The following is a 56782-nucleotide window of genomic DNA, read 5'->3' as shown; positions in this document are numbered from 1 at the left end:
GGGCGGGACGTCCCTCACAGCCGCGCCACGACGTCGTGCCCGGCGGCCAGGAACCACGCACCGCACGCCAAGCGTCTGGCACCGCACCCCTGCCCCGGGCCCGCACGACGGACGCCTGGCCGGACCCGCGGGCCCGACGCCGCCGGATCGCCTCAGAGCTGCGGGCCACCCTCCCGCAGGGTCTCCACGGCGTACGCGAGGTCCGTGGGATAGGGGCTCTCGTACTCCACGTACTCCCCCGTGACGGGGCTCGTGAACCCCAGCCGCTTGGCGTGCAGCCACTGCCGCGTGAGCCCCAGGCCCGCGGACAGCGCGGGGTCCGCCCCGTAGGTGAGGTCACCGCAGCACGGGTGCTGCAGCGCGTTGAAGTGCACGCGGATCTGGTGGGTGCGCCCCGTCTCCAGGTGCACCTCCACGAGCGAGGCCCGCCCGAACGCCTCGAGCACCTCGTAGTGGGTCACGGAGCGGCGCCCGTCCGCGAGCACCGCGAAGCGCCACTCGTGGCCGGGGTGGCGTCCGATGGGCGCGTCGATCGTGCCCTTCAGCGGGTCCGGGATGCCCTGCACCGCGGCGTGGTAGACCTTGGTCACCGTGCGCTCCTTGAACGCACGCTTGAGCTGCGTGTACGCGCTCTCCTCCCGGGCCACGACCATCAGTCCGGAGGTTCCCACGTCCAGCCGGTGCACGATGCCCTGGCGCTCGGGGGCGCCGGAGGTCGCCACGGAGATCCCGGCACCGGCCAGGGCGCCCACCACGGTGGGCCCCTTCCACCCGGGCGAGGGGTGCGCGGCCACTCCGGCGGGCTTGTCGACCACCACGTAGCTCGGGTTGACCTCCACGAGGCGCAGGTCCGGCACGTGCTGCGGCGCAATGCGCTCGGGGTCCTCGGGCACGGGGACCTCCACGGTGTAGGTCTCGGACGCCGCCACCCGGTGAGACTTGGCCACGGGCCGCCCGCGGTGGGAGACCCGCTCCTGCTCGCACAGCTGCGCCGCGGCGGAGCGTGACAGGCCCGTCCAGGCGGCCACGGCGGCGTCGAGCCGGGTACCCTCCAGCTCGGGGGACGCCGTGAACCGCTCGCTCACGTACTCCGGCTCGGAGCCGGTGGGGCGGGTGCGCTCAGCGCTCACGAGCCACCCCCGAGTCCCGGTTGAGCAGGATCAGCAGCAGCACCAGGCCGATGCCCACCACCACGCCGCAGTCGGCCACGTTGAAGATCGCGAAATGGGGCACCGCGATGAAGTCCACCACGTGCCCGCGCCCGAACCCCGGTTCCCGGAACAGGCGGTCGGTCAGGTTCCCGAGCGCGCCGCCCAGCACCAGCCCCAGTGCGAGGGCCCACAGGGGGTCGCGGACCCGGCGCAGGTGCCACAGGATCGCCACGACCACGGCGGCCATCACGAGCGTGAAGACCCAGGTGGCACCGGAGCCCAGCGAGAACGCCCCGCCGCTGTTGCGGATGTGCTGCCACCACAGCAGGCCCGGGACCACCGGGTACTCGCGGCCGAGCACGAGGTTGTCCACGACCCACAGCTTGCTTGCCTGGTCCCCCGCGTAGAGCAGCGCGGCCACCACCAGGGACACCACGACGCAGCGGCGGCCCGCCCGGGTGGGGACGGGTGCCGCCGCTGCGTGGGTGGAGCTATCGCTCACAGGCGTCCTACTTGGTGCCGGGGCGCTTGCCCGCGGTGGAGACCGACTCGGTCGGCTCCAGGGACCCGGTGTTGTCGAGGTCCCGCAGCTGGCCGTTGAGGAAGGTCTTGAGGTTGCTGCGGTAGTCCTTCTCGAACGAACGCAGCTTTGCCACGTTGGACTCGAGGTCCACCTTCTCGCGCTCGAGCGAGGACAGCGTCTCCTCCTTGATGCGCTTGCCCTCGGAGACGAGCTGGTCCGCCTGGACTCGGCCCTCGGTGATGAGGCGCTCGCGTTCCTGCTTACCCTGCGTCACGTAGTCGTCGTGCAGCTTCTGGGCCATCGCCAGCACGGCGGCGGCGGACTGCGCGGACTCCCCGGTCGCGGCACCCGTCTGGGCGCCGGTGGCGGTCTGGGCCGACGACGTCGTGCCCGCGGTCTCCGCTGCGGCGGTGTCCGTGGTGCGGTGCTCGCTCGCCTCGGCGACCGGGGTCGTCTCGGCGGGCGCGGTCTGGGTCGCGTTCGCCGAGGTGGCGTCCCCGGCGTGCGAGCCGGAGCCGGTAGAGGCGGACGTAGTGGTGGTCTCCGAGACGCTCTCGGAGGTGGCCGCGGACTCGTCCGGGGTGCCGCCGAGGGTCTCCACCTGCTTGCGCAGGTTCTCGTTCTCCTGCGTCAGGCGGCGCAGCTCGACGACCACCTCGTCCAGGAAGTCGTCCACCTCGTCCTGGTCGTAGCCCTCACGGAACTTGGTGGGCTGGAACCGCTTGTTGATGACGTCTTCGGGTGTCAGAGCCATGGATCTTCTCACTCCTCGTGTTGTACGGATCGTGTTGTTCGGAAAATGCTGCTGGATCCCCGCGCGCTCAGGCGCGCTGGGAACCCGCGGAGGGATTCTGCTCCACAATAGCGCTCAGCGGGCCCCTGCTCCTCGCGGGCGGGCGCCGCCGCAGGTCACCGGGCCCGGTGCTCAGAGCCTGAACAGGATGGTGCCCAGCACCGACTGCAGGATGCTGATGACGAAGACCAGGATCAGGAACCCCAGGTCCAGCGCCACCCCGCCGAAGCGCAGCGGCGGGACCAGCCGGCGCAGCGCGTTCATGGGCGGGTCGGTCACCGAGTAGACCGCGGACGCCACCACCAGGGCCAGGCCCTTGGGACGCCAGCTGCGCGCGAACATCTGCACCCAGTCCAGGACCAGGCGTCCCAGCAGCGCGATGTAGAGCACGTGGACCACCAGGTAGACGATCGACAGCACCAGGCTCATGGTCTCAGCCTTCGACCTGCTCGTGGGCCGTCGCGTCCTCGTCGATCTCGTCCGTGTGGCCCTGGTCCCGGACCTCCACGAAGGACGGGGTCAGCAGGAACACCTTGGCGGTGACCCGCTCGATGGAGCCGTGCAGGGCGAAGACCAGGCCCGCCGCGAAGTCCACCAGCCGCTTGGCCTCGGCCTCGCCCATGTCCGAGACGTTCATGATCACGGGGGTGCCGTCGCGGAAGGCCTCGCCGATGGACTTGGCGTCGTTGTACGACCGGGGGTGCACGGTGGTGATGGTGCGCAATTCGTTGTCGTCCTCTCGGGAACTGGGAGCCCGCTTGATGGGGGTCACGGGGGCTCGGTACTCGGGGCTCCGGCGGCTGACCGCCGTGCTGCCAGCCTCGTTCGCCGCGGCAGCGGGCCTGTTCGAGACCGTGTGGGGGGTGTCCCGGGGGCGGGGGGTGTCTTCGGAGATGTACTCGTCGTCGCTCTCGGCCAGCCCGAGATACACCATGGTGCGACGCAGCGCTCCGGCCATATTCTCTCCTCAATCACTGAACGGGCCGAGTGGGATCGGCCCGCGTATCGTCAGTCCTTTACGCTACCGCACGGCGGGCCGGGGCCCGAGAACATCCGATCCGATGCGCACGTGCGTGGCCCCCGCGGCCACGGCGGCCTCGAGGTCGCCGCTCATCCCGGCCGAGACGGCGCGGGCCTCCGGGTGCTCCAGCAGCAGTTCCTGCGAGATCCCCCACAATCTGTCGAAGGCCTCGCGGGGATCGGTGTCCCGGGGTGCGACGGCCATCACCCCGCCCAGCCGCAGGCCCTCCGTCTCGGCCACAGCACGTGCAAGTTCGGGGACAGCGTCCGGGTGTGCACCGCCCCGTGAGCTCTCCGGGGTGGCCGCGGGGTCCAGGTCCACCTGCAGCAGGCACGTGAGGTCCTCGGTGGCGCACGGTCCCGGCTCGGCATCCCCGGCGGCCACCGCCTCCCGGTGGTTGCGCACCGCCCTGCCGAGCGCCGTGACCAGCGAGGTGCGGTCCACCGAGTGCACCCACGCGGCGTAGCGCACCACGTGCTTGGCCTTGTTCGACTGCAGCTGGCCCACGAAGTGCCACACGGGCGGGGACACGGGCGGCTCGCGCTCGGCCAGCACGGCCGTGACCTCGGCGGCCTTGGGCCCCGCCTCCTGGTCCCGGTTCTCCCCCACCGCGCGCACCCCCAGCTCCCGCAGCCGCAGGACGTCCTGCGCGGGGAAGAACTTGGTCACGACCACGAGCGACGGCAGCTCGCCCCCGTGGGAGCGGTCCTCCTCGCGCTGGGCGGCCGCGTCCAGGATCCGCCGCCGCACGGCGGACAGCCGCTGCGCGAGCTCCGCCGTGCGCCCGGCGTCCTGCGGATCCACTCCGTCACCGATCTCACTCATCACGCCCACCTTCCTCGCTGACCCACACGAGGCCGGCGAGCCGGCCCGGGGTCTTGTCCCTGCGGTACGAGTACAACTCGTCGTTCTCCAGCGTGCACCACGCGGCGCGGTCCGCGGTCTCCTCCCGGACCCGCACCCCGCGCTCCTCCAGGAGCGAGCGCGCGGCACCCGGCAGGTCGAGACCGTCCGTGCCCCACGACGTCGTCGTCGCGACGCCCGGCAGCGTCTCCTCCGCCTCCCTCGCCATCTCGGCGGGCACCTCGTAGCACGCCCCGCACACGGCGGGCCCGATCCAGGCCTCGAGATCCAGGGCCCCGTGGGCCCGCACGGCCGCCACGGTTTCCTGCAGCACGCCGGCCAGCAGGCCCGGGCGCCCGGCGTGGGCCACCGCGAGCACCGGAACTCTCCCCGGCCGCCGGCCCACGAGCACCACCGGGAGGCAGTCCGCTGTGAGAATCCCCACGGGAGTGCCGTCCGCGCTGACCACCGCGTCCGCCTCCGGGGAGGCGAGCGGGTCTGCGGCGTCGAACGCCGTGCCCGTGACGTCGTGCACCGCGGTCCCGTGCACCTGCCACGCGTAGCGCACCGGCCCCGTTCCCAGCTCCGCCTCCACACGACGACGCCGCCGCGCCACCTCTGCGGGCTCGTCACCCGTGTGCGCGGCGAGGTTGCCCTCCGCGACGTCAGTGAACGCCACGCCGACGCCGCCGCTGTCCGTGCGGTACCACATGCTGGTTCTCCTCGCTGTTCTCCGGGGCCGACTGTTGTGACCCCGCCCCGCTAGGTCGGGCCTTCCTGTCTGGTCTCGCCGGGCACACGCCGAAGGGGGTGGCCACCGCAGCGGTGGCCACCCCCTTCTCAGCGCTCCCGCGCCGTGTCCGATCTCCTGCCACCGTCCCCGAGGGGCGACGGCGTGTCAGCGGGCGCCGAGCGCCCGCCGCCTCACTTCAGGAAGTCGGGGAAGTCCAGCGAGTCCTTGCGGGCCGCGGAGCTCGAGGAGGACGGCGCGTCCGACTCGGCGGGCAGGTCCACGTCGAACCCGGCGTCGTCCGGGATGTCGTCGTTCTGGTTCTGGCGCGAGCCGAAACCGCTCGTGGGAGCGGCGTAGGAGTTCCCACCGCGCTGCGGGGAACGGCCCAGGCCCGAGGGACGCGAGGCATCCCCGCCGAAGGTCGCACGCGTGTTCTCCGCCTGGCGCTGAGCCGGGGAGGAGTTGTTCGCGTTGGTCTCCTGGGACACCGAGTCGAAGCCCGCGGCGATCACGGTGACGCGCGCCTGGTCCCCCAGGGCGTCGTCGATCACCGCACCGAAGATGATGTTCGCCTCCGGGTGGGCGACCTCCTGCACCAGACGGGCGGCCTCGTTGATCTCGAACAGGCCGAGGTCCGAGCCGCCCTGGATGGACAGCAGCACGCCGTGGGCGCCGTCGATGGACGCCTCGAGCAGCGGGGACGCGATGGCGAGCTCCGCGGCCTTGACCGCGCGGTCCTCGCCCTGCGCCGAGCCGATGCCCATCAGCGCCGAGCCCGCACCCTGCATCACGGACTTGACGTCCGCGAAGTCGAGGTTGATCAGGCCCGGGGTGGTGATGAGATCCGTGATGCCGGAGACGCCGGAGAGCAGCACCTGGTCCGCGGACTTGAACGCGTCCAGCATGGAGACGTTGCGGTCCGAGATGGAGAGCAGACGGTCGTTGGGGATCACGATGAGCGTGTCCACCTCGTCCCGCAGCGTCTCGATGCCGTTCTCGGCCTGGTTGGAGCGGCGGCGGCCCTCGAACGTGAACGGGCGGGTGACCACACCAATGGTCAGGGCACCCAGCGAGCGGGCGATGCGGGCAACCACGGGGGCGCCGCCGGTGCCGGTGCCACCGCCCTCGCCCGCGGTCACGAAGACCATGTCGGCGCCCTTGAGCACCTCCTGGATCTCCTCCTCGTGGTCCTCCGCCGCCTGGCGCCCGACGTCCGGGTTCGCGCCGGCGCCGAGGCCGCGGGTCAGCTCACGGCCGACGTCGAGCTTGACGTCCGCGTCCGACATCAGCAGGGCCTGGGCGTCGGTGTTGATGGCGATGAACTCGACGCCGCGCAGGCCCTCCTCGATCATGCGGTTCACGGCGTTGACGCCGCCGCCGCCGATGCCGACCACCTTGATGACGGCCAAGTAGTTCTGGGGGGTTGAGGAGTCCATATGCACCTAACTCGCGTGGGCTTGCGCTATCCGGGGATGAATCGCTGAAAAAGTCTAAAGTCTTGCGTTAAACTCGGGTGACTGAGGTGCCGGGAGGCACACCATTCCGTTGACGGTAAGGATAACAACCTCGGGGGGGTTCTCCATATCATGCCGGGCCGTGTTACCCGATTGCCCCGCAAACCTCCAGGTCACGCAGAGGACTTCCCTTCAAGTCGTTCTTGAGGGTTGAAGTCCCGGTCACTTGACGACCGGGTGCAGCGGCGCGGACACGTCGATCTCGGTGGCGTTCGCGGTGGCCTCGGAGTTCACGAGAGCCGCGACCACCTGTGCCTTGAGATCGCTCTGCGAGGCGTCCCCCCACAGCACCTTCCGGCCGTCCTTGAAGGTCAGCTCCACGGCCGAGCCCGAGGGTGCGGCGGCGCTCTCGAGCCTCGACAGGACCTCCGCGGGAAGCGCCGCGAGGACCTCGGAGACGTCCGTGAACTTCTGCGTGCTCAGGACACCGCGCCCGCCGGAGACCAGGGGAACGTCCGGGCGCTGGGCCTTCGCCACGGTGGACAGGGGCTTGCCCTCGGAGTCCACGAGCACCAGCGAGTCGCCGTCCTCCACGACGGCCACCCCCACGCGCTCGTGCAGCTGCACGGCGATCGTGTGCGGCGGGTGGAAGACCACGTCCACGGACTTCACCTGGGGGACGTCCCCCAGGGACTCCCTGACGTCCTGCTTCGAGATCCGGGTGAGGGGCACGCCCTGGAATCCGGAGAGCGCCTCCTGCACCGCGTCCGGGTTCGTGAGCGTCGCGCCCTCCACGTCGATCGTGCGGGTGGCGAACAGCGGGGAGAAGAAGACCACGAGCGCGAGCAGGGCCAGTGCCGCGAGGGAGACAAGCAGCGTGATCAGCCGGCGTCTGCGGCGGCGCCGGTGGGTGCTGGGCGGGAACTGCAGCACCGTGGAGTCGGCGTCCTCCCCGTCGCCATCCTCCGGTTCGCCGGTCGACCCGGCGGCCGCCTCCTCGGCGCGGGCGGCACGGCGTCGCGCGCGCCACGTGGAGAAGCGTCCCCCCGCCGCCGGAGCCGCCTCGAGCTGGCCCGTGTCCACCCGGGTGACCTTGGCGCCGTCGTTGACCCGCACCACGGGCGGCTCGTCCGCGACACCGTGGAACTCCTCGCCCGGGCCGACACCCCAGTCCGCGTCCCAGTCCGCGTCCCTCTCGGGATCGCGTTCGTCCGGGCGCGCCGCGGCCGCCGAGTCCTCCTCGGAGCCGTGGCCGTCGGACCCGGGGGCTGCGGAGTGGGGGTCCTCGGAGTGAGCGTCGTCGGAAGCCCGGCCGCCGAAGGACGGCTGGTGCGGGGGCAGGGAGCGGGCCATCAGCGTCGCGCCAGGGCGGAGAGGATCGCGGGGCCGAGCGCGGTGACGTCGCCGGCACCCACGGTCATGACGACGTCGCCCGGGGCCGCCCGCGCGACCACCGCCGCAACCGCGTCCTCGGCCGCGGGAGTGGAGACCACCGCGGCGCCGTCGGCAAAGCGGGTGATGCTCTCCCCCGTGACGCCGGGCTCCGGCTGCTCGCGGGCCCCGAATACGTCCAGGACGCACGCGAGGTCCGCGAGCTCCAGCGCACGGCAGAACGGCTCGGCGAACTCGCGCGTGCGGGAGTAGAGGTGCGGCTGGAAGACCACGAGCACGCGGTGCTCTCCCGCCACGTCCCGGGCCGCGGTCAGCGCGGCGGCGACCTCCGTGGGGTGGTGGGCGTAGTCGTCGAAGACCCGCACGCCGTCCTGCTCGCCGCGCAGGTCGAAGCGGCGGGCGGAGCCGTGGAACCCGGCCAGGCCGGAGAGCAGCCGGACGGGATCCGCGCCGGCGGCGAGCCCCGCCGTGAAGGCGGCCGCGGCGTCGGCCACGTTGTGCGCCCCCGGGACCGCGAGACGAAGCTCGGCCGTGCGGCGCTCCCCCGCGGCGGGGAAGTCGAGGCGGCACGAGGAGCCGGTGCCGAGCGGGGTGACCTCCGAGACCACCACGTCCGCCGCGGGGTCGGCCCCGTACGTGAGCACCGGCGCGCCGGCCGCACGACGCCGCTCGGCCAGGCGTGCTGCGCCGGGATCGTCCACGCACGCCACCAGGGTGCCGCCGGTGCGGATGGTGTCCGAGAACTCGTCGAAGGCCCGGTAGAACGCCTCGGCGCTGCCGTAGTGGTCCAGGTGGTCCGGCTCGATGTTCGTCACCACGGCCACCGTGGGGTGGTAGGCCATGAAGGAGCCGTCCGACTCGTCGGCCTCCGCGACGAACCAGTCGCCCTCGCCGAAGCCGGCGTTGGCACCGAGGTCCGCCACGTGCGCACCGATCGCCCACGAGGGGTCGAGCTGCGCCTCCCGCAGTGCCACCGCGGCCATGGAGCTCGTGGTGGTCTTGCCGTGCGTGCCGGCGATGGCGATCACGTTGCGCCCGTGCATGGCGGCGGCGAGCGCCTCGGAGCGGTGCAGCACGCGCGCACCGGCGGCACGGGCCGCGGCGAGCTCCGGGTTGCTGTCCTTGATGGCCGTGGAGACCACCACGGTCTCCGCCCCCGCGACGTTCTCGCCCGCCTGGCCGACGAACACGGTGGCGCCCAGCGCCTCGAGCTCGCGCAGGCCCGCGGAGTCCCTGGCGTCCGAGCCGCTCACCTCCACGCCGCGCGCCAGCAGCAGGCGCGCCACGGCGGACATGCCCGCACCGCCCATGCCGATGAAGTGCACGCGGCCCAGGCCGTGGGGGTCGAGGGGTTGCTGGGTGTTCACGGTTGTCTCCTGGGGTGCGTGCGGGGAAGCGGGGGTCAGTCGAGGGCGGTGTCGAGGGTGAGCCGCGCCATCACCTGGGCGGCGTCGCGGACGCCGTGCGCCGCGGAGGCGTGGGCCATCTCGTCCAGGCGGGCGGCGTCGGTCACCAGGGGTGCCACGGTGTCTCGGTAGAAGCGGGGGGTGAACTCGGCGTCGGCCACGAGCTGCGCGCCGCCCGCCGCCACGAGGGACCGGGCGTTGAGCGCCTGCTCCCCGTTGCCGATGGGCAGGGGCACGAACACGGCGGGCAGGCCCACCGCGGCGACCTCGCACACGGTGGCCGCACCCGAGCGGGCGACGAGCAGGTCCGCCGCCGCGTAGACCTTCTCCATGCCGTCCACGTACTCGGTCTGCACGTAGTGCGGCGCGCGCAGCAGCTCGCCCTCCGGGGTGCGCAGCTCCTTGCCGCGTCCCGTGACGTGCAGCAGCTGGTAGCCCTGCTCCCCCACCTCACGGGCAATGGCCTCGACGGTGCGGTTCATGGACTGCGCACCGGAGGAACCCCCCGTGACCACCACGGTGGGCAGGTCCGGCTCCAGGCCGAGGGCGGCGCGGGCGGCCGCACGCTGCGACGCACGGTCCAGCGTGGCGATCTCGCGGCGCATCGGCATGCCCACCACCCGGGCACCCCGCAGAGGGGTGTCCGGGAAGGCGGTGGCCACGGCGGCCGCGAAGCGCGCGCCCACCCGGTTGGCGATCCCCGGCTTGGCGTTCGCCTCGTGGATCACCACGGGGATGCCCCGACGCCGGGCGGCCAGGTACACCGGGGTGCAGACGTAGCCGCCCACACCCACCACCACGGTTGCCTGGCGGGAGTCGAGGATCCGGCCCGCCTGGCGCACGGCGGCGGCCATGTGGCGGGGCAGCCGCAGCAGGTCCACGGACGGCTTGCGCGGCAGGGGAACGCGTCCGATCAGCTCGAGGTCCACGCCGGCGGCGGGGACCAGCCGGGTCTCCATGCCCGAGGCCGTCCCCACGGCGCACACGCTCGCGTCCTCGCGCTCCTCCCGGATCGCGTGGGCGATGGCGAGCAGCGGGCTGATGTGCCCCGCCGTGCCGCCCCCGGCGAGCACCACGCGGGCCGATCCCGCTCGATGCTCCGGTGCTGCGTTCTCCTGCGTGGAAGTCATCGTCGTCCCTTTCCGAAGCGTCCGGTCACGCGCTGCACCCACGAACCGCGAGCCGCGCCGTCGCCGTCGTCGAGGCCCTGTTCGTGGGCCTCCTGGGCATCCAGGATCTGGGAGCCGCCCGGGCCCTGGCCGCGGCCCACGCGCACGGTGCGCGGCACCCGGGCGAAGGACATCACCACACCCACGGCGGCCATGGTCATCAGCAGCGCGGAACCACCGTAGCTGATGAACGGCAGGGGGATGCCGATCACCGGGAGCAGGCCCGTGACCATGCCGAGGTTCACGAACGCCTGGCCCACGAGCCACGTGGCGATCCCCGCGGTGGTGATCCGCACGAACGTGCTGCGGGTGCGGGTGAGGATCCTGGCCATGGCAACCACCATCACGATGAACAGCACCAGGATGATGGTGGTGCCCACGAGGCCGAGCTCCTCCCCGATGATCGAGAAGATGTAGTCGTTGTGGGCCTCGGGGACGTAGTTGTACTTCAGCCGGGACTGGCCCAGGCCCACGCCCCACCAGCCGCCGGTGGCCAGCGCGTTGAGCCCCTGCTGCGCCTGCCAGCACGCGTCCGTGGCACCGCAGTCGCCGAAGAGCCAGCCCTTGATGCGGTCCAGCCGGTGCGGGGCGGTGACCACCAGGAAGAGACCGCCGACCACCGCGAGCGCCGCACCGCCCAGGAAGATCGTGATCGGTGCGCGCACGAACCACAGCGCGGCGGCGTAGATCAGGCAGAACACGATGGCCGTGCCGGCGTCTCCGCCCCCGAGCACGAGGGCCGTGGGGACGAGGAACCCGAGCAGGGAGGGCCACAGCGCCTTCTTCCACTCGTGCTCCACCACGTCCCCCTGCTTCGCGAACAGTGCGGCGAGCCACAGGCACAGCGCGAGCTTCGCGAGCTCCGAGGGCTGGAAGGACTGCCCGCCGAGGACCAGCCAGTTCCGGTTTCCGTTGACCTCCTGCCCCAGCGGGGTGAAGACCAGCAGCGAGAGCAGCACGCTGAGACCCCACAGGGGCCAGGCCGCGGCGCGGTACCAGCGGGCGGGCGCCAGGGAGAGCGAGAACATGAGAACGAGCCCGAGCAGGGCGAAGACCGCCTGCTTGGCGAACAGGGAGTACGCGGAGCGGCTGTCGGAGATGGACTCCACGGCGGAGGCCGAGAGCACCATCATCACGCCGATGCCGGTCAGCAGGATCACGCACCCGGCCAGGGCGTAGTAGGAGTGGAAGAGTGGGCCGTCCGTGAGGTGGTGCCACAGGGTGCGCAGCCGGGTGCTCAGTGCCGTCCCGGAGGGTCGCGGTGTGCTCTCGGGCGCCTCGCCCTGCGGGGAGGTCGGTGCGGGTGCGCGTGTGCTCATGCCAGTCCCAGTTCCTCGTGGACGCTGCGGGCGAAGGACGTGCCGCGCTGCGCGTAGTCCGTGAACTGGTCCATGGACGCGGCGGCCGGGGCCATCAGCACGGTGTCACCGGGCTCGGCCCGCGCCGCGGCGAGCTGCACCGCGCGACGCATGACCGCGGGCCCGTCCGAGGGGTCGATCGCGGGCTCGCCGTCGGAGTCGTCACCGCTCAGGCCCGGCGTGGCCGCCAGGACGGGGACCTCCGGGGCGAGGCGGGAGAGCGAGCCCAGCAGCGCGGCGTCGTCGGTGCCGATGACCACCACGGCCTTGAGCCGCCTCGCGTTGGCCGCCACGAGCTCGTCGTAGTCCACGCCCTTGGACAGTCCGCCCGCGATCCACACCACCGTGTCGAACGCGGAGAGCGAGGCCTGCGCGGCGTGCGGGTTCGTGGCCTTGGAGTCGTCGATCCAGCGCACACCCTCCGTCTCGGCCACGAGCTGGATCCGGTGCTCCCCCGGGCGGTAGGCCAGAAGCCCGTCCCGCACGGCCTCCGGCTCCACTCCCGCCGCGCGTGCCAGTGCGGCGGCCGCGAGCGCGTTGGCCACCCCGTGGCGTGTGGGGAGCTCCCCGGTGTCCGCGACGGAGCCGATCTCCGCCGCGCTCGTGGCGCGGTCCTCGACGAACGCCCGGTCCACGAGCAGCTCGTCCACCACCCCGAGCATCGAGAGACCCGGGGTGCCCGTGGTGAAGCCGATCGCGCGGCAGCCCTCGACCACGTCCGCCGCCTCCACCAGCTCCTCCGCGCCCGGCTGGTCCACGTTGTAGACGCACGCCACGCGCGTGTTCTCGTACACGCGGGACTTGTCCGCGCGGTAGTTTTCGAAGCTGCCGTGCCAGTCCACGTGGTCCTCGGCCACGTTGAGCACCGCGGAGGCCAGCGGGGACAGCGAGTGCGCCCAGTGCAGCTGGAAGCTCGAGAGCTCCACGGCCAGGACGGCGTACTCCACCGGGTCGCGCAGCGCGTCCAGGATGGGGGTCCCCACGTTGCCCACCGCGATGGCCTTCAGTCCCGCGGCCTGCAGGATCGACTCGGTCATCCCCACGGTGGTGGTCTTCCCGTTCGTCCCGGTGACGCACAGCCACTGCGGGGTGCGGCGGCCGCGGCGCTCGCTCACGCGCCACGCGAGCTCCACGTCACCCCAGATCTGGATCCCCTCCTCGCGCGCCGCCGTGAGCAGCGGGTTCGTGGGGCGGATCCCGGGCGAGGTCACCACCAGGTCCGGACGGGCCCCGGCCACGTCCGGGACGCGGGTCATGGCGTCCGGGCCGAGAACGACGTCGCTCGCGCCCACGATCTTCAGGGTGTCCGCGGCCTGCCGGTTGCGTTCGTTGTCCCCCGAGTCCAGGACCGTGACGAGCGCGCCGAGCTCAATGAGCGTGTCCGCGGCGGCGAAGCCGGAGACGCCGATCCCGGCGACCACCACGCGCAGACCGGACCACTCGGCGTCCCAGCTGGTGAGCTCGGCGAGCCGCGGGTTGTCCAGGACGGGGTTCTCGTTGCTCGCGTGCATCATGACTGGTCGGTGCCTCTTCTTCCTCTGGTCTGGGTGTCGTTCGTCGGGGGTCCCGGGGTCCCTGGGGGAACCGGGTGCGGGGTGTCAGTGCAGCACGGTCAGCGCGGCACCTCGGTGCAACGCTGTCAGTGCAGCACCTCGGTGCCGGGGAACGCGCCCCCGTTGTGCAGCAGCCAGTCGCCGTAGAACACCCCGAGGGCGGCGGCCACGAAGAGCCCCGCGATGATCCAGAAGCGCACCACGATGGTGACCTCCTGCCAGCCCTTGAGCTCGAAGTGGTGCTGCAGGGGCGCCATCTTGAAGATCCGCTTGCCGTGGGAGAGCTTGAAGTAGCCCACCTGCAGGATCACCGAGAGGGTGATGACCACGAACAGCCCCGCGATCAGCACGAGCAGCAGCTCGGTGCGGGAGAGCACCGCGAAGGCCGCGAGCGCGCCGCCCAGGCCCAGGGAGCCGGTGTCGCCCATGAAGATCTTGGCGGGCGAGGTGTTCCACCACAGGAACCCGATCAGCGCCCCCACCAGGGCGGCGGCCACGATCGAGAGGTCCATGGGGTCGCGGACCTCGTAGCACGCGGCCTGCCCCACGGTGTCGCACAGGTGCCCCGCCTGCCACAGCGAGATGAGCATGTAGCCGCTGAACACGAGGATGGAGGCGCCGGTGGCGAGGCCGTCCAGCCCGTCCGTGAGGTTCACGGCGTTGGTGGTGCCGGTGGCGATCAGGTTCACCCAGACCACGAACAGCACCAGGCCCACGAGGGGCCCGGCGAACGCGAGGTCCAGTCCGGTGTCCCGCGTCCAGGAGATCGCTGTGGAGGCGGGGGTGTGCCCGGAGGCGTCCGGGAAGAACAGCACGAGCACCGCGAACGCCGTGCCGATGGCCCCCTGCAGGATCATCTTCCCGGCGGCGGTGAGCCCGAGGTTCTGCTTCTTGGAGATCTTCTTGAAGTCGTCCAGGAAGCCCACGAGTCCCATCCCCAGCATGAGTCCCAGGGCCAGCACCCCGGAGAGGGTGATGCCCCCGTTCTCGGGCCAGGCGAGCACGCTGATCAGGTGGGTCACGAGGTACGCGGCCACCACCGAGAGCAGGATGGCCACACCGCCCATGGTGGGCGTGCCCCGCTTGGTCTGGTGGGACGTGGGGCCGTCGTCGCGGATGTACTGTCCGTACCCGCGCCGGGCCAGGAGCTTGATGAGCGCGGGGGTCCCGAAGATGGAGAACACGAGGCCGAGCCCCGATGCCATGAGAAGTTGGATCATGCGGCTCAGACCTCCCGCTGGATCGTCTCGGACCCGGATGCCGCGATCCGGTCACCCAGGTGGTTCAGTCCCGCCGCGTTGGAGGACTTCAGCAGCACGATGTCCCCGGGACGCAGCTGCTCCCGCAGGTACTCCTCCGCGCTCTCGGCGTCAGGGACCCAGGCGGCCTCCTCGCCCCACGACCCCTCGAGGGTCGCGGCGGTGAAGACGGGCCGGGCCAGGTCCCCCACGGCCAGCACGTGCGAGATGTTCAGCCGCACGAGCAGCTGGCCGAGGTCCGCGTGGGCCTGGACGGAGTCCTCGCCGAGCTCGTGCATGCCGCCGAGCACGGCGATCGTGCGGCGGGCGGGGTGCTCGGCGTCCCCGCGTCCCAACTGCGCGAGCGTCTGCAGCGCGGCCTTCATGGACTGCGGGTTGGCGTTGTAGGCGTCGTTGATCACGGTCACGCCGTCCGCGCGCTCCGTGCGCTCCATGCGCCACCGGGAGCGCGCCCCGCCCTCGAGGCCGGCGGCGATCTGCACGGGATCCACTCCGGCGGACCACGCGACGGCGGCCGCCGCGAGCAGGTTGGTCACGTGGTGCACGCCGATCAGCTTCGAGCGCACCGGGTGCTCGGAGCCGTCCGGCAGGTGCAGCGTGAACGCCGGGCAGCCGTCCGCGCCCGTGGTCACGTCCTCGGCCCACACGCGCGAGTCGTCTGTCGCGGTGTCGTGGGCCTCGGGGCCCTGGCCGAAGGAGACCACGCGCGCCACGGTGCGCTCGCGCATGGCGCGCACGCGGGCGTCGTCGTCGTTGAGCACCGCGGTGCCCTCCGGGGACAGCGCCTCGACCATCTCCCCCTTGGCGCGCGCGATGTTCTCGACGCCGCCGAACTCACCCGCGTGGGCTGAGCCCACGCACAGCACCGCGCCAACGTCCGGGCGGACCATGTCGCACAGGTAGCGGATGTTGCCGATGTGCGTGGCACCCATCTCGACCACGAAGAACTCCGTCTCCTCCGTGGCGGTGAAGATGGTCAGCGGCACCCCCACCTCGCCGTTGTAGGAGTTGCGCGGGGCCACGGTGAGCCCCTGCGCGCTGAAGATCTCGTGCAGCAGGTCCTTGGTGGTGGTCTTGCCCACCGAACCGGACACGGCGACCACCGTGACCGCGTGGTCCGCGCGCAGCTGCTCCAGCACGTGCGAGGCGAGCGCACCCATGGCGAGCACCACGTCCTCCACGACGACGGACGGGAACGGCGTCCCCGACTCGTCGGCGACCTCGCGCTCGGTCAGGTTCAGCACGGCACCGGCGTGCGCGGCCTGCGGCAGGAAGCGGTGGCCGTCCGTGCTCTCCCCCGGCTTGGCCACGAACAGCGTGCCGGGCACGACCTCGCGGGAGTCGGTGGCGACCGAGGTGACGGTCACGGCCGAGGGGTCCGGGACCCCCACGAGCCGGCCCGAGACGGCCTCGGCCACCTGGGCGGCGGTGATGGCTATCATTTCTGCTCCTTCGTGTGCGCGTGCAGCGCCTCGAGGGCGCTCCGCAGCTCCACGCGATCGTCCAGGGGGACGCTCACGCCGTTGAAATCCTGTGCGGTCTCGTGCCCGCGCCCGGCCACGATGATCGAGTCCTCGGGGCGGGCCATCCGGACGGCCGTGCGGATGGCCGTGGCGCGCGGATCGATGACGAGCACGTCCGTGGCGCGGGCACCGTTCGCCACGGCCTCGCGGGCCCCGGCGGCCACCTGCTCCCGGATGGGAGCGGGGTCCTCGGAGTGGGGGTCGTCGTCGGTGACGATCACGACGTCCGCCTCCTCGGCGGCCACTCTGCCCATCACGGGCCGCTTGGTCCTGTCCCGCTGACCCGTGGCGCCGAAGACCACGATCACGCGGCCCTCGCCGTCCTCGGGAGTCACCGAGCGCAGGGAGCGCACGAGCGCGTCCGGGTTGTGGGCGAAGTCCACCAGGGACGTGGGGGCGGTGCCCACGAGCTGCATCCGCCCCGGCACGCTCGTGGTGAGCGGGTCGTGCTCGTCCAGCGCGCGCTGCAGGGTCTCCACGGCCACGCCGGAGTCCAGCACCATGAGCACGGCCAGCGCCGCGTTGGCCACGTTGAACTCGCCCGGCAGGCCGGTGTGCACGCGCAGCTCGGTGCCGTCCGTGTGCCGCAGCCGGAAGGCGTTGCCGATCCCCCTGCGCTCGAGTGAGCTGAGGGTCCAGTCCGCGGGCTCCCCCGCGGCGTCGCTGCCGCGCAGGGCCACGGTGGTCACGTTCTCGGCCCCCAGGTTCTCGCGGGCGCGCTGCGCCATCGCGGCACCCCAGGGGTCGTCCTCGGAGAGCACGACGACGGCGCGCCGCGTGCGCTCCGCCGTGAACAGCTGCGCCTTGGCCTCGAAGTACTCGGCCATGGAGCCGTGCAGGTCCAGGTGGTCCTGCGTCAGGTTCGTGAACCCGGCGACGTCGTAGCGCACGCCGTCCACCCGGTGGAACTCCAGCGCGTGGGAGGAGACCTCCATGCCCGTGGCCGTGATCCCGCGCTCGCGCATCAGCGCCAGCAGCGAGTGCACGTGCGGTGCCTCCGGCGTGGTGAGGTGCGAGGGGATGGGGGTGTCTCCGGCGAGGATCTCGATGGTCCCGATCAGCCCGGTGGTGTGGCCCAGGGCGCGCAGGATCGAGGTGGTGAAGTAGGTGGTGGTGGTCTTGCCGTTGGTCCCGGTCACGGCGAAGAGCTCCTGGCCGGAGCCGTCCTGCGGCTGGGAGTCGTAGACCGCACGGGCCACCGGACCCACCCATGTGCGCGGCTGCGGGCTCACGAGCACCGGCAGGTCCACACCGGCGGCCGCGAGCTCACGCGCACCCTCCGGGTCGGTGAGCACGGCCACGGCACCCGCCGCGGCGGCGTCGCCCGCGAAGCGCGCCCCGTGCACCCGCGCACCGGGCAGTGCCGCATAGAGGTCACCGGGCTGCACCTCGCGCGAGTTCAGGACCACGCCCGTCACCGCGCCAGCCGCCCCGGAACGGGCGGGCACCAGCTCGGCACCGGTCAGCCGGGCCAGCTCCTGCACCGAGTGGGGCACGGGACGGGAGGGACGCATGCTCTGCGCGTCGGCCCCCTCGTGGGCAGATGTCTCCATGAAAATCCTTCTCGAAACCTGTCTGCGAACGATCCCCGCTCACCCGGGCCGGCAGCTCACCGGTAGTTGTCCACGCTGTGCGCGCCTGCATCGGAAGTTTAGCCCTGGGACTCGTCCCTGCCCGGCTCGGGCCAGGTCTGCTCGAGGGCGTTCTCCGGGGTCACGTCCCGCTTGATGTTCTCCGGGACCTGCATTTCGAACTTCGGGCCCTCGGTGGTGGAGGGCGCCACGTTGTAGTGGTGGAGCACCTGGGACATGATCGTGGAGAACGTGGAAGTGACCCCCACCGTGTGGACGTCGCCCTGGGGGCGCTGCATGGTCACGGCCACCAGGTACTGCGGGTCCTCCATGGGCGCCACGCCCACGAACGAGGTGGTGTAGCCGTCGTAGCCGCCGCTGTCGCTCGGGGCCTCGGCCGTGCCCGTCTTGCCGCCCACGCGGTAGCCCGGCACGGCGGCCTCCTTGGCACCGCCCTGGGTCACCACGTTCTCCATCACGTCCAGCGTGTCCTGGGCCGCGGACTCGGAGAGCACCTGCTTGGGCTCGGGGCTCTGCGGCGTGCTCACGGTGCCGTCCGCCGCCGTGACGGAGTTCACGATGCGCGGCTCGATCTGACGGCCCTTGTTGGCCACGGCCTGGAAGATCGAGGCCGTGCGCAGCGGGGTCTGGGAGACGCCCTGGCCGAAGAGCACCGTGTACTCCTGGCGGGCGTCCCACTGGTCCGCGGGAGCGAGGATGCCGGTGGACTCGCCGGGCAGCTCGATGCCCGTGGCCTGGCCCACCCCGAAGTTCGCGAGGTTGTCGTGGCGGGCCTGCTTGTCCATCTTGGAGCCCATGATCACCGTTCCCGTGTTCATGGAGTCCCCGATGATGCCCGCGACCGTGCGGTTCTGCGCCGGGTGGTCGAACGCGTCCGTGATCTTCTCCGAGCCGATCTGCAGGTAGGAGGGAACCGTGATCTGCGTGGACGGGGTGACGATCCCCCGGTCCAGCGCACCGGCGACCGTGGCGATCTTCTCGGTGGAGCCCGGCTCCACCGACTGGGTCACCGCCCGCACCCCGAGGTCCGCGCTCTCGGCCTCCCCCGGCGCGTTCGGGTCCACGGAGGAGGTGTCCGCCAGCGCGAGCACCTTTCCGGTCTTCACGTCCATCACCACGGCCGTGCCCCACTCGGCCTTCAGCGCCTTGGCGCGTTCGCGCACCGCCTGCTCGGCGAAGAACTGGACGTCGCTGTCCAGGGACAGCTGCACGTCCGAGCCGTTCTGGGCGGCCTTCTGCTCCTGCGGGGCCACGGGGATGCGCACGCCGTCGCCCGAGATCTCGAAGCGCCGCTCGCCGTCCGTGCCGCGCAGCACGGAGTCCTGGGTCTGCTCGATGCCGCCCAGCGCCTGGCTGTCCCCGCCGAGGAAGCCCACCACCGAGCCGCCCAGGGAGCCGTCCGGGTAGCTGCGCTGGAACGTGGGCTGGCCGTAGACGTAGGGCAGGTTCAGCTCCCGCAGCTTGTTGTACTGCTCGGGGGTCACGCCGCGGGCCACGTAGTTGAAGGTCTTGTCTCCGTCCAGCGCCTTCTTGACGTCGGTGTCGCTCATTCCCAGGGCGTCGGCGATCTTGTACACCGCCTGGGTGGGGGTCACGGTCTGGGTGGAGCCGTCCGTGCTGGGGACGTCCACCGAGGTGACCGCCGTCTGGTCCACCGTGATGTCGTAGCGCTGCAGCGTGCGGGCGAGCACCGTGCCCTGGGAGTCGGTGATCTCACCGCGCACCGCCGGGATCGGCTCCACCAGCGTGCGCTGCGCCGCCGCGGCCTCCGCCCGGCCGCTGGGGTCCAGTCCCTGGATCCAGAAGAGCTTGCCCACCACCAGCAGCAGCAGCACCAGCAGCACGGCGATGCCCACCTGCATGCGCGAGTAGGGCCTGAGCAGTCGGTTCCTGCGCGCTGTGGATGGTGACACGGTCTTCCTCGTTTCCTGGACTCCGGCGTGGTGCGGCTCCCTCCGATGGGTGGTGGTCGCGGGTCCGGCGTGCGGACCCTCGGCGTCAGTTGCCGGGTGCGCGCTGCGACGGCGCGGGCAGCGAGCCCCCGTTGAGGTCCCGCGCGTCGTCGGCCTTCTGGGCGGCCTCGCGCTCGGCGGTCTTCTTGTCCGCCTCCTCCTTGGCCCGCTTCTCCGCGCGCTCCTCGGCGGCACGGCGGTTCGCCTCGGCGGCGTCGGAGCCCTTCATCTTGGCCGGCGGCACGAGGATGTTCTGCGGGTCGCCCTTCTCGGCCACGGCGGACGGCGCGCTCACAGCACCCGAGGCGATGTCGACGCTGCCGACGTCCTTCGCGCTGACCATGCCGAGGTCGTTGGCCCGGGCCGCGAGGTTCTGCGGGGCGGAGTTCGCCTCGATGTCCTGGGTCAGGGCCTCGTTCTCCTGGGACAGGGCGCGCTGCTGGCCCGTGAGCTCGGTGAGCTCGTACTGCCCCTGCGTGATCTGGATGTTGAGCACGAGGATCCCCACCAGCGCGGCGGCGAGCGCGAGCGCGCACATCACCACGGTGGACACGCGACTGCGACGGCTGGCCCGGCGCGGCACCACGGACAGGGGCCGACGGCGCTGCGGACCGTGGCCCTCGGAGGCGCCGTTCGAGGCGGTGGTGGCCGCACTGCTCATCGGACGCTCCCTGGGGTCGTGGTCTCGCGGAGCTTCTCCACCGCGCGCAGCCGTGCCGAGGCTGCCCGCGGGTTGCCCTCGGTCTCCTCCGGCGTGGCCCGCTCGGCGCCGCGCGTCAGCACGGTCAGCGAGGGACGGTGCTCAGGCAGCTCCACGGGAAAGCCCTTGGGGGCCGTGGAGCGGGCGCCGCGGGCGAACTCCTGCTTCACAATTCTGTCCTCCAGGGAGTGGTAGCTCATGGCGACGACACGCCCTCCCACCCTGACAGTTTCCACGGCCGCGGGAACGGCACGCTCCAGCACGTCCAGCTCCTCGTTGACCTCGATCCGCAGCGCCTGGAACGTCTGCTTGGCGGGGTGGCCCTTCTTGTGCTGGGCCGCGGCGGGCACGGCCGAGCGGACGACGTCGACCAGCTGGGCGGTGGTGCGCAACGGCGCCTGCGCGCGGGCCGCGACGATGGCCCGGGCGATCCGGGGGGCGAAGCGGTCCTCACCCCAGCGGTAGATGATGTCGCGCAGCTCCGCCTCCGTGTACTCGTTGACCACGGTGGCGGCGGAGAGCTCCGCGTGCGAGTCCATGCGCATGTCCAGGGGCGCGTCGAAGGAGTAGGCGAAACCTCGTTCGCGCTCGTCGAGCTGCAGCGACGAGACGCCGAGGTCGAACAGGATGCCGTCCACCCGCTCCACGCCCGTGAGGGCGGCGGCGTCCGCAATGTGGTCGTAGGTGGTGTGGAGGCCCTGGAAGCGCGAGCCGAAGCGGGCCAGGCGCGCGCCGGCCAGCTCGAGGGCCTGCGGGTCCCGGTCGATGCCCACCACGCGCAGGGAGGGGAAGCGCTCGAGCATGGCGTGGGTGTGGCCGCCCATCCCGAGCGTCGCGTCCACGACGACCGGCTCCGGGGTGTCCAGCGCGGGGGCCAGCAGGTCCAGGCAGCGCCCCAGCATCACGGGGATGTGCCGTTGCTCGGCGGGGGCGTCTTCCATGCCGGGCTCCTGGTCCGTCGCGGGTGTTACCTGGGGGGGTCTGGTCGAGGTGTGCCCGGGCGGGGCGTTCATCCGCCGTGCCGTTCACGTGCCGAACCGCATTCACGCGGGTCGCTCCGCACGGCGGCCGAGCACCCTGCGGGGCGGCCCGTGTGCGGGGCGGTCCACGTGCGGGCCGGTCACCAGATCCCCATCCGCCGCTCGCCCCTCGAATCCGGCCTGACTCGGGGGAAGTCGAGTCAGGACGGTGACGTGGGCGGCTGGAGATCTCACGACCGGCGACGTCGCGTGCTCGCCTCCGGCTGCTCCCGCTCCCTAAAAGAGACCGGGTATCACCTCGTCCTCGGTGTCGGAGAAGGCCGCTTCCTTCTCCGCGAGGTACTGCTGCCAGGCGGCCGCGTCCCAGATCTCGGCGCGGCTACCCGCCCCGATCACCGCCAGTTCCCTGTCCAGGCCCGCGTACGAGCGCAGGGACGCGGGAATGGTGATGCGGCCTTGCTTGTCCGGGATCTCGTCCGAGGCCCCGGAGAGAAAAACGCGGATGTAGTCCCTGGCCTGCTTCGACGACAGCGGTGCCGCTCTCATCTGCTCGTGCACCCTGGCGAACTCCTGGGCGCTGAACACGTAGAGGCAGCGTTCCTGCCCTCGTGTCAGCACCAGTCCGTCCGCCAGTTCAGCCCGGAACTTGGCCGGAAGGATCAGCCGTGCCTTGTCATCCAGACGCGGTTCGTATGTTCCGAGAAACATCGCCACCGCCTTCGGATAAGGGCCAGCCCGACCCTCGCTTCTCTACCGCCCTCCACTTTACTCCACACCCCTCCCCCGTCAATGCAAATCCGCTCCACGACACGGCTCGAGAGCCCGGGGTGCCGCCCGGCGTCCCGCGCTCGAGGCTCTCTGCCGGCCCGGAAAACCGGGGCTGACGAGGGGCGGGAACGAGAAGAGCTCCCCGGCGGTGTGCCGGGGAGCTCTTCGTAGACCGTGCGGTCCGAGACTGTGGTGGAGAGGGGGTCAGCGCCCGCCCTGGTTGCGCCGGTCCCACTTCTCCTCGAGGTTCTGGAGGAAAGTGGAGGACTTCCCGGAAGCGGAGGAGCTGTCACGGGGTGAGCGTGGCGAGCGCCCCGTGCCCGGGACCTCGCCGGGGGCGGCCTTGCTGCGCAGGGTGGCCACGTACGCGCCGGCGGCCATGAGCACGAAGCCCAGGACTCCCACGACGATCAGGTGGGTGGAGACACCGGCCAGGAGAACGCCCAGCCCGACGACCGCGATCACCACGCCCAGCACCAGGTTGCGCATGGAGCCGCGGCCCCGCGCCGCCTCCTTGTGCATGGTGGATGCGAAGCGGGGGTCTTCTTCGTGCAGCTGCTTCTCGAGCTGGGCGAGAAGCTGCTGTTCGTGCTCGGAGAGAGGCACGATTCCTCCTGAGGGGTTGAGCGTGGGGCGGGCGAGCCTCACGTGTCGTCCAGAATATCCCGTGCGGGGCGGTTTGGCATCGTGGGCCCCATGAGTCTGGCCGGGCGCAGCGTGCCGGGGCCGAATCTGTGGTGCACCCGGTCCATGGCCTCCTCCGCCGCGCCCCACTCCGCCTCGCGGCCGTCCAGGCTGAGCTGCAGGGCGTGCTCGCTGCCCGTGAGCTTCTCGGCACGCACTCCGAGCAGCCGCACCGCCTGGGGCCGCGGGCCGATCCCGTCCAGCAGCGAGCAGGCCTCGGTGTAGAGGTCGTGCGCGGAGGTCACCGGGTGCCCGAGCGTGTGCGAGCGGCTGATCGTGGCGAAGTCCGCGTAGCGCAGCTTCAGCCCCACGCGCCCGGCACGCAGCCCGTGGCGGCGCAGCCGGGCCGCGGTGTCGTGGCTGAGCCCGAGCAGCACCCGTTTCAGGGCGGCGGTCTCGGCGACGTCGCGCTCGAACGTGCGCTCGGCACCGAGGCTCTTCTCCTCCCGCACGGGTGTCACCGGGCGGGGGTCGTGCCCGTTGGCCAGCTGGTGCAGGTGGGTGCCGGCCGCCACCCCCACGAGCGAGTGCAGGCGGGGAAGCGGGGTGGCCGCGATGTCGCCCACCGTGGGAAGCCCGGCGGCCTGCAGTGTCTCGGTGGTGCGCCGGCCCACGCCCCACAGCTTGTTGACGGGCAGCTGGGCGAGGAATGCGCGGGTGTGCTCGGGGGCGACCACCAGCAGCCCGTCCGGCTTGCAGTAGGCGGAGGCGATCTTGGCGACCGTCTTGTTCTCGGCGACGCCCACCGACGCCGTGAGCCCCGTGGACTCCTGGATCTCGCGCCGCAGCCGCCGGGCGATCTCCACCGGCGGTCCGCAGCGTCTGATGGCCCCGGAGACGTCCAGGAACGCCTCGTCCACGCTCAGCTGCTCCACGCGGTCAGTGACCGAACGGAAGATTCCCATGACGATGCGCGAGTAGTGCGCGTAGGCCTCCTTGTGCGGCTCCAGCACCACGGCGGAGGGGCACCGCGCGCGGGCCTGCATCAGCGGCATGGCCGAGTGCACGCCGTACTCGCGCGCCTCGTAGGACGCGGAGAGCACCACGGAACGCGGACCGGAGCCCGCCACGATCACGGGCCGACCCCTGTGCTGGGGCGCGTTGAGCAGTTCCACCCCCACGTAGAACATGTCCATGTCCACGTGCAGGATCGCGCAGCGGCGCAACTGCTCCAGGTGCTCCGCACTCGGACCCGCCATCCCGCTCCTCCCGCACCAGCGCCCGTCGATGATCCAGGATCCAGGGTAGGCGGGGGTTCCGACACGCACCCCGCTGCAGCCGGTTAGGCTGGACGGGCGCAGCAGAACTCCTGCGGCGCGACTTCCCCAGAGCAGAGGTGCCCCCGGCATGACCCCCTCCGACGCGTCCGCGACCGCAGCGCACCAGGACCGGGAGTTCTCCGCCCGGCTCGACGCCCGGCTGCGGGAGTTCTTCCGTGCCGAGCGCGAGCGCGTCACCGGCATCTCGCCCTCCGCCGCGGACCTCGTGGACGCCATCGAGCGGCTGACCCACGGCGGCAAGCGGCTGCGGGCCCGGCTGTGCTACTGGGGATGGCGCTCGGCCGGCGGTGGGGCGGACGCGCCCGGGCCCGAGATCGCGGCCGCGGCCCTCGAGCTGTTCCAGACCGCCGCGCTGATCCACGACGACGTCCTGGACCGCTCGGACACCCGCCGCGGCAGCCCGAGCGTGCACCGGGTCTTCGAGTCGCTGCACCGTGAGTCCGGCTGGGCCGCAGATGCCGAGCACTTCGGGGTGAGTGCGGCGGTGCTCACCGGCGACATGAGTCTGTCCTTCGCGGAGCAGCTCTTCGCCGACGCCGCGGCCCGGGTCCCCGCGCCCGCCGCGGCACGGGCTCGCGAGCTGTTCTCGACCATGCGCGCCGAGGTCATGGTGGGCCAGTACCTCGACATCCACGCCGAGGTCTCCCCCGCCCCCCAGGATTCCCGCGAGCAGCTGGAGCGGGCCATGACCGTGCTGCGCTACAAGTCCGCCAAGTACTCGGTGGAGCACCCCGTGGGCATCGGTGCCGCACTGGCCGGGGCCGATCCCGCCTTCCTGGCCGCGTGCACGCGCTTCGCCCTGCCCCTCGGGGAGGCTTTCCAGCTGCGCGACGACGTCCTGGGGGTCTTCGGCGATCCCGAGACCACGGGCAAGCCCGCCGGGGACGACATCCGCGAGGGCAAGCGCACCGCCCTCGTGGCGCTGTGCGCGCAGGACGGGGACCCCGCCGAGTACGAGTGGCTCGACTCCGTGCTGGGCCGCCCGGACCTCGGCACCGAGGACATCACCCGCGCCCGCGCCCTGATCCGGGACAGCGGTGCGCTGCGCCGCTCGGAAGAGCTCATCGACTCGCTCGTGGCGGACTCGGACACCGGCCTGGAGGACCTCGCCACGGACGGGGTGAGCCGGGCCGGGCTGCGTGCCCTCGCGGACGCGGCCGTACGGCGCACGCGGTAGGTCCGGAGGGCGGGGCAGGTCCCGGGCCCGGGATACCGGCACGGCAAAAACCCCGTGCACCGGGGGTCGCCGGCGCGGACCGAGCACCCCGGTCCCGCGACGTCGCGCGGGCCCCTCACACGGCCGCGCCCGGTCACCCCGCTCGGGATCAGGTCCGGGGCCCGGAGCCGGACGTCACCAGCCCAGAGCCTGGGCCCGCCGCCGCACCTCGGTCTTCTGACCGCGCCGCAGCGCGTCGATGGGGCGGCCCGGCAGCGAGTCGTCCGCGGTGAAGAGCCAGCGGATGGCCTGGGCGTCCGTGAACGCGGCGTCGCGCAGCACGCCCACGGTGCCCTTGAGGGAGTCGAGGGGGTGGGAGCCGTCCATGAACTCGGCGGGCACCACGCGCACCCGGTCCTCGGGGCGGCGGACCTCGAGCAGGGAGCCGTCGTCCATGAGCCGGTGCACGCGCGTGACCTGCACGTCCATGGCCTCGGCGATGTCCGGCAGGTACGTCCACTCGCCCACGAGGGCGTCCAGCTCGGCAAATTCCTCGGGTGTCAGATCCGTTGCGTAGTTCACGGGCACTACTCTGCCACGGCGCGGCGACAGGCTCACACCGCCCGGGGCCGGGCCGGAGGCGTCGGGTAATCTGGTGGGGACACGCGCCGCCCGCGAGCGCACCGCGTGCACCCCCTACTTCCCCCACCCGAGGCAGGAATCGCGAACATGCCGGTTGAGCCGCCCCACGACCGCCCCTCCCCGCGACCCGCGTGGGGTCGCCGCGCCGCGCAGGGCTCGGCCGCCGCTCTTGCGGCCCTCACCGCACTGGGGACCGTCGGTCCCGCCCATGCCGCCCCCGCCCCGGCGCAGAGCGTCCACGCATCCCAGCAGACGGGCTCCTCGTCCGTGACCGTGCGGCCCGGGGACTCCCTGTGGTCCCTCGCCACCGCCCACGGCGTCACGGTCACCCAGCTGATGGCCGCCAACGACGTCCCGGCGCACGGGATGCTCCGACCGGGCCAGCGCCTCACGCTGCCCACCGCCACGCAGGCAGGTGCCGCGAATGAGCGCGCCACGCAGGCCAGCGCCTCGCAGGACGGCGCCGAGCACGACGACGCCGCCCGCGCCACGTCCCACCCCGCCTCCCGTCACACGGTGGCCGCCGGTGACACCCTCTGGGACCTCGCGCTGCGCCACGGGGTGAGCGTCGCGGACCTCGCGGCCGCCAACGACCTCCCGGCAGGCGCCGGGCTGCGCCCCGGGCAGAGTCTCGCCGTGCCCGCGGCCGACGGGGCGCAGAGTGGCCGTACGACGTCGTCGGAGGATCCCCTGGACACCACGGACACCGCAGCCGCAGCCGACACCACTGCCGGGGCCCGCCCGGCCCAGGGAGCCGCCGGTTCCGCCCCGACGGGGCCCACCTCGATGGCAGGGCGCACGTACCCCGCCGGGGTCGTCGCCTCCGCGGACGCCCACCGCGAACAGCTCGCCGGTCGAGCCCAGCCGTCCTCCGACGAGCTGCGGGAGCTGGTGCGCAGCACGGCAGAGTCCATGGGCGTGGACCCCACGCTCGCGCTGGCCCACGCCTCCCAGGAGTCGGGTTTCCGCCACGCGGTGGTCTCCCCCGCGGACGCCGTGGGCACCATGCAGGTGGTCCCCGCCGCGGGAGAGTGGGCCTCGGCCATGGTGGGCCGGGACCTGGACCTGCTGGACCCCCGCGACAACGTCACGGCCGGGGTGGCGATCATCCGCGAGCTGCAGGACAGGGCCCCCTCCAAGGACGTGGGCATCGCGGCCTACTACCAGGGTCTGCACGGCGTGCGGACGTACGGTATGTACTCCGACACCAAGGCGTACGTGAAGGCCGTGAGCGCACAGGAACGAGACTTTGCCCAGTAGCAGCATGAACGACCCCCGCGAGGGAACCCTGCTCGAGGACCGCTACACGGTCCGGCGCAGGATCGCGCGCGGCGGCTCCGCGACCGTGTACGAGGGGCTCGACGAGCGCCTCGACCGGCCCGTGGCGCTGAAGATCATGCACCCGCACCTCGCGGACGACTCCTCGTTCGTGCGCCGGGCCCAGCGCGAGGCGAAGTCGGCGGCGCGGCTGCAGCACCCCAACGTCGTCTCCGTCCTGGACCAGGGGCACACCCGCGAGGGCGAGCTGTACCTCGTGCTCGAGTACGTGGCCGGGCCCACGCTGCGGGAGGTCATCGCCCGCGAGGCTCCGCTGTCCGCTCGGCGGACCCTGGACCTGCTGGTCCCGGTACTGCGCGGCCTCGCGCAGGCCCACCGGATCGGTCTGATCCACCGGGACGTCAAGCCCGAGAACGTCCTGCTCACCGAGGACGGCCAGGTCAAGGTCGCGGACTTCGGGCTGATGCGCGCCGTGGACGAGCACACCGCGAGCGCCACCGTCCTGGGGACCGTGGGCTACGCGGCCCCGGAGCTCGTGGGCGACGGCCCCGTGGACCAGCGCAGCGACGTCTACGCCGTGGGGATCATGGCGTACGAGATGCTCACGGGCTCCCGCCCCTACACGGGCACCGCCCTGCAGGTGGTCAACGCCCACGTGAGCCGCGACGTCCCGGCCCCGAGCGGCGTCGTCCCCGGGGTGCCGCCCGCCCTGGACGAGTTCGTGCTGCGCGCCACCGCGCGGGACGCCTCCCGCAGGCCCGTGGACGCCGCCGCACTGCTGGACCTCGCGCTCGCCATCCGCCGTTCGCTGCCGGCGCCGCAGGACCCGCCCTCCCTCGACACCGCGCTGACGCAGCCGCTCTCCGCGCTCGACGGCGACGCCGCCCGCGCCGGGACCGCGGGCGAGGCACCCACCGAGGCGTTCGGCGCCACCACGCCGCGCGGGGACGAGACGGCCACCGAGGCGTTCGACGCCCGGAATCGTCTGCGCAGGGAGCCCGGCCCCGGCCCCGGCGGGAATGGCGCACCGGGCGGCGAGGCCGCGACCGAGGCGCTGGGCACCACAGACCGAGCCACCCCGGACGGCGCGGACCCCGACGCCACCCGCGTCATGGGCACGCAGCGCGGCGGGCAGCCCACCTCCCCGATCCTCCCGAACCACGACCCCGAGGCCACCGGAACCACCACCGCAGTGGGTGCCCGTGCCGGGCGGCAGTCCGGCTCCAGCGCGCTCCGCTCCCCCGAGATCCCGCGCGTCCGTCTGAACCCCCGCCTGCCCCCGCTGCACGTGGCCGTGGCCGTGATCCTGTTCGCGCTGCTGCTGACTGTCGCCGGGTTCCTGGGCTGGTGGCTGGGCTCCGCGCCGGGCTCCGCGTCCGCCACTGTTCCCGCCGTGGCGGGGCAGGACGCCGCCAGCGCAGAGCGCGCACTGAACGCCGCGGGAATCTCCAACGTGGGCGTGCGCTCCACCACCAGCCGGGACGCACCGGAGGGCACCGTGATCTCCACGGACCCGGCCGCATCCGCCTCCGTGCGCGGCATCGAGCAGGTCAACCTGCTCGTCTCCGAGGGACCGGCCCGCGTGGACGTCCCCACGTTCACGGGTTTCTCTGCCGACGCCGCACGGAGCGCGGTCACGGACGCCGGGCTCGCGGTGGGCACAGTGACGAGCACCTACTCCACGCAGGCCGTGGACTCCGTGGTCTCCCAGTCCCCCGCCGCCGGGACGAACGTGGACGAGGGCACCGCCGTGGATCTGACCGTCGCGGCGGACAGCCCGCAGGGGGATCCGCCGAACGTGGTCGGCCAGAGCGAGGACGGGGCGCGCAGCACCCTCGAGTCGAAGGGTTACACGGTGGAGGTCTCTGCTCCCGTGGGCTCCCACCTGCACCGCGTGGTGAGTCAGCGCGAGGAGGGCGACACCGTCTTCCTCACCGTGCTCTGATTCGGGATTCCTCGCAACCGACGTGCCCTCCAGCCGTCATCGTCCCCGCACACGGACACCGCCCCGGTGCCGCCTCCCGGAGAGGGGGGCACCGGGGCGGTGTCAGGGATGCGCTCAGTTCTGGTTCGAGAGGTACTCCGCCACGAGGAACGCGATCTCCAGGGACTGCATGTGGTTCAGCCGCGGATCGCACAACGTCTCGTAGCGCTCCGCGAAGGAGGACTCGGCCACGGGATCCGAGCCGCCCAGGCACTCCGCGACGTCGTCGCCCGTCATCTCCACGTGGATGCCGCCGGGGAAGCTGCCCAGCTCACGGTGCACCTCGAAGAAGCCTCGCACCTCGTCCACGACGTCGTCGAAGTTGCGGGTCTTGTACCCGGAGGGCAGGGACACCGTGTTGCCGTGCATGGGGTCGGTGACCCACACGGGCCTGGCGCCCGCTTCCTGGACCGCCTTGATGACCGGGGGAAGCTTCTCTCGGATGTTCTTGGCGCCCATGCGGGTGATGAACGTCAGACGTCCGGGCTCGCGCTCGGGGTCGAGGGCGTCGATCAGCCGCAGCGCATCCTCGCCGGTGGTGCCCGGGCCGAGCTTCACGCCAATGGGGTTGCGCAGCCGCGAGAGCAGGTCCACGTGGGCGCCGTCGAGCTCGCGGGTGCGCTCCCCGATCCACAGGAAGTGCGCGGAGGTGCCGTACGGCAGGTCCGTGCGGGAGTCGATGCGGGTCAGAGCGCGCTCGTAGTCGAGCAGCAGCGCCTCGTGGCCCGCGAAGAACTCGGTGGTGCGCAGGGCGTCGAAGTCCGCGCCGCACGCGGCCATGAACTTCACCGCGTGGTCGATCTCCCGCGCCATGGTCTCGTACCGGGAGTAGGCGGGGTTGGCGGCGAAACCCATGTTCCACTGGTGCACGCGGCGCAGGTCCGCGAAGCCGCCCTGGGTGAACGCGCGGATGAGGTTCAGGGTGGACGCCGAGGTGTGGTAGCCGCGCAGCATCCGGTTCGGATCGTGCTCGCGGGACTCAGGGGTGAAGTCGAAGCCGTTGACCATCTCGCCGCGGAAGGAGGGCAGGGTCACGCCGTCGCGGGTCTCCTCGTTCGAGGAGCGCGGCTTGGAGAACTGTCCGGCCATCCGCCCCATCTTCACCACGGGCATTGAGGCTCCGTACGTGAGCACGACGGCCATCTGCAGCAGGGTGCGCACGCGCCCGGAGATCTTGTCCGCCGTGGCGCCGTCGAACGTCTCGGCGCAGTCGCCACCCTGCAGGAAGAAGGCCTCGCCGTTGGCGACCTCCGCGAGGCGCGCGCGCAACCGGTCCACCTCGCCCGCGAAGACGAGCGGCGGCACCGTGTTGAGCTCCTCGATGGACCGCGCGAAGTCAGGGTGCTGCGCCCACTGGGGGTGCTGGCCGATGGTCTTGCCCCGCCAGTCGTCCAGGCCGGGGTAGTTCGCGGCACGCAGGGACGATGCCGGGGATCGCAACTGTTCAGGCAGGGTCAGGGAACTCATTCGGACAGTGTAGGCCGTTCAGCGGCGGCCCTGCTCGTCCGTTCCGTCATGTGAACGATCCCGCAGCTTCTCCCCCAGCGCCCCGGCCTGCTGGGAGACGGCCTCCGTCACCGCGCGGCCCTTGTCCTTCGTGGCCTGGGCGACCTCGCGCGCCTGGGAGGACAGGCCCCCGGACTTCTCCCGGGCCCTCTCCTGCGCGAGCTGGCGCTTGTGGTCAGCGGCGTAGACATCGGCCTGCTCCTGTCCGGACAGCTGCTGGATCGCGGCCATGACCTCGTCCGTGACACGCCGCAGGGTGGCGTGGTCCCCGTGCTGGGACATCAGGTGGGAGAAGTCCATGGGCTCGCCGAACGTGGTGGTGATCTTCGCCCGCCGCGGGTCCGGGAAGCGCGAACCCAGGGGCTGCATGCGGTCCGTGCCGTGCATGGCCACGGGGATCACAGGGGCCCCCGTCTCGAGCGCGAGCCGGGCCACGCCGATCTTCCCCCGGTACAGCCGCCCGTCCGGCGACCGCGTTCCCTCCGGGTAGATGCCCACGAGCTTGCCCTCGGCCAGCGCCTGGCCCCCCGCGCTGAGGGACTCCGCGCTCGCCCGCCCGCCGCGACGGTCCATGGGAATCTGGTTGATGGCCCGGAAGAACCACGCGACGATCCGCCCGCGCGGGCCCGGGGTGGTGAAGTACTCCGACTTCGCCAGGAAGTAGACCTGGCGGGGAACGGCCACGGGCATGAAGATCGAGTCCGGGACGGAGAGGTGGTTGCTCGCGAGGATCGCGGGGCCCTGGGCGGGAACGTTGTCGAGTCCGATCACCGTGGGGCGGCAGATCAGGTTGACCACCGGCGCCACCACGTAGGTCCGCAGGAACATGTACACCATCAGTGGGAGCCTTTCGTGGACGCGCCGCGCCGTGCGGGCGGTGGGCGGGTCCGTCGTCGTCGCCTGGGGCGGGGCCCGTGGCCGGGCGTCCACGGGCGATTGTCTCACGGGGCGGGCGGGCGGCTGGCACAATGGCGCCATGTCTCCTGATCCGCGGCACGGCCCCCTGTCCCTTCCCGGCACCTCCTCCGTGGGAGTGCTGGTGCTCCACGGCTTCACCTCGACCACTGCCTCCGTGGCGCAGTGGGCGCGGGCGATCCACACGGCCGCCGACGACGACGGCGCCCACCCGGGCGTGCGCGTCCCCCTCCTGCCGGGTCACGGCACCCGCTGGCAGGACCTCGCCGGACAGCACTGGCAGGACTGGCGGGACGCCGTGGACGCCGAGTACTGGGCGCTGCGCAGGGAGCACGAGCGCGTGGTGGTGTGCGGGCTGTCCATGGGCGGCGCGCTCGCGCTGCACACCGCCGCGCGGCGGGACGTCGCCGGCGTGCTGCTGGTGAACCCCGCCCTGGCGCTGGTGAACCGGATGGCCCGCTTCAGCCACGTGCTCGCCCCGGCCGTGCCCTCTCTGGAGGGCATCGGCAGCGACATCAAGCACCCCACCGGGCTGGAGTCCGCCTACGACCGCACTCCCCTGGCCGCCGTGGCCCAGCTGAACACCCTGATGCACCACACCGTGCGGATACTCCCCGCCGTCACGGCACCGGCCGTGGTGTTCCGTTCCGACGAAGACCACGTGGTTTCCGGGTCGTCCGCAGACCTGCTTGCGCGGCGCAGCCGCGGCGAGGTTCTGGTGGTCCCCCTGCACGAGAGCTACCACGTGGCCACCCTCGACCGCGACGCCCCGGTCGTCGAGGCCACCTCACGCGACGCCGTGCAGCGGCTCTCCCGCGGCGAGCCGTTCCTGCACGGGGACCGGGCATGAGCGGGCGCACCCCCTCCGAGGACCCGTTCGAGAGCATCATCCGCGCGAACAGCTGGGACGACGTCCCTCGTGACGACGAGGACTTGGAGCCCTGGGCGGAGGATGTTCCCTGGGAGCCCCGCGAGCAGCCCGCGGACGGGATTCCCCCGGAGCTCGCGGAGGATCCCGAGGACGAGCGCTACGACCCGGACCCGGGCCCCGTGACGAGCGGGATCTCCCCCGCGATGCTGCGGGCACTCAGCGTGATCCTGGCCGTCCTCGTGGTCATGCTGGGCCTCGCCCTGCTGCCAGGCCCCCTGCCCGGACTCGTGTGGGTCGCGGGGATCGTCGGGATCGTGGCAGGTCTTGTCCTCGTCTTCCGGGCGCTGCCCGAGGACGCCCCGGAGGACGACGACGGCGCCGTGGTCTGAGTGCCTCGCCGTCGTCCGCGCATCGCGCCGTCACCCGAGCGTCGCGCCGGTGTATGAACGGAAACACACAGTAGGCTGAGGCTCGATCTCACCAGGAAGGTTCCCCATGAGACGCGTCAGTGCCCCCGCCATCGTCGACCCCCTGCCGTACCCCGGCACCGCCCACATCCTCGCGGAGCGTGCGGAGAAGACACCCGATGCGGTCCTCTACACGGTCCTCGCGCCGGGGCGCGAGCGGGACGTCACCGCCCGGCAGTTCCGCGACGAGGTCGTCGGGCTGGCCCGGGGCATGGCCGCCCGGGGCATCGGTGCCGGGGACCGCGTGGGGCTGCTGAGCCGCACGCGCTACGAGTGGAGCCTCGCGGACTTCGCGCTGTGGTGGCTCGGGGCGGTTCCCGTGCCGGTCTACGACACCTCCTCACCTGACCAGATCGCGTGGATCCTCTCGGACTCCGAGGCCGTCGCGGTCTTCGCGGAGACCGACGAGCTCGCGGACCGCGTGCGCGCGGCCGCGGAGATCACTGCGTTCCCGGCCGCACAGCGGATCTGCGTCTTCGACACGACGTCGGACGAGCTCTCCCTCGACGCACTCGTGGCCGCGGGCTCGGGGCGAACGGACCTGACCGGCCCCTACGACGGCGTCTCCCTCGACGACACCGCCACCCTGATCTACACCTCGGGGACCACGGGCCCGCCGAAGGGCTGCGAGCTCACGCACCGCAACTTCGTGGCGTGCTCGCAGAACACGATCCCCGTGGCGGGACCCATCATGGCCGAGGGTGCCCGCACCCTGCTGTTCCTGCCGCTCGCCCACGTCTTCGCGCGCTTCGTGGAGGTCACGTCACTGGACGCCGGGATCACCCTCGCGCACACCCCGGACGTCTCCCAGCTGATGGACGACCTCGCCCGGTTCAAGCCCACGTTCATCCTCGCGGTGCCCCGGGTCTTCGAGAAGATCCTGGTGGGCGCCCGGTTCAAGGCGCAGGCGGGCTCCCCCGTCAAGAAGCTGATCTTCGAACGGGCCGTGACCACGGCCGCCGCGTGGTCCAAGGCCTCGCAGAACGGGCACGTCCCGCCGTGGCTGGAGTTCCGCCACCGGCTCTACGACAAGCTCGTGTACTCGACGCTGCGCGAGGCCATGGGCGGCGAGGTCCGCTACGCCGTGTCGGGCGGGGCGTCGCTCGGCGAGCACCTCGCACACTTCTTCAACGGCATCGGCGTCTACGTGGTGGAGGGCTACGGGCTCACCGAGACCACCGCGCCCATTGCCGGCAACTTCCCGGCGATCAACAGGATCGGCACCGTGGGCCACCCCATCCCGGGCAACGAGATCGCGGTCGCCGAGGACGGCGAGATCCTCGTGCGCGGCTCCAACGTCTTCGCCCGCTACAACGGGCTGCCGGAGAAGACCGCGGAGGTCTTCCACGACGGCTGGTTCGCCACCGGGGACCTCGGCCACCTGGACGAGGAGGGGCTGCTCACCGTCACTGGGCGCAAGAAGGAGATCATCGTGACCGCCGGTGGCAAGAACGTGATCCCCACGCAGCTCGAGGATCCCATCCGGGCCTCGGCCACCGTGGGTCAGATCATGGTGGTGGGAGACAACCGCCCGTTCGTGGCGGCGCTCATCACGCTGGACCCGGACACCCTTCCCACAATTCTGAGGGGCCTCGGCCTGGACCCCGCAATGAACCCGGCGCGCGCCGGCCACGAGGACGCCGTGATCGCGCACGTGCAGAAAATCGTGGACCACGCCAACGCCAGGGTCTCCCGCGCGGAAAGCATCAGAGCTTTCCGGATCCTCAAGGAGGACCTCACGGTGGAGGACGGGTACCTGACCCCCTCGCTCAAGCTCAAGCGAGCCAAGGTCGCTGAGGACTTCGTTGATGTCATCGAGGGCATCTACGCGAAGTAGAAGTAGGGGACGACGGCGCGGCACCGGAACCCACGGGCCGGCGGCGCTGGGGTGGGAGCCAGCGGCACTGGCTCGCGGGTCACAGCCGTCGCGGCGCGCAGGCCACGACGGCATCAGTGTGCCGGGGCCTGGCGGGATCCGGCGGCCTGAGCCCGGCCTGCGCACCAGGGCGCATTCTGATCGGCGGGCCCTGGCACGGCGTGGCCGTCAGTCCCTGACGTGCTGGCCAGGGACGTCCAGGCCCAGCAGGGCGTTCTCCACGACCTCCGCGAGCGCTGGGTGGATCCAGTACTGCCCGCGTGCCATCTCGTGGGCCCGCAGCCCGAAGGACATGCCCTGGACGAGCGGCTGGATCAGGTTGGAGGAATCGTGGCCGATGAGGTGTGCCCCCAGCAGCTCGCCGGTGCGGGCGTTCGCGATGAGTTTGCAGATCCCGGCGTGGTCCTCCATGGCCCAGCCGTAGGCAACGTCCCCGAAGTCCTGTTCCTTAACCGTGATCTGCTCGCCGTTCCGGGCGGCCCAGTCGCGGGCTTGGACCTCGGTCATGCCCACGGACGCGATCTGCGGTTCGGTGAACACCGCGGACGGCACGTAGCGGTGATCGGTCGCGCGCAGATCCTGCGGGTGCACCACGTTGTGGGAGACCGTGCGGGCCTCGGCGTTGGCCACGTGCTTGAGCTGGTACGGGGAGCACACGTCCCCGAGGGCCCACAAGCCGGTCACGGGTTCCCCGTCCGAGAGCACACGCTGGTACTCGTCCACGGCGAGCAGTCCGCCACCGGTGACGTCCAGGTGGGCGGCTTCCGGGCGCAGCGTGTCCGCATTGGGGACGCGCCCCGTGGCCAGCAGGACGACGTCGGCGGTGCCGTCCCAGTGCTGGCCGGAACCGTCGGAGGCCTGCGCCAACACCGTCAGGCGGCCGTCCTCGGCACGCTCGATCCCGGACAGCGTCCACCCGAGTTGCAGGTCCCACTGTTCGGCGGCCTCGCGCGTGAAGCGTTCGGCGATCGTGTCGTCGTGTTCGCGCAACAAGCGCTGCGAACGGTTGAGCTGGGTCACGGAGGCGCCCAGTCCGCGGAAGACGTGACAGAACTCGGCGGCCACGTACCCGCCGCCCACCACGATGACGTCTCGGGGGAACTCGTCCAGGCGCATCACGGTGTCCGAGGTGTGCACCCCGGGCAGGTCGGTACCCGGCACGTCCGGGATGCTGACCCGCGAACCGTTGGCCAGCACGATCTCATCGGCGGTGATCCGCTGCCCGGACTCGGTCTCGAGGACCTTGGGTTCCACGAAGTGCACGTACTCCTGGATCACCGTGACGTTGTCGAGCGACTCGCGGTACTGCAGCCCGTTCTTGGAGATCGCGTCGATGCGGGCGAAGATGCGATCCCGCATGCCGGGCCAGTCCACACCCTCGATCACGGCGTCCAGGCCCAGCCGTATGGCGTCCCGCGCTTGGTCCCCCACGGTGGCCGGGTAGGCATACATCTTGGTGGGGATGCACCCCGCGTTCAGGCACGTGCCGCCGAACCGGCCCGGTTCCACGATGGCGACGTCGAGGTCCGCATACTCGTCTGTGAGGATGGAGTTGCCGGAGCCGGAGCCCACGATGATCAGGTCGAAAGAACGCATACGCCCCATCCTAGGCCACCGCCCCGCGCGTCCGGGGACAGACGGGGCGGCGGGATCCGTCACTCGGGGTCGATCACCAGCACCAGGTCCCCGCCGCTGACGTGCGCGGTGTCCGCAAGTGCCACGCGGGAGACCGTGCCCGAGACCGGCGCAGTAATGGACGCCTCCATCTTCATGGCCTCGATCGTGGCCACTGAGTCCCCCGCGGCGACCTTTGCCCCCTCGGAGACCGTGACCGTGACCGCACCGGCGAAGGGTGCCGCCACGTGCCCGGGCTTGGAGGTGTCCGCCTTCTCGGTCTCCACGGCCTGGGACTTCACCGACTCGTCGCGGATCTCGAGCAGGCGCAGCTGACCGTTGAGGGTCACCATGACCGTGCGCATCCCCTTCTCGTCCGGTTCGGAGATCGCCTGCAGGGTGACCAGCAGCCGCACCCCCTTGCCGAGCGAGATGACGTGCTCGTGGTCCTGCTTCAGCCCGTACAGGAAGTCGCGGGTGTGCAGGAGGGAGATGTCCCCGTACTTGGTGCGCGAGTTCTGGTAGTCGCGCGTGGGGCCGGGGAAGAGCAGCCGGTTCAGGGCCGCGCGGCGCACCTCACCCGGCTGGGCGAGCTCCTCGACATCCTGCTCAGAGAGCTGCTCGTCCGCCAGGTGCACGGTGCGTCCCTCCAGCGCCTTGCTGCGGAACGGTTCCGGCCAGCCCGCGGGCGGGGTGCCGAGCTCGCCGGCGAGGAAGTTGATCACGGAGTCCGGGATGTCGAACTTGCGGGGATCGGCCTCGAACTCGGCGGGGTCCACGTCCATGCCCACGAGCTGCAGGGCGAGGTCGCCCACCACCTTGGACGACGGCGTGACCTTGACCAGGTGCCCCAGCATCCGGTCCGCGGCGTGGTACATGTCCTCGATCGCCTCGAACTTTTCCCCGAGCCCCAGCGCGATGGCCTGCTGGCGCAGGTTTGACAGCTGCCCGCCCGGGATCTCGTGGCGGTACACGCGGCCGGTGGGCCCGGTCAGCCCGGACTCGAAGGGCTTGTAGATGGAGCGCACCACTTCCCAGTAGGGCTCCATGTCGCTCACGGCGTCCAGGTCAAGTCCGGTGTCCCGGTCCGTGTTCTCGAGCGCGGCCACGAGCGCGGAGCCCGAGACCTGGGACGTGGTGCCGGCCATGGACGCGGATGCGGCGTCGACGGCGTCGACCCCAGCCTCCGCGGCGGCGAGCAGCGTGGCGAGCTGCCCGCCTGCGGTGTCGTGGGTGTGCAGGTGCACCGGCAGGTCGAAGCGCTCGCGCAGGGCCGCCACGAGACGCCGCGCGGCCTCCGGGCGCAGCAACCCAGCCATGTCCTTGATCGCCAGGATGTGCGCGCCGGCGTCCACGCACTGCTGCGCGAGGTCCAGGTAGTAGTCAAGCGTGTAGACGTTCTCCTGCGGGTCGAGGAGGTTGCCCGTGTAGCACAGGGCCACCTCGGCCACCGCGGTGCCCGTGGCTCGCACCGCCTCGATGGCCGGGCGCATCTGCTCGACGTCGTTGAGCGCGTCGAAGATCCGGAAGATGTCGACGCCGGTCTCGGCCGCCTCAGCGACGAACGCGTTGGTCACCTCCACCGGGTACGGCGTGTACCCCACGGTGTTGCGCCCGCGCAGCAGCATCTGGATGGGGATGTTCGGCATCGCCTCGCGCAGCAGCCGCAGCCGCTCCCACGGGTCCTCCCCCAGGAAGCGCAGCGCGACGTCGTACGTGGCACCGCCCCAGGCCTCGACCGAGAGCAGCCCCGGCAGCAGGTGCGCGTACGCGGGTGCCGCCGCGAGCAGGTCGCGGGTGCGCACGCGGGTGGCCAGCAGTGACTGGTGGGCGTCACGGAACGTGGTGGACGTCACCGCGAGCGGTTCGTAGTCCCGCAGGGTGCGCGCGAAGCCCTCGGGCCCCTGCTCCTGGAGCACCTGGCGCCAGCCGGAGGGCACCTCGTGGGAGGACGGGCCGTCGAACGGGCTGCGGAAGGGCTCGTCCCGCTTGTCCCCCGGGTAGTGCGGGAGCTTGTCGCGCGGGTCCATGCCGTCGATGCGCTCGCCGTGGGGCTTGTTGACCGTCACCTCCGCGAGGTAGTTCAGCGCGCGGGTGCCGCGGTCCGCCGAGCCCTTGCCCTTGAGCAGACCCGGGTGGTTCTCGATGAAGTCCGTGGCCACGTCCCCGGCCAGGAAGTCCTTGTCGTGCAGCACGGCCTGCAGGAACTGGATGTTGGTGGCGATGCCACGGATGCGGAACTCCGCGAGGGCACGGCGCGCACGCAGCACGGCGGTCTCGTAGTCGCGGCCGCGGCACGTGAGCTTCACGAGCATGGAGTCGAAGTGCGGGGAGATCTCCGCCCCCGCGTAGAGGGTGCCGCCGTCCAGGCGCACCCCCGCGCCACCGGCCGAGCGGTAGGCAGAGACCTTGCCCACGTCCGGGCGGAACTCGTTGGCCGGGTCCTCGGTGGTGATGCGGCACTGAAGCGCCGCACCGCGCACCCGCAGGTCCTCCTGGGAGATGCCCAGCTCCGAGAGCGACTCCCCCGCGGCGATCCGCAACTGGGACTGCACAAGGTCCACGTCCGTGATCTCCTCGGTCACGGTGTGCTCCACCTGGATGCGCGGGTTCATCTCGATGAACACGTGCTGCCCGGCCCGCTCCCCGGCGGTGTCCACCAGGAACTCGACCGTGCCGGCGTTGACGTAGCCCAGCTCCTTGGCGAACTTCACGGCGTCGCGGTGCAGCGCCTCCCGGATCTCCTCGTCCAGGTGCGGGGCCGGTGCGATCTCGATGACCTTCTGGTGGCGGCGCTGCAGCGAGCAGTCCCGCTCGAAGAGGTGCACAATCTCACCGTCGTTGTCCGCGAGCACCTGGACCTCGATGTGGCGGGGGCGCAGCACGGCCTGCTCGATGAACACCGTGGGGTCCCCGAACGCGGTGTCCGCCTCGCGCATGGCGGCGTCCAGTGCGTCGGCGAGCTGCTCGGGCGCCTCGACCCGGCGCATCCCGCGCCCACCGCCGCCGGCCACGGCCTTCACGAACACGGGGTAGCCGATCTTCTCGGCCTCGGCGATCAGGAACTCCTTGTCCGAGGACGGGTCCGAGGACTCCAGGGTGGGGATCCCGGCGCGGCGGGCCGCGCGAAGCGCCGCCACCTTGTTGCCGGCGAGCTCGAGAATCTCCGCGCGCGGGCCCACGAAGGTGATGCCCTCCGCGGCCGCGGCACGCGCGAGCTCCGGATTCTCGGAGAGGAAGCCGTAACCGGGGTAGATCGCGTCCGCGCCGGACTCCTTGGCCACGCGGATGATCTCCGCGACGTCCAGGTACGCACGGACGGGGTGGCCGTCCTCACCGATGTGGTAGGCCTCGTCCGCCTTCTGACGGTGGATCGAGTTGCGGTCCTCGTAGGGGAACACGGCCACGGTCTTGGCTCCGAGCTCGTACGCCGCTCGGAAGGCGCGGATGGCGATCTCGCCGCGGTTTGCCACCAGGATTTTGGAGAACATTGCTGTCGTTTCCGCGCGCGGGACCGGTGGGCCGCCGCGCACTGGGTGAGGGGTCGAGTACCGGGATCCATCTTACGTGAGCGCCACCTCACACGACCCTCTCCGCCGTTTCGTGTCCACCGCCGGGCCCCCCGCCACGCGATCCGCCCTCGCCGCCACCGGGAACTGCACCGATTAGCATGTACCTGTGGGTTGTAAAGCCCCATTTCAGATGACAGAAGGGTGATCCGTGCAGATCGTCAGCATCAGCAGCCTCAAGGGCGGCGTGGGCAAGTCCTCGGTGGTCCTGGGACTCGCGTCGGCGGCCCTGGAGGCTCGGGTCCCCACCCTGGTGGTGGACCTCGATCCGCACGGCGACGCCTCCACTGCGCTCGGGGTCCACGCCCGGGCGGGCCAGGACGTGGGCAGTGTGCTGCGCCGTCCCCGTAAAGGGGGACTTGCTGCGGTCGCAGCTCCGTCACCGTGGACGCGGCACCCCATCACCCCCGAGGTCAGCGGCACACAGCAGGATCCCGGCTGGCAGCCCGCCGGCTCCCCGGCCGTCGGACGGCCGGTGCTCGACGTCGCCCCCGGCTCCGCGGCGTCGTCTCACCTTGACCACGCGGCGTTCCGGACCAAGGACCTCAAACGACTCGAGACCGTCCTGCACGGGCTGGAGCGCTACGAGCTCGTCCTGATCGACTGCCCACCCACCCTGAGCGCCCTGACGCGCATGGCCTGGGCGGCCTCCCACATGGTGCTCTCCGTGGCCGAGCCGTCGCTCTTCTCGGTGGCGGGAACCAAGCGCACGATGTCCGCGCTCGCGCAGTTCGAGACCTCACGGATCTGGGCAGTGCCCGATGCCGGGGTGGTCGTGAACCGCTTCCGGGACGGCTCCGACGAGCAGCACCACCGCCTGCGGGAGCTGCAGGAACTCTTCGGCCAGCTCGTGGTAGACCCCGTGCTGCCGGACGCCCCCGTGGTGCAGCAGGCCCAGGGCGCGGCGTGGCCCGTGCACCGTTGGCCGGGAACCGCTGCCTCGGACCTCGCGGGGCGGTTCAGCTCGATCCTCCAGGGCATGCTGCACTGATGCCTCGGTGGGGGCGTGACGGACCGGGCACGACGACGCCGCGTCAGCCCGCGTTCTTCTTGCGCCGCCTTGCGCGGCGGGCGGAGAGCTCGTCCTCCGGGAAGGTGTCGGGTTGGGATGACCCGTCGAGGGCCGCGTGCTCCGCAGGCATCGAGGCGAGCGTGGCCTCCACCTCGCGCCACACGCGTCCCACGGCGATGCCGAACACGCCCTGGCCGCCCTGCACGAGGTCGATCACCTCGTTCGGGGAGGTGCACTCGTAGACGCTCGCGCCGTCGGACATCAGCGTCAGCCGGGTGAGGTCCTCCATCCCCCGCAGCCGCAGCGCGCCCACGGCGGAGCGGATCTGCTGGAGGGACACCCCTGTGTCGAGCAGTCGCTTGACCACTTTGAGCACGAGGATGTCCCGGAAGCTGTAGAGCCGCTGCGAACCCGATCCCTTCGCACCGCGCACGGTGGGCTCCACGAGGCTGGTACGGGCCCAGTAGTCCAGCTGGCGGTAGGAGATTCCCGCGGCCTTGCACGCGGTGGGGCCGCGGAATCCCACGGTCTCGTCGTAGCTGCCGAGGTCCTCCGAGAAGAGCATCTCCTGCGTGCCACCGGCCAGGGAGGAGGCACGCAACTGCGCCGCGTCGAACGGCAGCTCCGGGTTGCTCAAGCGTCCTCCTCGTGGATGGGGGTGGTGCGCACGGACCGCGCCCGGTGATTTCGGCCGGTGCTCCCGGATGACCGGGCGGGTGCTCGGGTGATGTCCTCCGACGGTAGACCCGGCCGGGGACCGGGTCAAAGACATACCGCGCGGCTGCGACCGTGTCGCCAGCCTACCCGCCGCGGGTGCCCGCACGGTGATTCAGGACTGGAAGTCCTCCGGGTCCACCTGGTCCAGGAAGTCTCGGAACTCCCGCACCTGAGCCTCTGCCTCCCGTGGCGCGTCCCCCGCCTGTTCCCGCAGTTCGCCGTCCGCGCTCAGCACCAGCCCGGCCTCGTCCAGCACGGCGGTGGCGCAGCGGACGGGGCAGCCTGTGCGCGCAGCGAGCGCGAGGGCGTCCGAGGCACGGGCGTCCACCACGGTGGAGTCGTCAAACGTGATGGCCGCGTGGAAGACGGTGTCCTCCACCGTGTGCACGACCACGCCGGTCACGCTGCGGCCGAGCGCCCCGACCACCGAGAGCAGCAGGTCGTGCGTGAGGGGGCGCGGTGGCCGGATGCCCTGCAGTGCGAAGACGATGGAGGTGGCCTCGTTGGTCCCCACCCAGATGGGCAGCCGGCGCGCACCGGCGGCCTCCTTGAGGACCACCACGGGCTGACCGCTGGGCACGTCCATGCGCACGCCGGCAATCTCCATGAGGACGTCCGCGCTCACCGGGTGCTCCCGGACCGCTCTTGAGCCTCTAGCCCGCGGACGGTGCCGTCCACCTGCGCGTTCACCATGGCGGACATCATCGACAGGCACAGGGACGAGATCTCCCTGGCGCGGTGCACGGCAATCTGCCGGGTCTCCGGGTCACGCCGGTTGCGCAGGGGCGAGACACTGCCGTCCATGAGGGCCACGATCCGCTCGGACGCCCCGCGCAGCACCCGCAGGTGGCGCGGTTCGATGCCGTAGCCGCTGAGCCGGCCCGCCGCCTCGGCAATCGCCAGCGCACGGTCGTCGAACTCTCCCGAGCGCTCCACGATGAGTCCGTGGTTGAGCAGCTCGCGCACCAGGGGCACCTCGGAACTGGAGCGTGCCGCGAGCTCGCGCAGGGTGTAGCGGCGCCCGCTGGGGGGCCCGGCGACTGGGGCGGCGACGTCGTCGGGCGGCTGCATTCCAACGGAGGGCGACGACGTCGCGTCCGGGACCTGGCGCTCGGAACCGGCCGCAGGGTCCAGGCCGCGGTCCAGGCGGTCCCGGATCACGCGCAGGGGCAGGTAGCGCTCCTGCTGCAGGGACAGCACCGTCTCCAGACGCTCAACGTCCTCCTCAGAGTACTTCCGGTACCCGGACGCCGTGCGCTGCGGGTGCACGAGCCCCTGGTCCTCCAGGAATCGCACCTTGGACGCGCTCAGGTCCGGGAAACGGGGTTGCAACCGACGCAGCAGGGCGCCGATGCCCAGCCGCGTGGTCTGCTGCTGCTCGGGTTTAGACATGGAGCGCGTCAGGCCCCGTTCTGCACAGAATGGTAGAAGGTGAAGCGGAACTTGCCGATCTGCACCTCGTCGCCGTTCTCCAGCACCTTGGTGTTCACACGGTCGCTGTTCACGTAGGTCCCGTTGAGGGAGGACTGGTCCACCACCTCGAAGGTGTGGTCGCGCCGGATGAACTCCGCGTGGCGCCGGGACACCGTGACGTCGTCCAGGAACACCGAGCACGCGGGGTGCCTCCCGGCCACGATCTCGTCCCGGTCCAGCAGGAACCGAGCGCCGGTCAGCCCCCCGTTGGTCTCCAGCAGCAGGGCGGAGCCGGGGGGCAGGGACGCCACCGCGTTCTGCTCGCCCTCCGTCAGCTTGTGGTGCGCGGCGGTCGAGAGCACGTCCGCGACGATCTGGATGGACGTGGTCTCCGGACCGGTCCCGGCCTCGGACTTCTCTTGATTGGACATGGATCCCCTCACCTCACGTGAAGTGTCGTTGTTAGTCCAGCAGCTGCTGGTAAGCCTGTGCGTCCAGCAGGTCCGCGGGGGCCTCCCCCGAGCCCGCACGCACCGTGAAGAGCCATCCCGCCTCGTAGGGAGACTCGTTGAGCAGCCCGGGGTTCTCCACGAGCTCCTCGTTGACGCCGACGATCTCACCGCTGACCGGGGCGAAGAGGTCGCTCACGGACTTGGTGGACTCGATCTCACCCACCACGTCCCCCGCGGCCAGGGTGTCCCCGACCTCGGGGAGCTGGACGAAGACGACCTCGCCCAGTTCGCTCTGTGCGTGGTCCGTGATGCCCACACGGAACGTGTCGTCCTCGTGGAGGTCCTCGACCCACTCGTGCTCTGCCGTGTACGCGAGTTCCGCGGGAATGTTGGTCATGTCGGTCAGTTTAGGGCACGCACGGTGCAGTAGCGGCCATCACACGCGCGCCCGCGGGAGGTGCCGCCCCCGGCCTGCCGGAGCGTCACGGCACGCGGCAAGCCCCCGGGCCTCGTACGGGGGTTACCGAGGGCCCCCGGGCGGGTGTACTTTTGCCCGGTGCCCATCACCGAGGCGTTCCGTCAGGCCGCGATCCGCTCGCGCACGAACGGTTCCAGGATCCCCCGCGCGGTGCCGCTGCTGCGCCGTCGCCCGGACCCGCTGCACGTCCACGAGCTGACCCCGGCCCGCTCGGCGCGGATCATCGTCACCGCCTTCCTGCTGGCCCTGCTCCTCGGCACCGGACTGCTCATGCTCCCGGTGTCCACCGTGGACCCGGGCAACGCGGAGGCGATCACCGCGGCCTTCACGGCCACGTCCGCCCTGTGCGTGACGGGCCTGGTGACCGTGGACACCGCCACCTACTGGACCCCGTTCGGCCAGGTGGTGATCATCTGCCTGATCCAGGTGGGCGGCCTGGGCGTCATGACGTTCACGACCATGCTGGGCATCCTGCTCGCCCGCAAGTTCGGCCTCTCCACGCGGCTGCTCGCCAACGCGGAGACCAAGTCCCGCGGCGGCGCCCGCCAGGTGGTCGCGCGCATCGTGCTGACCACCGCGGTGATCGAGACCGCGGCGGCGGGGATCCTCTTCCTGCGGTTCTGGGGCCACTACCACTACTCCCCCGGCGCGGCGCTGGCCCACGGGGCGTTCCACGCGGTGTCCGCCTTCAACAACGCCGGCTTCGCCCTGTACTCCCTGAACGTCATGGACTTCTCCGGGGACCCGTGGATCCTGCTGACGCTGGCCGCGTGCGTGATCCTGGGCGGGCTGGGTTTCCCCGTGCTCTACGAGCTGCGCCGCCACCTCCGCACCCCGCGCCGCTGGAGCATGAACACGCGACTGGTGCTGCTCGCCACCCCCGTGCTGCTGCTCGGCGGCACGGTGTTCCTGGCGGTGCTGGAGTGGAACAACTCGCAGACCCTGGGGCAGGATTCCCCCGCGGTGAGGGTGCTCAACGCGTTCTTCCAGTCCACGATCTCCCGCACCGCCGGGTTCAACAGCATCGACATCTCCCACATGCACCCCGTGTCCTGGCTGGGCATGGACATCCTCATGTTCATCGGCGGCGGCCCCGCCGGCACCGCGGGCGGTCTGAAGGTCACCACGTTCGGCGTGCTCTTCTTCATCGCCCTCACGGAGATCCGAGGCGGTGCGGCCGTGCCGGTGCTCGGCAAGCAGCTCTCCCGCTCGGTGCAGCGCGAGGCCATGACGGTGGTGGTCCTGGCCACCGGCGCGGTGATCGGCGGCACCATGCTCATCATGCTCGCGGACGAGTCCCTGGGCCTGGACCGGGTGCTCTTCGAGTGCGTCTCCGCCTTCGCCACCGTGGGACTGAGCACGGGCATCACCCCCACGCTGCCGGTCTTCGCGCAGTGCGTGCTGATCGTCCTGATGTTCACGGGCCGCCTGGGTCCGGTCACGGTGGCAGCAGCGATCGCCTTCGGCCGCAGGCCACCCGCCTACGAGCTGCCCAAGGAGCGCCCGCTGATCGGCTGACGCCCCCGGCCGCACGACGTCGTCCTCCACCCTTTTCCCCGCGCGCCGCCCACGCGGCGCGCACCGACCCGAGAGGCAGGTTCCATGTTCGGATCCCACCCCGCAGAGTCCCCCCGCAAGGGCATGTCCAACGCCGTGGCGGTGATCGGCCTGGGCCGCTTCGGCGGCGCGCTGGCGCTGGAGCTGATGCGCAACGGCACGGACGTGCTCGGCGTGGACCACGACGAGGCCACCGTGCAGCGCTTCAACGGCAAGCTCACCTCCGTGGTGCGCGCGGACGCCACGGACGAGGACGTCCTGCGGGAGCTGTCCGTCAACGAGTTCGAGCGCGCCGTGGTGGGGATCGGCTCGGACATCCAGGCAAGCATCCTCACGGCGTCGCGGCTCGTGAAGTTCGGCTGCCCGGCCATCTGGGCGAAGGCCATCACCGAGCCGCACGCGGAGATCCTCACGCAGCTCGGCGTGCAGCACGTGGTCAACCCCGAGAGCGACATGGGGACCCGCGCCGCGCACCTGATCCAGCACCGGATCCTGGACTTCGTGCCCATCGACGACGGCTACGCGCTCGTGCGCTGCACCCCGCCGCTGCCCATCCAGCAGCGGCCCATGGACCTGCTCAACGTGCGGCAGAAGCTCGGGGTCTCGGTGGTTGCGGTGTGCCGCCCCGGCGGCCAGTGGGAGCCCATCGAACCGGGGACCATGCTCTACGACGACGACCAGATCCTCGTCACCGGGCCCACCCGGAAGGTCGAGCGGTTCTCGAACCTGGCCTGACGACGTCGTCCGGGCCGGGCCGCGACGCACGGCTCGGGTCTCCCGCGGACCGGATCCGGTGCGCCGCGGCCGGTGTCTACCCCCGACGACGTCGGGACTGCCGCAGTCTGCGTCCGCCCCCACCGTGCGGGCTCCGTCGGGGGCCCGGTCCGGGCGCGGCTACAGGAAGCGGGTCAGCCGCCGCAGCTGCGGGGACGACGGCGCCGGGTCGCCTTCCGCGGCCGGGAGGGCGCCGAGGTCAACGGGTGACGACGCGGCGTCGTCGGGCCCGATCGCCACGACCACCGAGTGCGGCGGCTCTCCCGCGGGGCGCCGCGCCCGCTCGACCGTGACGTAGCCGGCCACCGAGTGCGCGACGAAGCGGCGCAGCCCCGAGGGGGTGGCCACGTCGGCGATCGCCTTCACCCGGTGCACGGACGCCGGCGGGTCCTCCAGCAGGTCCGCGAGCGCCGCGGGGTCCACCGCGGCGGGGACGTCGAGGCTCACGGCCCGGTGGTGGACGTGGTGCTCGTGGCCGTGGTGGCCGTGCTCACCCGGGGCCTCGCCGATCTCCCACAGGGGCAGCTGCGCACCCTCCGGGACGGTGTGCTTCGCGGCGTCGAAGAACAGGGCCGGGTCCACTGCGCCGTGCGGTGCGTCGAGGACCGTGGTGTGGGGGTTGGCCGCGAGAATCCGCTCGCGCGTGCGTGCGAGCTCCTCGGGCGGGGCGATGTCGGACTTGGTCAGCAGCACCACGGCCGCGGCCTTGACGTGCTGCTCCAGGTCCCAGCCGCCCGACTCCGCGTGGGCCACGTGGGCGGCGGCGACGACCTCCACGAGTCCGCCGAAACGGATGCCGGGGACCTCGCTGGCCAGCACGAGCTGGATCAGTGCCGGTGGCTCGGCGAGCCCGGAGCCCTCGATGACGACCGCGTCGAGGTCCAGGCCGGGCCGGGCCAGCGCACGCAGGGCGTCGTCGAGCTGGCGGGGATCGTCGATGCAGCACAGGCACCCGCCCGCGATCGACACGGGCTCGGCCACCTGACCGGCCACGAGCGCCGCGTCCACGTTCACGTCCCCGAAGTCGTTGATGACCACGCCAATCCGCGCGTGGGCGGTGGCCAGCAGGTGGTTGAGCACCGTGGTCTTCCCCGCACCCAGGTAGCCGGTGAGGATCAGCACGGGAACGCTCTCGGACACGACGGGGCCTTTCCGGATCGGGTGACCGCGGTGCGCGGTCCGCGGGTGGCCGATGGTACCCGACCGGGGCGACGGCGCGGGCTGGGCAAGGGCGACGGCGCGGGCCGCGGTGTGGTGCCCGCGCGCGGATACACTCGGGGCGACGACGACGAAGGAGACAACCCGGTGGACGAACTGACCCTCCTGGCCGTGGCGGCGGTGATCGTGGTGGTGGCCGTCACGAGCTTCTCGGACCGGATCGGGGTGGCCGCACCCATCCTGCTGGTGATCGTGGGGGTGGGGCTGAGCCTGATCCCCGGGGTGCCCACCGTGACGATGAACCCGGACGTGATCCTGGACATCGTGCTGCCGCTGCTGCTCTACGCCGCGGCCGTGAACATGCCGGCCACGGACTTCCGCCGCAACCTGGGCGCCATCAGCGCGCTGTCCGTGGTGCTGGTGGTCGTCTCCGCGTTCGCGGTGGGGCTGCTGATCTGGTGGCTGCTGCCGGACCTGGGCTTCGCCGCGGCGGTGGCCCTGGGCGCCGTCGTCAGCCCGCCCGACGCCGTGGCCGCCACCTCGATCGGCAAGCGACTGGGCCTGCCCGGCCGGCTCGTGACGATCCTCGAGGGCGAGGGCCTCGTCAACGACGCCACCGCGCTGGTGATGCTGCGCTCGGCGGTGGTCGCGACCGCCGGGGCGATCAGCGTGGGCGGGGTGCTCGCGGACTTCGGCTACGCCGTCGTCGTGGCCGTCGTGATCGGCATCGTGGTGGGCTGGGTCTCCATCCAGATTCGCGCGCGCCTGGAGCAGCCCGTGACGAGCACCGCGATCTCCCTGGTGGTCCCGTTCATCGCGTTCATGCCCGCGGAACACCTCGAGGCCTCCGGCGTGCTCGCCGTGGTGGTCGCGGGGATCGTCACGGGGATCAAGTCCCCCCGGCTGCTCTCCTCCCAGGCGCGCGTGTCCGAGAGGACCAACTGGCGCACCGTGCTCCTGCTGCTGGAGCACGGCGTGTTCCTGGTGCTCGGGCTGCAGATCGCGCTGCTCGTGGACGAGGTGGAGGAGGCCCACCTCAGCGTGGGTGGTGCCCTGGCGCTCGGACTGCTCGTGACCGTGGTGCTGTTCGTGATCCGATTCGCGTTCGTGGCACCCATGATCAAGGTGATGGCCCGGCAGCAGGTGCGGGCCCAGGGCAAGTCGCAGTGGTACGACAGCGCGAGGGAACGGCTCGAGAACCACCCGGACGTCTCGCAGCAGCGGATCACCAAGCTGCGCCACATGATCACGCGCCGCCAGGCGGACGCCTCGTTCTTCAGCCACGAGGGCATCGGCAAGCGCGGCGGGTTCGTGATCGCGTGGTCGGGGATGCGCGGCGTCGTGACCGTGGCCGCGGCCCAGACGCTGCCCGAGGACCTGCCCTACCGCCCGCAGCTGATCCTGATCGCGTTCACCGTGGCCGTGGTGACCCTGGTGGTGCAGGGCGGCACGCTGCCCCTGCTGATCCGGGTCCTGGGCATCCGGGGCTCGGACGAGGAGGAGATGCAGCGCGAGCTGACGCGCCTGATCAACACCCTGACCGAGGCGTCCGAGGACCTGCTGGAGTCCCCCGCGCTGCACCGCAACGACGGCGAGCCCTACAGCGAGAAGATCCTGGAGATGGCCAGGAAGCGCACGCGCAAGCTGCCCGAGAGCGTGTCCACCGAGACCCTGCAGGTGTGGACGACCGCCCGGCAGGAGCAGCAGGAGCTGCAGCGCAAGCTCCTGGAGGCGCAGCAGGACGCCCTCCTGGACGCGCAGGCCTCCGGCGTCTACCGCTCCCAGACCATCGAGGCGGCCCAGCAGTTCCTGGACCGCCGCAACATGGTCATCGACTGAGCACTCAGCCGCGGCTCCCGCCGTGCGCCGCGGCGGCGAGCCGGTCCACGGCCTCGACCACGGTCTCCGGGGCGCACGCGAGGTTCATGCGGGCGAAGCCCCTGCCCTGCGGCCCGAACGTCGGCCCCGGGGACAGTGCCACCTTCGCGTGCGTCACCGCGTGCTGCGAGGGGTCCTCGCCCCAGTCCAGCGCGCGCATGTCGAGCCACGCGAGGTAGGTGGCCCGGCCCCTGCGGAACGTGACCTCCGGGAGCTTCTCGGCCAGCTCCCGTTCCAGGAGGTCCACGTTGGACTCGATCACCGCGATGGTGGCGTCGAGCCAGCCCTCGCAGTGCAGAAAACCCTCCCGCGTGGCCAGCAGACCCATGATCCCCGTCCGGTAGGACACGGCCGGCGGCACGGCCGCGAGCCACCGGGCCATGGGCTCGGAGTCCACCACGAACATGGCTGCCTTCAGGCCCGCGAGGTTGAACGCCTTGCTCCCGGACGCCGCCGCGACCCCGTGCCGCCGGGCGGCGTCCGAGACCGAGAGGTACGGGGTGAACTCCACGCCCCGGTGGACCATGGGCGCGTGGATCTCGTCGCTGACCACGTGGGCGCCGTGGCGCTCCACCACGTCGGCGAGCGCCGCGAGGTCCTCGCGCGAGTGCACCAGGCCCAGCGGGTTGTGCGGGTTGCACAGCAGCACCGCGCGGGCCCCCGCCGCGAGCGCGGCGTCGATGCCGGGGATGTCCAGACGGTACGCGGCGTCGTCGTCCTGCAGCGGGACCTCCACCACCTCGCCGCCGGCCTCGCGCACCAGGTCGTAGAACGGGGCGTACACCGGCGGGGTGATGACCACGCCGTCCCCGGGGGCGACCAGGCGGCGCAGCGACTCCACGAGCACCACCGTGACGTCCGTGGTGTAGGCGATGCGCTCGGGGTCCGGGCGCCAGTTCCAGCGCCGGGCTGCGAAGTCCGCATAGGCCCGGCCGGCCCCGCGGTCCGCGGTGGCGGCGTAGCCGGTGTCGTTGTTCTCCACCGCTGCCAGCAGCGCCTCCTTGATCCGCGGCGGCGTGGGGAAGTCCATCTCCGCGATGAACATGGGCAGCACGTCCTGCTCGTAGCTGCGCCACTTGGTGCTCGTGCGGCGGCGCAGGGCGGAGATCTCGTCGGCGGTGGTCATGCGGTCCCTTCCGTGGTGCGCGGCGGGGACTACTCACTCGTCAGTTTGTGAGCCTGCCCCAGCCGCAGCTGTTCCAGTGCTTCCTCCTGCTCCCGGGCGCGTCGGCTCAGCTCCCGGAGCATGTCCTTGTCCAGCCTGTCGTCAGGCGCCTCCAGGAGCAAGCGCCACCCGAGCCCCTTGGCGTGGACCGCGGCCACGAGACCCTCCAGCTCCTCGATGTCGGACAGCGGCGAGCGGCTCTGCAGCCGCTCGTTGGGCTTGAAGCGCGCGGCCTTCTCCGCGGCACGCGCGGGGAGGTCCTTGAGCGGGGCCGGCTTCACACCGAGGGACGCCATCAGCTCTTCGAGCGATGTCTGGTCCTGGGCCACCTCCTCGGCAATCCGCCCCACTGCCTCGCGCACCTCGGGCTCCGAGTGGCCCGCGGCGACCCGGCGGAACGCGTCCACTCCCGCCGCCGAGCCGGCGTGGTGGTCCTGCAGGTAGGTGGTGATGACGTTGCTCATGGGGAGCCCCTTTCGTCGTGTCCCGCCAGCCAAGCAGGTGCCGTCTCCTCCCACCACACCCGGGCGGGTATGTGACACCGTGCGGGGCATACTGGAACGGGGAGGCCAAGGACGAGCCGGGTGGTGGGCACCACGCGGCGTCGGCCACGGACTGTGGAGGGGACAGCATGACACCGGAGACCTTCGTGGAGTTCACGGCACCGAACGGCCTGGACTCCTGGTACCACCTGTGGGAGAGCGGCACCTCGGGGTTCCTGTACTACTTCGACGGCGACTACTGGGACCTGGAGGACACCTCCATCAACTGGCCGGAGGAGGGCGACCTCGCCAGGCTCGCCATCGCGGCCCAGGCGCGGGACCTCATGTTCGTGGCCGTGAACACCCCTGACGAGGACGGCTCCGGGGACGGGTACACGTGGTGGGAGGACTGCAAGGCCAACGGGAAGTACCTCCGGGCGCTGCACGAGCACCTCGTGGCGCTGCACCCGGAGGTGGACGCCACCAACATCTGGCTGATCGGCTACAGCGGCGGCGCCGAGTTCATCACGTACGAGCTGCTGGACCGTGGCATCGAGGGGATGGCCCGCGGCGGTGCCGTGATCATCGGGGGCGGCGGTGCCAACGCGCCCGTGGCGCGGAAGAAGAAGGCCCGGCCGTGCATCGGCTCCACCGCCATGCACTGGTGGGTGGGCGAGAAGGACGTGGACGGCGCCACCAACCCGCCCGAGTGGAGCGCGCTGGGGGCGGCCGAAGAGGGCGTGGCGGCCTACCGTGCGGCCGGCTTCGACACCACCCTGCATGTTCTCCCCGGCGTGGACCACTCCGGGTACGACGCCGTGTCCTGCCTCTCGCACGCCCTGCCCGCGGTCTCGCGCAAGGCGGGCCTGCGCGCTGCGCTGTCCGACGGGTGGGTGCGGCTCACGCGGGACACCTGAGGAGTGATGAGGAACGGCCGAGCGGCGGGTCATGATTTCTAGTGGAGTCAAAACAGCTTCGCCGCACTGAAATGTGCTCTAACTCCACTAGAAATTTCGGGTGGTAGCCATGAGCGGGACCGTGCACCAAAAACCGGCTCCGACCAAGCATTTCTGCCTGGCCGGAGCCGGTTCACTCGGTCGGGATGACAGGATTTGAACCTGCGACCCTCTGACCCCCAGTCAGGTGCGCTACCAAGCTGCGCCACATCCCGTTGTTGAATTTTCGAGGCTGTTATTGACCGTTTGAGACAATGTGTCCCCCAGGTAGACGGTTCGGCCGAACTCATTGATTTCCGGTCATCTCTACCTCTCAGACGGCGCTAATTCACGTCACGATTTGCATGAATTGCATGTATCAGGTCCCGGGCAGGTCCCGGCGCGTGGCGGATGCACTGGCCTCGAGTCGACTACGTGGAAGGCGCAGCTCTCCCCGCTCACGCGACAAAAGTACGCTGCGGCGCCAGCAGCGTCGTATTCACTGCAATCCCCTTCGTCTTGGTGAACGATTCGCCGACTTGATCCGAGCTTCACATCTCGGCGTGACCTGCCTCTCCGACGAGGCCTCGAAAACGCGTGACCGAATGACGCTGAGGCTCCGGCCCTCGACTCAGGGACGCCGTACGCACCGGCGTGCGCTGCGCTGGCTGTGGCTAGTGGAGGTCACGAACGACCGACACGAATCCGTCGCAGCTAGCCATCGCGGGGCAGGACCGTCAATGCGCGAGAATGACGAGGCACCTCATCGCTGTCCACGACGCAGCGGTCAATCAGGACTCTGGAGGCAACGTGTGGATCACAGGAGACGTGAATCTGCCTGCCGAGCTTCTCGAATCCCATGCGGACGGCAAGCTCGTGTTGTTCGTTGGGGCGGGCGCCTCAATGGGAGATCCCTCAAATCTGCCTTCGTTTAGGGAGCTGGCTCGTCAACTCGCGGACGCAGCGCGCGTACCGTTCGACGAAGACAAGGCGCTCGACTTGTTCCTCGGCTCGATGCCTGCGAACTTCGAAACCCACGTCCACGCTCGACGCATCGTCGCGCGACCAGACTCAAGTTTCAACCCGACCCATTCTGCGCTGGTCAGACTCGCGTCTGCACCCGGCCGCCCGCGGATCGTGACGACCAACTTTGATGATCACCTCACGACAGCCTCGACGGCTGCCCTGCTGCCGGACGTTGACGTCTGGGTCGGACCGGCACTGCCGCTCGGAGATGACTTTTCCGGCATCGTGCACCTACACGGCTCGGTCCTCCGCCCGCCCGCACAGCTGGTTCTTACCGACCGTGACTTCGGCCGCGCCTATCTCACCGACGCATGGGCGACCAGGTTCCTACAGAAGATGTTCGACGAGTTCACGGTCCTATTCGTGGGCTACAGCCACGACGACCCCATCATGCGATACCTCGCCCTGGGGCTGCCCTCAAAGACTCGCCGCTACGTTCTGACGCACTTGCCCGATGATGACAAGTGGAACCACCTGGGCATCGTCCCGGTGCCGTACCCCGCGGTTGAGCATGACCATTCAGCCCTCCTCGCCGCGCTCGAGGAATGGGATCGGCGAGCCCGGATGGGGCGGCTGGATCACCAGACGAGCATGAGCGAGATCGTCAATGCTGGGCCCCCGCTCAATCCCGTTGACGAGGACTATGTGCGCCAACGGCTTGAGCGTGCTGATGGCGCGCTGGAGTTCGCCCAGTTCGCGAGGAGCGTCGACTGGCTCCGCTGGGCAGAAAGCGTAGAGAGCTTTCAACGTCTCTTCACCGGCGGGGCGGATACTGAGGCGTCATCCGTGCTGGGCAACTGGTTCGGACAGGTCTATGTCGCCGATCCGGCACTCCACGGTGCCGCCCTCCAGACGGTGCAGCGGCTGGTGGGCCGCCCCCTTCATTCGGTCCGGTCGCTGTGCGAGTCGTCGGTTTCCGATTGATGGGTGCATTGCCGAGCGTAGTCGACGGGTGCGAGGTAGCCGAGCGATGAATGCCGGCGGTCGTGGTTGTATTCGGTCTTCCAGTCGCCGATCACGACCTGGGCGTGGAGCAGCGAGTAGAAGCTGTTGATGTTCAGGCACTCGTCGCGGAGCCTGCTCTCGGCATCCTCGCCTTCACTTCGGCGAGGTCACCCGTGGCCAGGCCTCTCGCCCTCGCTGCGCCACCGGCGACATCCTCCGCTTCGCGAGGTCACCATGGACGAGCCCCTCGCTGGGCGACGCGTGCGTCCCGTCATGGCCTGAGACCTCACATCACCGACGGGGCCCTGCCGAGAGACGATCCTCACGGCAGGGCCCCGTCACGGTGCTTGGGCGCGAGCGGCCGGGTGCGCCTCGGGGGTCAGGCGTCGTCCCGCCCGGCGGCGCGGTGGACGAACTCGATGAGGGAGTTCTCCATCTCGGCGCGGGTCTCGGGCTCGTTGTGAACCTCGTGGCGGACGTCGGGGTAGATGTGGAGTTCGACGTCGTGGCCCTTCTCCTCCAGGCGCCGGGCGACCTCGCGCGCACCCTCGCCGTAGTTGGTCACCGGGTCCTCCGCGCCCGCGAAGATCGCGACGGGAACCTGCGGAAGGCGGTCGATGAAGTCGTCGCCGTTGGCCTGGTCGTACACGTCGACGAAGCCCTGCAGGAACCGGTTGCTCAAGGGGGCGCCGAAGTTGTTGAAGGGGTCGCGGCCGTGATCACGGACGACGTCCGCGTTGCGCGCCACCCAGTCCGTCGGGCCGAAGTCCGGGCCGAGGCGGTCGTAGAAGCCGTCGAACAGCTGGCCCACCAACGCATCCGCAGCGGGGGCGGAACCGTCGGCCGCCACGGCAGCCTTCAGGGCCTCGCGATCCAGCGTCGACTCGACACCGCGCATGCCCACGGCGATACCGCCCAGCGCGAGCCTGTCGACCTCGACACCCGGCTGCAGCACCAGCGCCCGCGCGATCATCGACCCCAGGCTGTGGCCGAACACCACGTACGGCAGGTCGGGGAACAGCTCCTTGGCCTTCCGGTACAGCGTCACCTCGTCCTGCACGATGACCGTCGCCGACTCGTCACCGGCGTCACCCCACGTCCCCGACTGCATCGCCGTCCGACCGTGACCCGCGTGATCGTCCGCGACCACGACGAACCCCGCATCCACCAGCGCGGCCGTCATGTGCAGGTACCGGCGGGAGTGCTCGCCGAGACCGTGGATGAGCTGGACCACCGCCACCGGCGTGACCGCCGGTTCGTACACCCAGGCCTGGATGGTGTCGGTGCCGTTGTGCGACGTGAACTCGAGTTCGCGCAGAGCCATGCTGACCTCCTCGTCATGCCCCTCGGGCGGGGAGCTCGACGGTATGACCCTACCGTACCTGCCGACAACGGGATGTCCGGCCCCCGACCTCCGTCGCCCACTCGCGGAACTCCCTGTCGCGGGCGCTGAGAGCGGCAGGTACGCGCCCAGCCCGTCCCGAGAGCCGCGTGACCGGGTCCGGACCCGGCGGCCCGGCAGGGTCACCCCCGGTGGGGGGGCCGCGTCCCGCCCGGATCATGCCTGCCGGCCCGCCCCGTGGCACTTCGGACGCTCTGTGCCGGCGCCGGGCGTGCCCGTCCACGCCCGGACGGCCCGCAGAACGTGGACCAGGCCTCGGCATCGCGGCTAAGGAAGGTGAGGCCGGGGTCGATCAGACAGGCGACACGGGACATCACATGGAGAAACGGCGTCCCCGCTCCGGTGCTGCGTGTACCCGACGACGGCCCCCCGGCCGACGAGCCCGGCGCCGACGACCTCGGTCCCGGCGATCACGCCGCGGCCCACGTCGCCCGCGACTACGGTGCCCGCGCCGACGACGCGCCCCACGACCACGCCCACCACGCGCCCGACGACCCGTCCGAGCGTCCCCGCAGTGAAGGCGGTGCAGCGCACCTTCCAGGTGGACCGGTACATGCCCAAGACCGCGGCTCAGGCCCGGGTCGTGGCGCGCCTCGACGACGACGGCGTGCTGCGTTACCGCGAGGACCGCGCCCTCTGGGGCGCGAACAACTGGCAGTTCGTGACGGTGCGGGTGCCCGCCGACGCGAGCAAGGCGCAGGTCATGGCCGTGATCAACGCCAAGACGTCCTCGCGTGTGGGTGACGTGCACACCGGTTCGCGCCTGCGTTCCATCACGCGTGGTCGCTCGGTGACGATCGCGTGGGAGCTCGGCAAGGGCGCCCGCCCCACCTCCGCCTGGGGTGCGAACAAGTCCGTCAACCAGATGTTCTTCGCCCGCTCCTGAGCGACCACAGGTGGGCGTGGCCATCACCACCACGCCCACCTGTGGCGGGCCTGCATCGCCGAGCCCGGCCGAGCGACGCGTCACCCTTGCGAGGGTGGCGCCGTCGCCGCATGTCGGCTCCGCCCCTCGGGGGTGAGTCCGGGACCGGCGCCCTCATGGGTCGAATCACTCGGCCCGGCCATCGAATTCGGCGGCAGCCTCTCGGTGATCCTGGGACCCGCGCGGTGTTGCGGGGCGGCCTGGCACCTCTTCTCCGCGTCGTGCAGCAGCGTCCCTTCGCGTGAGAACACTGTGAACGTTCCCCCGAGATGCCGGGGGAGGCTGGGCCGCCCCCTTCATTCGGTCCGGTCGCTGTGCGAGTCGTCGGTTTCCGATTGATGGGTGCATTGCCGAGCGTAGTCGACGGGTGCGAGGTAGCCGAGCGATGAATGCCGGCGGTCGTGGTTGTATTCGGTCTTCCAGTCGCCGATCACGACCTGGGCGTGGAGCA

50 protein-coding genes, 1 tRNA gene and 1 pseudogene are annotated in these 56782 nt (G+C 71.4%); 13 read left to right on the top strand and 39 right to left on the bottom strand.

The annotated features are described in order from the left end of the window. Positions 1-152: 152 nt before the first annotated feature. From D8M39_RS02620 to dinB, 22 genes are all read right to left on the bottom strand, one after another. Positions 153-1130 (bottom strand): RluA family pseudouridine synthase, encoded by a 978-nt coding sequence (locus D8M39_RS02620; protein ID WP_238693924.1) that lies wholly within the window; start codon positions 1128-1130, stop codon positions 153-155. Then, on the bottom strand, positions 1120-1653 hold the full coding sequence (gene lspA, locus D8M39_RS02615; protein ID WP_055085757.1) for a signal peptidase II: 534 nt from the start codon (positions 1651-1653) through the stop codon (positions 1120-1122). The genes D8M39_RS02620 and lspA overlap by 11 nt, the downstream gene beginning before the upstream one ends. Positions 1654-1660: 7 nt before the next feature. Beyond that, positions 1661-2428 carry a DivIVA domain-containing protein gene (locus tag D8M39_RS02610; protein ID WP_126874326.1) on the bottom strand — a complete coding sequence of 256 codons (768 nt, stop codon included), beginning with the start codon at positions 2426-2428 and terminating at the stop codon, positions 1661-1663. Between the two features lie 171 nt (positions 2429-2599). Continuing rightward, the gene (locus tag D8M39_RS02605) at positions 2600-2896 is read right to left on the bottom strand and encodes a YggT family protein (protein WP_055085761.1); all 297 of its coding nucleotides are present in this window, start codon (positions 2894-2896) and stop codon (positions 2600-2602) included. 4 nt (positions 2897-2900) lie between these two features. Further along, positions 2901-3425 carry a cell division protein SepF gene (locus tag D8M39_RS02600; RefSeq protein WP_094393736.1) on the bottom strand — a complete coding sequence of 175 codons (525 nt, stop codon included), beginning with the start codon at positions 3423-3425 and terminating at the stop codon, positions 2901-2903. Positions 3426-3488: 63 nt separating this feature from the next. Beyond that, positions 3489-4313 carry a YggS family pyridoxal phosphate enzyme gene (locus D8M39_RS02595; protein ID WP_055083173.1) on the bottom strand — a complete coding sequence of 275 codons (825 nt, stop codon included), beginning with the start codon at positions 4311-4313 and terminating at the stop codon, positions 3489-3491. Next, complete coding sequence (locus D8M39_RS02590; RefSeq protein ID WP_055083142.1) at positions 4306-5043, bottom strand: polyphenol oxidase family protein; 738 nt, start codon at positions 5041-5043, stop codon at positions 4306-4308. Before D8M39_RS02590 ends, D8M39_RS02595 begins: the two co-directional genes overlap by 8 nt. Positions 5044-5255: 212 nt before the next feature. Continuing rightward, positions 5256-6500 (bottom strand): cell division protein FtsZ, encoded by a 1245-nt coding sequence (gene ftsZ, locus D8M39_RS02585; RefSeq protein ID WP_126874325.1) that lies wholly within the window; start codon positions 6498-6500, stop codon positions 5256-5258. Positions 6501-6740: 240 nt separating this feature from the next. Then, a complete protein-coding gene (locus tag D8M39_RS02580) occupies positions 6741-7871 on the bottom strand; it encodes a cell division protein FtsQ/DivIB (protein ID WP_055083145.1) in 1131 nt (376 codons plus the stop codon). Further along, positions 7871-9277 (bottom strand): UDP-N-acetylmuramate--L-alanine ligase, encoded by a 1407-nt coding sequence (murC, locus tag D8M39_RS02575; RefSeq protein ID WP_126874324.1) that lies wholly within the window; start codon positions 9275-9277, stop codon positions 7871-7873. The genes D8M39_RS02580 and murC overlap by 1 nt, the downstream gene beginning before the upstream one ends. Before the next feature lie 35 nt (positions 9278-9312). After that, positions 9313-10446: an undecaprenyldiphospho-muramoylpentapeptide beta-N-acetylglucosaminyltransferase gene (murG, locus tag D8M39_RS02570; RefSeq protein WP_094393730.1), complete on the bottom strand. Its 1134-nt coding sequence runs from the start codon at positions 10444-10446 to the stop codon at positions 9313-9315. Continuing rightward, positions 10443-11804: a putative lipid II flippase FtsW gene (gene ftsW / locus D8M39_RS02565; protein ID WP_094393728.1), complete on the bottom strand. Its 1362-nt coding sequence runs from the start codon at positions 11802-11804 to the stop codon at positions 10443-10445. Before ftsW ends, murG begins: the two co-directional genes overlap by 4 nt. Continuing rightward, the gene (gene murD / locus D8M39_RS02560) at positions 11801-13357 is read right to left on the bottom strand and encodes a UDP-N-acetylmuramoyl-L-alanine--D-glutamate ligase (RefSeq protein WP_174233419.1); all 1557 of its coding nucleotides are present in this window, start codon (positions 13355-13357) and stop codon (positions 11801-11803) included. Before murD ends, ftsW begins: the two co-directional genes overlap by 4 nt. A 125-nt stretch (positions 13358-13482) precedes the next feature. Then, positions 13483-14616 carry a phospho-N-acetylmuramoyl-pentapeptide-transferase gene (mraY, locus tag D8M39_RS02555; RefSeq protein ID WP_055083153.1) on the bottom strand — a complete coding sequence of 378 codons (1134 nt, stop codon included), beginning with the start codon at positions 14614-14616 and terminating at the stop codon, positions 13483-13485. A 5-nt stretch (positions 14617-14621) separates the two neighbouring features. Then, the gene (murF, locus tag D8M39_RS02550) at positions 14622-16097 is read right to left on the bottom strand and encodes a UDP-N-acetylmuramoyl-tripeptide--D-alanyl-D-alanine ligase (protein WP_126874323.1); all 1476 of its coding nucleotides are present in this window, start codon (positions 16095-16097) and stop codon (positions 14622-14624) included. Further along, positions 16094-17731 (bottom strand): UDP-N-acetylmuramoyl-L-alanyl-D-glutamate--2,6-diaminopimelate ligase, encoded by a 1638-nt coding sequence (locus tag D8M39_RS02545; RefSeq protein ID WP_126874322.1) that lies wholly within the window; start codon positions 17729-17731, stop codon positions 16094-16096. The genes murF and D8M39_RS02545 overlap by 4 nt, the downstream gene beginning before the upstream one ends. A gap of 98 nt (positions 17732-17829) precedes the next feature. After that, on the bottom strand, positions 17830-19683 hold the full coding sequence (locus D8M39_RS02540; protein ID WP_238693923.1) for a penicillin-binding protein 2: 1854 nt from the start codon (positions 19681-19683) through the stop codon (positions 17830-17832). Positions 19684-19768: 85 nt separating this feature from the next. Beyond that, positions 19769-20383: a hypothetical protein gene (locus tag D8M39_RS02535; RefSeq protein ID WP_055083163.1), complete on the bottom strand. Its 615-nt coding sequence runs from the start codon at positions 20381-20383 to the stop codon at positions 19769-19771. Then, entirely contained in the window at positions 20380-21363 is a 984-nt protein-coding gene (gene rsmH, locus D8M39_RS02530) for a 16S rRNA (cytosine(1402)-N(4))-methyltransferase RsmH (RefSeq protein WP_094393721.1), read from the bottom strand. Before rsmH ends, D8M39_RS02535 begins: the two co-directional genes overlap by 4 nt. 315 nt (positions 21364-21678) lie before the next feature. Then, the gene (gene mraZ, locus D8M39_RS02525; RefSeq protein ID WP_055083177.1) at positions 21679-22110 is read right to left on the bottom strand and encodes a division/cell wall cluster transcriptional repressor MraZ; all 432 of its coding nucleotides are present in this window, start codon (positions 22108-22110) and stop codon (positions 21679-21681) included. Positions 22111-22374: 264 nt separating this feature from the next. Further along, positions 22375-22776, bottom strand: a complete 402-nt coding sequence (locus tag D8M39_RS02520; RefSeq protein WP_055083167.1) for a DUF3040 domain-containing protein — start codon at positions 22774-22776, stop codon at positions 22375-22377. Positions 22777-22814: 38 nt separating this feature from the next. After that, complete coding sequence (dinB, locus tag D8M39_RS02515; RefSeq protein ID WP_094393719.1) at positions 22815-24053, bottom strand: DNA polymerase IV; 1239 nt, start codon at positions 24051-24053, stop codon at positions 22815-22817. 148 nt (positions 24054-24201) lie between these two features. Here dinB and D8M39_RS02510 point away from each other — a divergent pair, with 148 nt between their 5' ends. Further along, positions 24202-25311, top strand: a complete 1110-nt coding sequence (locus D8M39_RS02510) for a polyprenyl synthetase family protein (protein WP_094393717.1) — start codon at positions 24202-24204, stop codon at positions 25309-25311. A 174-nt stretch (positions 25312-25485) separates the two neighbouring features. Here D8M39_RS02510 and D8M39_RS02505 read toward each other — a convergent pair whose 3' ends face one another. Next, positions 25486-25878: an Rv2175c family DNA-binding protein gene (locus tag D8M39_RS02505; protein ID WP_174233420.1), complete on the bottom strand. Its 393-nt coding sequence runs from the start codon at positions 25876-25878 to the stop codon at positions 25486-25488. 141 nt (positions 25879-26019) lie between these two features. Here D8M39_RS02505 and D8M39_RS02500 point away from each other — a divergent pair, with 141 nt between their 5' ends. Further along, on the top strand, positions 26020-27192 hold the full coding sequence (locus tag D8M39_RS02500) for a lytic transglycosylase domain-containing protein (RefSeq protein ID WP_126874321.1): 1173 nt from the start codon (positions 26020-26022) through the stop codon (positions 27190-27192). A 4-nt stretch (positions 27193-27196) separates the two neighbouring features. Beyond that, positions 27197-29155: a protein kinase gene (locus D8M39_RS02495; RefSeq protein ID WP_126874320.1), complete on the top strand. Its 1959-nt coding sequence runs from the start codon at positions 27197-27199 to the stop codon at positions 29153-29155. 114 nt (positions 29156-29269) lie between these two features. Here the strand turns inward: D8M39_RS02495 and D8M39_RS02490 are convergent, their stop codons facing one another. Both D8M39_RS02490 and D8M39_RS02485 read right to left on the bottom strand, forming a co-directional pair. After that, the gene (locus D8M39_RS02490) at positions 29270-30661 is read right to left on the bottom strand and encodes a class II 3-deoxy-7-phosphoheptulonate synthase (RefSeq protein ID WP_055083092.1); all 1392 of its coding nucleotides are present in this window, start codon (positions 30659-30661) and stop codon (positions 29270-29272) included. Between the two features lie 18 nt (positions 30662-30679). After that, on the bottom strand, positions 30680-31537 hold the full coding sequence (locus D8M39_RS02485) for a 1-acyl-sn-glycerol-3-phosphate acyltransferase (protein WP_126874319.1): 858 nt from the start codon (positions 31535-31537) through the stop codon (positions 30680-30682). Between the two features lie 139 nt (positions 31538-31676). Between D8M39_RS02485 and D8M39_RS02480 the strand changes: the two genes are divergently transcribed. The 3 genes from D8M39_RS02480 (at position 31677) to D8M39_RS02470 (ending at position 34790) form a co-directional block, all read left to right on the top strand. Then, positions 31677-32465: a carboxylesterase gene (locus D8M39_RS02480; RefSeq protein WP_126874318.1), complete on the top strand. Its 789-nt coding sequence runs from the start codon at positions 31677-31679 to the stop codon at positions 32463-32465. Beyond that, positions 32462-32875, top strand: a complete 414-nt coding sequence (locus D8M39_RS02475) for a hypothetical protein (RefSeq protein WP_126874317.1) — start codon at positions 32462-32464, stop codon at positions 32873-32875. The genes D8M39_RS02480 and D8M39_RS02475 overlap by 4 nt, the downstream gene beginning before the upstream one ends. Positions 32876-32981: 106 nt before the next feature. Beyond that, complete coding sequence (locus D8M39_RS02470; protein ID WP_055083097.1) at positions 32982-34790, top strand: long-chain fatty acid--CoA ligase; 1809 nt, start codon at positions 32982-32984, stop codon at positions 34788-34790. A 207-nt stretch (positions 34791-34997) separates the two neighbouring features. On the opposite strand, the gene D8M39_RS02465 is transcribed toward D8M39_RS02470, so the two are convergent. Beyond that, positions 34998-36425, bottom strand: a complete 1428-nt coding sequence (locus tag D8M39_RS02465; RefSeq protein WP_055083099.1) for a mycothione reductase — start codon at positions 36423-36425, stop codon at positions 34998-35000. 59 nt (positions 36426-36484) lie between these two features. Continuing rightward, on the bottom strand, positions 36485-39934 hold the full coding sequence (locus D8M39_RS02460) for a pyruvate carboxylase (protein ID WP_094393703.1): 3450 nt from the start codon (positions 39932-39934) through the stop codon (positions 36485-36487). Positions 39935-40163: 229 nt separating this feature from the next. On the opposite strand from D8M39_RS02460, the gene D8M39_RS02455 reads away from it, so the two are divergent. Next, positions 40164-41003 (top strand): ParA family protein, encoded by an 840-nt coding sequence (locus D8M39_RS02455; protein ID WP_055083103.1) that lies wholly within the window; start codon positions 40164-40166, stop codon positions 41001-41003. A 43-nt stretch (positions 41004-41046) separates the two neighbouring features. On the opposite strand, the gene D8M39_RS02450 is transcribed toward D8M39_RS02455, so the two are convergent. The 5 genes from D8M39_RS02450 to gcvH form a co-directional block, all read right to left on the bottom strand. After that, positions 41047-41589: a MerR family transcriptional regulator gene (locus tag D8M39_RS02450; protein ID WP_232300221.1), complete on the bottom strand. Its 543-nt coding sequence runs from the start codon at positions 41587-41589 to the stop codon at positions 41047-41049. A 264-nt stretch (positions 41590-41853) separates the two neighbouring features. Continuing rightward, positions 41854-42366, bottom strand: a complete 513-nt coding sequence (locus D8M39_RS02445; RefSeq protein ID WP_126874316.1) for a bifunctional nuclease family protein — start codon at positions 42364-42366, stop codon at positions 41854-41856. Beyond that, the gene (locus tag D8M39_RS02440; protein WP_126874315.1) at positions 42363-43133 is read right to left on the bottom strand and encodes a MerR family transcriptional regulator; all 771 of its coding nucleotides are present in this window, start codon (positions 43131-43133) and stop codon (positions 42363-42365) included. Before D8M39_RS02440 ends, D8M39_RS02445 begins: the two co-directional genes overlap by 4 nt. Positions 43134-43141: 8 nt before the next feature. Beyond that, a complete protein-coding gene (locus tag D8M39_RS02435; protein ID WP_094393696.1) occupies positions 43142-43585 on the bottom strand; it encodes an FHA domain-containing protein in 444 nt (147 codons plus the stop codon). 31 nt (positions 43586-43616) lie between these two features. Further along, the gene (gcvH, locus tag D8M39_RS02430; protein ID WP_055083111.1) at positions 43617-44003 is read right to left on the bottom strand and encodes a glycine cleavage system protein GcvH; all 387 of its coding nucleotides are present in this window, start codon (positions 44001-44003) and stop codon (positions 43617-43619) included. 159 nt (positions 44004-44162) lie between these two features. Between gcvH and D8M39_RS02425 the strand changes: the two genes are divergently transcribed. Continuing rightward, positions 44163-45602 (top strand): TrkH family potassium uptake protein, encoded by a 1440-nt coding sequence (locus tag D8M39_RS02425; protein ID WP_094393694.1) that lies wholly within the window; start codon positions 44163-44165, stop codon positions 45600-45602. A gap of 84 nt (positions 45603-45686) precedes the next feature. Continuing rightward, a complete protein-coding gene (locus D8M39_RS02420) occupies positions 45687-46376 on the top strand; it encodes a TrkA family potassium uptake protein (protein WP_055083113.1) in 690 nt (229 codons plus the stop codon). A 159-nt stretch (positions 46377-46535) separates the two neighbouring features. Here the strand turns inward: D8M39_RS02420 and D8M39_RS02415 are convergent, their stop codons facing one another. Then, positions 46536-47555 (bottom strand): GTP-binding protein, encoded by a 1020-nt coding sequence (locus D8M39_RS02415; RefSeq protein ID WP_126874314.1) that lies wholly within the window; start codon positions 47553-47555, stop codon positions 46536-46538. 165 nt (positions 47556-47720) lie between these two features. On the opposite strand from D8M39_RS02415, the gene D8M39_RS02410 reads away from it, so the two are divergent. Further along, positions 47721-49412, top strand: a complete 1692-nt coding sequence (locus D8M39_RS02410; protein WP_055083117.1) for a sodium:proton antiporter — start codon at positions 47721-47723, stop codon at positions 49410-49412. A gap of 4 nt (positions 49413-49416) precedes the next feature. On the opposite strand, the gene D8M39_RS02405 is transcribed toward D8M39_RS02410, so the two are convergent. After that, complete coding sequence (locus D8M39_RS02405) at positions 49417-50577, bottom strand: MalY/PatB family protein (protein ID WP_126874313.1); 1161 nt, start codon at positions 50575-50577, stop codon at positions 49417-49419. A gap of 29 nt (positions 50578-50606) precedes the next feature. Then, entirely contained in the window at positions 50607-51080 is a 474-nt protein-coding gene (locus D8M39_RS02400; RefSeq protein ID WP_055083121.1) for a hypothetical protein, read from the bottom strand. Positions 51081-51247: 167 nt separating this feature from the next. Between D8M39_RS02400 and D8M39_RS02395 the strand changes: the two genes are divergently transcribed. Beyond that, positions 51248-52015 carry a hypothetical protein gene (locus D8M39_RS02395; protein WP_094393688.1) on the top strand — a complete coding sequence of 256 codons (768 nt, stop codon included), beginning with the start codon at positions 51248-51250 and terminating at the stop codon, positions 52013-52015. A 180-nt stretch (positions 52016-52195) separates the two neighbouring features. Here the strand turns inward: D8M39_RS02395 and D8M39_RS02390 are convergent. After that, positions 52196-52269 (bottom strand) — tRNA-Pro (locus D8M39_RS02390). 574 nt (positions 52270-52843) lie between these two features. Here D8M39_RS02390 and D8M39_RS02385 point away from each other — a divergent pair. Next, on the top strand, positions 52844-53983 hold the full coding sequence (locus D8M39_RS02385; RefSeq protein WP_161971373.1) for an SIR2 family protein: 1140 nt from the start codon (positions 52844-52846) through the stop codon (positions 53981-53983). Here the strand turns inward: D8M39_RS02385 and D8M39_RS02380 are convergent. Then, positions 53941-54153: pseudogene (locus D8M39_RS02380) on the bottom strand (integrase core domain-containing protein); the annotation flags it as partial. The gene D8M39_RS02385 and the pseudogene D8M39_RS02380 overlap by 43 nt on opposite strands. Before the next feature lie 230 nt (positions 54154-54383). Beyond that, the gene (locus D8M39_RS02375) at positions 54384-55328 is read right to left on the bottom strand and encodes an alpha/beta fold hydrolase (RefSeq protein ID WP_126874311.1); all 945 of its coding nucleotides are present in this window, start codon (positions 55326-55328) and stop codon (positions 54384-54386) included. 592 nt (positions 55329-55920) lie between these two features. On the opposite strand from D8M39_RS02375, the gene D8M39_RS12535 reads away from it, so the two are divergent. Further along, a complete protein-coding gene (locus D8M39_RS12535; RefSeq protein WP_013350234.1) occupies positions 55921-56292 on the top strand; it encodes a hypothetical protein in 372 nt (123 codons plus the stop codon). 335 nt (positions 56293-56627) lie between these two features. On the opposite strand, the gene D8M39_RS02365 is transcribed toward D8M39_RS12535, so the two are convergent. After that, positions 56628-56782: integrase core domain-containing protein (locus D8M39_RS02365; RefSeq protein ID WP_148111334.1), on the bottom strand; the 155-nt coding region annotated here is incomplete at its 5' end.

It is taken from the genome of Kocuria sp. HSID17590, from assembly GCF_003989485.1.
Classification (GTDB): Bacteria; Actinomycetota; Actinomycetes; order Actinomycetales; family Micrococcaceae; genus Kocuria; species Kocuria salsicia.
Note: the sequence above shows the minus strand (reverse complement) of the source record. Positions and strands in the feature narration are given on the sequence as shown.

Excerpts from the sequence above, each read along its gene's own strand:
- D8M39_RS02600 (WP_094393736.1), bottom strand. The coding sequence starts at position 3,425 with ATGGCCGGAGCGCTGCGTCGCACCATGGTGTATCTCGGGCTGGCCGAG.
- D8M39_RS02610 (WP_126874326.1), bottom strand. The coding sequence starts at position 2,428 with ATGGCTCTGACACCCGAAGACGTCATCAACAAGCGGTTCCAGCCCACC.
- mraZ (WP_055083177.1), bottom strand. The coding sequence starts at position 22,110 with ATGTTTCTCGGAACATACGAACCGCGTCTGGATGACAAGGCACGGCTG.
- rsmH (WP_094393721.1), bottom strand. The coding sequence starts at position 21,363 with ATGGAAGACGCCCCCGCCGAGCAACGGCACATCCCCGTGATGCTGGGG.
- mraY (WP_055083153.1), bottom strand. The coding sequence starts at position 14,616 with ATGATCCAACTTCTCATGGCATCGGGGCTCGGCCTCGTGTTCTCCATC.
- D8M39_RS02535 (WP_055083163.1), bottom strand. The coding sequence starts at position 20,383 with ATGAGCAGTGCGGCCACCACCGCCTCGAACGGCGCCTCCGAGGGCCAC.
- D8M39_RS02495 (WP_126874320.1), top strand. The coding sequence starts at position 27,197 with ATGAACGACCCCCGCGAGGGAACCCTGCTCGAGGACCGCTACACGGTC.
- D8M39_RS02375 (WP_126874311.1), bottom strand. The coding sequence starts at position 55,328 with ATGGCTCTGCGCGAACTCGAGTTCACGTCGCACAACGGCACCGACACC.
- D8M39_RS02450 (WP_232300221.1), bottom strand. The coding sequence starts at position 41,589 with ATGCTCTTCTCGGAGGACCTCGGCAGCTACGACGAGACCGTGGGATTC.
- D8M39_RS02435 (WP_094393696.1), bottom strand. The coding sequence starts at position 43,585 with ATGTCCAATCAAGAGAAGTCCGAGGCCGGGACCGGTCCGGAGACCACG.
- D8M39_RS02580 (WP_055083145.1), bottom strand. The coding sequence starts at position 7,871 with ATGGCCCGCTCCCTGCCCCCGCACCAGCCGTCCTTCGGCGGCCGGGCT.
- ftsW (WP_094393728.1), bottom strand. The coding sequence starts at position 11,804 with ATGAGCACACGCGCACCCGCACCGACCTCCCCGCAGGGCGAGGCGCCC.
- ftsZ (WP_126874325.1), bottom strand. The coding sequence starts at position 6,500 with ATGGACTCCTCAACCCCCCAGAACTACTTGGCCGTCATCAAGGTGGTC.
- dinB (WP_094393719.1), bottom strand. The coding sequence starts at position 24,053 with ATGGCGGGTCCGAGTGCGGAGCACCTGGAGCAGTTGCGCCGCTGCGCG.
- D8M39_RS02440 (WP_126874315.1), bottom strand. The coding sequence starts at position 43,133 with ATGTCTAAACCCGAGCAGCAGCAGACCACGCGGCTGGGCATCGGCGCC.
- D8M39_RS02500 (WP_126874321.1), top strand. The coding sequence starts at position 26,020 with ATGCCGGTTGAGCCGCCCCACGACCGCCCCTCCCCGCGACCCGCGTGG.
- D8M39_RS02475 (WP_126874317.1), top strand. The coding sequence starts at position 32,462 with ATGAGCGGGCGCACCCCCTCCGAGGACCCGTTCGAGAGCATCATCCGC.
- D8M39_RS02460 (WP_094393703.1), bottom strand. The coding sequence starts at position 39,934 with ATGTTCTCCAAAATCCTGGTGGCAAACCGCGGCGAGATCGCCATCCGC.
- D8M39_RS02485 (WP_126874319.1), bottom strand. The coding sequence starts at position 31,537 with ATGGTGTACATGTTCCTGCGGACCTACGTGGTGGCGCCGGTGGTCAAC.
- D8M39_RS02405 (WP_126874313.1), bottom strand. The coding sequence starts at position 50,577 with ATGACCACCGCCGACGAGATCTCCGCCCTGCGCCGCCGCACGAGCACC.
- murF (WP_126874323.1), bottom strand. The coding sequence starts at position 16,097 with ATGATAGCCATCACCGCCGCCCAGGTGGCCGAGGCCGTCTCGGGCCGG.
- D8M39_RS02510 (WP_094393717.1), top strand. The coding sequence starts at position 24,202 with ATGACCCCCTCCGACGCGTCCGCGACCGCAGCGCACCAGGACCGGGAG.
- D8M39_RS02595 (WP_055083173.1), bottom strand. The coding sequence starts at position 4,313 with ATGAGTGAGATCGGTGACGGAGTGGATCCGCAGGACGCCGGGCGCACG.
- D8M39_RS02400 (WP_055083121.1), bottom strand. The coding sequence starts at position 51,080 with ATGAGCAACGTCATCACCACCTACCTGCAGGACCACCACGCCGGCTCG.
- D8M39_RS02470 (WP_055083097.1), top strand. The coding sequence starts at position 32,982 with ATGAGACGCGTCAGTGCCCCCGCCATCGTCGACCCCCTGCCGTACCCC.
- D8M39_RS02480 (WP_126874318.1), top strand. The coding sequence starts at position 31,677 with ATGTCTCCTGATCCGCGGCACGGCCCCCTGTCCCTTCCCGGCACCTCC.
- gcvH (WP_055083111.1), bottom strand. The coding sequence starts at position 44,003 with ATGACCAACATTCCCGCGGAACTCGCGTACACGGCAGAGCACGAGTGG.
- D8M39_RS02545 (WP_126874322.1), bottom strand. The coding sequence starts at position 17,731 with ATGGAGACATCTGCCCACGAGGGGGCCGACGCGCAGAGCATGCGTCCC.
- D8M39_RS02605 (WP_055085761.1), bottom strand. The coding sequence starts at position 2,896 with ATGAGCCTGGTGCTGTCGATCGTCTACCTGGTGGTCCACGTGCTCTAC.
- D8M39_RS02420 (WP_055083113.1), top strand. The coding sequence starts at position 45,687 with ATGTTCGGATCCCACCCCGCAGAGTCCCCCCGCAAGGGCATGTCCAAC.
- murD (WP_174233419.1), bottom strand. The coding sequence starts at position 13,357 with ATGATGCACGCGAGCAACGAGAACCCCGTCCTGGACAACCCGCGGCTC.
- D8M39_RS02590 (WP_055083142.1), bottom strand. The coding sequence starts at position 5,043 with ATGTGGTACCGCACGGACAGCGGCGGCGTCGGCGTGGCGTTCACTGAC.
- murG (WP_094393730.1), bottom strand. The coding sequence starts at position 10,446 with ATGACTTCCACGCAGGAGAACGCAGCACCGGAGCATCGAGCGGGATCG.
- D8M39_RS02465 (WP_055083099.1), bottom strand. The coding sequence starts at position 36,425 with ATGCGTTCTTTCGACCTGATCATCGTGGGCTCCGGCTCCGGCAACTCC.
- D8M39_RS02490 (WP_055083092.1), bottom strand. The coding sequence starts at position 30,661 with ATGAGTTCCCTGACCCTGCCTGAACAGTTGCGATCCCCGGCATCGTCC.
- D8M39_RS02395 (WP_094393688.1), top strand. The coding sequence starts at position 51,248 with ATGACACCGGAGACCTTCGTGGAGTTCACGGCACCGAACGGCCTGGAC.